45 protein-coding genes (2 of these 45 cut by a window edge) are annotated in these 57,193 nt (G+C 69.5%); 12 read left to right on the top strand and 33 right to left on the bottom strand.

The features are described from left to right. Window positions 1–463, top strand: partial view of a histidine kinase famiy protein gene (locus ACSFA0_RS02660; RefSeq protein WP_435448692.1) — the end only. The gene continues 1,181 nt to the left of window position 1, outside the view; the window shows 463 of its 1,644 coding nt (coding positions 1,182–1,644); its start codon lies off the left edge, out of view; it ends in the stop codon at window positions 461–463. 42 nt (window positions 464–505) lie between these two features. Here ACSFA0_RS02660 and ACSFA0_RS02665 read toward each other — a convergent pair whose 3' ends face one another. The 16 genes from ACSFA0_RS02665 to ACSFA0_RS02740 form a co-directional block, all read right to left on the bottom strand. After that, window positions 506–859, bottom strand: a complete 354-nt coding sequence (locus ACSFA0_RS02665) for an Hsp20/alpha crystallin family protein (protein WP_435450878.1) — start codon at window positions 857–859, stop codon at window positions 506–508. 101 nt (window positions 860–960) lie between these two features. Continuing rightward, entirely contained in the window at window positions 961–1,398 is a 438-nt protein-coding gene (locus ACSFA0_RS02670) for an Hsp20/alpha crystallin family protein (protein ID WP_435448693.1), read from the bottom strand. A gap of 117 nt (window positions 1,399–1,515) precedes the next feature. Beyond that, window positions 1,516–2,916, bottom strand: coding sequence for an amidase family protein (locus tag ACSFA0_RS02675; RefSeq protein WP_435448694.1), 1,401 nt, complete (start codon window positions 2,914–2,916; stop codon window positions 1,516–1,518). An 11-nt stretch (window positions 2,917–2,927) separates the two neighbouring features. Continuing rightward, a complete protein-coding gene (locus tag ACSFA0_RS02680; protein WP_435448695.1) occupies window positions 2,928–4,223 on the bottom strand; it encodes an aspartate aminotransferase family protein in 1,296 nt (431 codons plus the stop codon). A gap of 14 nt (window positions 4,224–4,237) precedes the next feature. Beyond that, entirely contained in the window at window positions 4,238–5,290 is a 1,053-nt protein-coding gene (locus tag ACSFA0_RS02685) for a phosphotransferase (protein WP_435448696.1), read from the bottom strand. Further along, window positions 5,287–6,315 (bottom strand): histone deacetylase family protein, encoded by a 1,029-nt coding sequence (locus ACSFA0_RS02690; RefSeq protein WP_435448697.1) that lies wholly within the window; start codon window positions 6,313–6,315, stop codon window positions 5,287–5,289. Before ACSFA0_RS02690 ends, ACSFA0_RS02685 begins: the two co-directional genes overlap by 4 nt. Before the next feature lie 20 nt (window positions 6,316–6,335). Next, window positions 6,336–7,052, bottom strand: coding sequence for a GntR family transcriptional regulator (locus tag ACSFA0_RS02695; RefSeq protein WP_435448698.1), 717 nt, complete (start codon window positions 7,050–7,052; stop codon window positions 6,336–6,338). A 37-nt stretch (window positions 7,053–7,089) separates the two neighbouring features. Next, window positions 7,090–7,995 (bottom strand): DMT family transporter, encoded by a 906-nt coding sequence (locus ACSFA0_RS02700; protein WP_435448699.1) that lies wholly within the window; start codon window positions 7,993–7,995, stop codon window positions 7,090–7,092. A 10-nt stretch (window positions 7,996–8,005) separates the two neighbouring features. Continuing rightward, a complete protein-coding gene (locus ACSFA0_RS02705) occupies window positions 8,006–9,064 on the bottom strand; it encodes a histone deacetylase family protein (RefSeq protein ID WP_435448700.1) in 1,059 nt (352 codons plus the stop codon). Then, entirely contained in the window at window positions 9,061–10,431 is a 1,371-nt protein-coding gene (locus ACSFA0_RS02710; RefSeq protein WP_435448701.1) for an aminotransferase, read from the bottom strand. The genes ACSFA0_RS02705 and ACSFA0_RS02710 overlap by 4 nt, the downstream gene beginning before the upstream one ends. Before the next feature lie 34 nt (window positions 10,432–10,465). Then, window positions 10,466–11,413, bottom strand: coding sequence for a 2-hydroxyacid dehydrogenase (locus ACSFA0_RS02715; protein ID WP_435448702.1), 948 nt, complete (start codon window positions 11,411–11,413; stop codon window positions 10,466–10,468). Between the two features lie 17 nt (window positions 11,414–11,430). Continuing rightward, window positions 11,431–13,080 (bottom strand): ABC transporter ATP-binding protein, encoded by a 1,650-nt coding sequence (locus ACSFA0_RS02720; RefSeq protein WP_435448703.1) that lies wholly within the window; start codon window positions 13,078–13,080, stop codon window positions 11,431–11,433. Next, window positions 13,077–13,925 carry an ABC transporter permease gene (locus tag ACSFA0_RS02725; RefSeq protein WP_435448704.1) on the bottom strand — a complete coding sequence of 283 codons (849 nt, stop codon included), beginning with the start codon at window positions 13,923–13,925 and terminating at the stop codon, window positions 13,077–13,079. Before ACSFA0_RS02725 ends, ACSFA0_RS02720 begins: the two co-directional genes overlap by 4 nt. Beyond that, a complete protein-coding gene (locus tag ACSFA0_RS02730) occupies window positions 13,922–14,893 on the bottom strand; it encodes an ABC transporter permease (RefSeq protein ID WP_435448705.1) in 972 nt (323 codons plus the stop codon). The genes ACSFA0_RS02725 and ACSFA0_RS02730 overlap by 4 nt, the downstream gene beginning before the upstream one ends. A gap of 1 nt (window position 14,894) precedes the next feature. Next, the gene (locus ACSFA0_RS02735) at window positions 14,895–16,463 is read right to left on the bottom strand and encodes an ABC transporter substrate-binding protein (RefSeq protein WP_435448706.1); all 1,569 of its coding nucleotides are present in this window, start codon (window positions 16,461–16,463) and stop codon (window positions 14,895–14,897) included. Between the two features lie 55 nt (window positions 16,464–16,518). Then, entirely contained in the window at window positions 16,519–17,310 is a 792-nt protein-coding gene (locus tag ACSFA0_RS02740) for a class II aldolase/adducin family protein (RefSeq protein ID WP_435448707.1), read from the bottom strand. A gap of 315 nt (window positions 17,311–17,625) precedes the next feature. Between ACSFA0_RS02740 and ACSFA0_RS02745 the strand changes: the two genes are divergently transcribed. From ACSFA0_RS02745 to ACSFA0_RS02760, 4 genes are all read left to right on the top strand, one after another. Next, a complete protein-coding gene (locus tag ACSFA0_RS02745) occupies window positions 17,626–18,906 on the top strand; it encodes an efflux RND transporter periplasmic adaptor subunit (protein WP_435448708.1) in 1,281 nt (426 codons plus the stop codon). 9 nt (window positions 18,907–18,915) lie between these two features. Beyond that, complete coding sequence (locus ACSFA0_RS02750) at window positions 18,916–22,089, top strand: efflux RND transporter permease subunit (protein WP_435448709.1); 3,174 nt, start codon at window positions 18,916–18,918, stop codon at window positions 22,087–22,089. Next, window positions 22,089–23,564: an efflux transporter outer membrane subunit gene (locus ACSFA0_RS02755; protein WP_435448710.1), complete on the top strand. Its 1,476-nt coding sequence runs from the start codon at window positions 22,089–22,091 to the stop codon at window positions 23,562–23,564. The genes ACSFA0_RS02750 and ACSFA0_RS02755 overlap by 1 nt, the downstream gene beginning before the upstream one ends. Before the next feature lie 81 nt (window positions 23,565–23,645). Then, on the top strand, window positions 23,646–25,268 hold the full coding sequence (locus ACSFA0_RS02760; RefSeq protein WP_435448711.1) for an MFS transporter: 1,623 nt from the start codon (window positions 23,646–23,648) through the stop codon (window positions 25,266–25,268). A 117-nt stretch (window positions 25,269–25,385) separates the two neighbouring features. Here the strand turns inward: ACSFA0_RS02760 and otnI are convergent, their stop codons facing one another. The 10 genes from otnI to mltA all read right to left on the bottom strand — a co-directional run bounded on the left by otnI (window position 25,386) and on the right by mltA (window position 38,879). Continuing rightward, entirely contained in the window at window positions 25,386–26,201 is an 816-nt protein-coding gene (otnI, locus tag ACSFA0_RS02765) for a 2-oxo-tetronate isomerase (RefSeq protein ID WP_435448712.1), read from the bottom strand. A gap of 23 nt (window positions 26,202–26,224) precedes the next feature. Beyond that, complete coding sequence (locus ACSFA0_RS02770) at window positions 26,225–26,887, bottom strand: class II aldolase/adducin family protein (RefSeq protein ID WP_435448713.1); 663 nt, start codon at window positions 26,885–26,887, stop codon at window positions 26,225–26,227. Next, window positions 26,884–28,155, bottom strand: coding sequence for a 3-oxo-tetronate kinase (otnK, locus tag ACSFA0_RS02775; protein WP_435448714.1), 1,272 nt, complete (start codon window positions 28,153–28,155; stop codon window positions 26,884–26,886). The genes ACSFA0_RS02770 and otnK overlap by 4 nt, the downstream gene beginning before the upstream one ends. Further along, window positions 28,152–29,057: an L-threonate dehydrogenase gene (gene ltnD / locus ACSFA0_RS02780; protein WP_435448715.1), complete on the bottom strand. Its 906-nt coding sequence runs from the start codon at window positions 29,055–29,057 to the stop codon at window positions 28,152–28,154. The genes otnK and ltnD overlap by 4 nt, the downstream gene beginning before the upstream one ends. 66 nt (window positions 29,058–29,123) lie before the next feature. Next, window positions 29,124–30,491 carry a GntP family transporter gene (locus tag ACSFA0_RS02785; protein ID WP_435448716.1) on the bottom strand — a complete coding sequence of 456 codons (1,368 nt, stop codon included), beginning with the start codon at window positions 30,489–30,491 and terminating at the stop codon, window positions 29,124–29,126. A gap of 167 nt (window positions 30,492–30,658) precedes the next feature. After that, window positions 30,659–31,630, bottom strand: a complete 972-nt coding sequence (locus tag ACSFA0_RS02790; protein WP_435448717.1) for a Bug family tripartite tricarboxylate transporter substrate binding protein — start codon at window positions 31,628–31,630, stop codon at window positions 30,659–30,661. A gap of 127 nt (window positions 31,631–31,757) precedes the next feature. Further along, the gene (locus tag ACSFA0_RS02795; protein WP_435448718.1) at window positions 31,758–32,561 is read right to left on the bottom strand and encodes a FadR/GntR family transcriptional regulator; all 804 of its coding nucleotides are present in this window, start codon (window positions 32,559–32,561) and stop codon (window positions 31,758–31,760) included. 70 nt (window positions 32,562–32,631) lie between these two features. Next, window positions 32,632–35,280 carry an alpha-ketoglutarate dehydrogenase gene (mdeB, locus tag ACSFA0_RS02800; RefSeq protein WP_435448719.1) on the bottom strand — a complete coding sequence of 883 codons (2,649 nt, stop codon included), beginning with the start codon at window positions 35,278–35,280 and terminating at the stop codon, window positions 32,632–32,634. A gap of 116 nt (window positions 35,281–35,396) precedes the next feature. Continuing rightward, window positions 35,397–37,604 (bottom strand): PhoX family protein, encoded by a 2,208-nt coding sequence (locus tag ACSFA0_RS02805; protein WP_435448720.1) that lies wholly within the window; start codon window positions 37,602–37,604, stop codon window positions 35,397–35,399. Between the two features lie 138 nt (window positions 37,605–37,742). Next, entirely contained in the window at window positions 37,743–38,879 is a 1,137-nt protein-coding gene (gene mltA, locus ACSFA0_RS02810; protein ID WP_435448721.1) for a murein transglycosylase A, read from the bottom strand. Between mltA and ACSFA0_RS02815 the strand changes: the two genes are divergently transcribed. After that, window positions 38,878–39,033, top strand: coding sequence for a hypothetical protein (locus ACSFA0_RS02815; protein WP_435448722.1), 156 nt, complete (start codon window positions 38,878–38,880; stop codon window positions 39,031–39,033). The two genes, mltA and ACSFA0_RS02815, sit on opposite strands and share 2 nt — an antisense overlap. Before the next feature lie 108 nt (window positions 39,034–39,141). Further along, a complete protein-coding gene (locus ACSFA0_RS02820) occupies window positions 39,142–39,789 on the top strand; it encodes a YiaD family glycine zipper/OmpA-like lipoprotein (protein WP_435448723.1) in 648 nt (215 codons plus the stop codon). 24 nt (window positions 39,790–39,813) lie between these two features. On the opposite strand, the gene ACSFA0_RS02825 is transcribed toward ACSFA0_RS02820, so the two are convergent. The 4 genes from ACSFA0_RS02825 to ACSFA0_RS02840 form a co-directional block, all read right to left on the bottom strand. After that, window positions 39,814–40,440 (bottom strand): response regulator transcription factor, encoded by a 627-nt coding sequence (locus ACSFA0_RS02825; protein ID WP_435448724.1) that lies wholly within the window; start codon window positions 40,438–40,440, stop codon window positions 39,814–39,816. A gap of 6 nt (window positions 40,441–40,446) precedes the next feature. Then, window positions 40,447–42,465, bottom strand: a complete 2,019-nt coding sequence (locus ACSFA0_RS02830) for a sensor histidine kinase (protein ID WP_435450879.1) — start codon at window positions 42,463–42,465, stop codon at window positions 40,447–40,449. Between the two features lie 81 nt (window positions 42,466–42,546). Continuing rightward, window positions 42,547–43,362, bottom strand: a complete 816-nt coding sequence (locus ACSFA0_RS02835; protein ID WP_435448725.1) for a carbon-nitrogen hydrolase family protein — start codon at window positions 43,360–43,362, stop codon at window positions 42,547–42,549. After that, the gene (locus ACSFA0_RS02840; protein ID WP_435448726.1) at window positions 43,359–47,399 is read right to left on the bottom strand and encodes a YhdP family protein; all 4,041 of its coding nucleotides are present in this window, start codon (window positions 47,397–47,399) and stop codon (window positions 43,359–43,361) included. The genes ACSFA0_RS02835 and ACSFA0_RS02840 overlap by 4 nt, the downstream gene beginning before the upstream one ends. 93 nt (window positions 47,400–47,492) lie before the next feature. On the opposite strand from ACSFA0_RS02840, the gene glnE reads away from it, so the two are divergent. Together glnE and ACSFA0_RS02850 are read left to right on the top strand one after the other, a co-directional pair. Continuing rightward, a complete protein-coding gene (gene glnE, locus ACSFA0_RS02845) occupies window positions 47,493–50,210 on the top strand; it encodes a bifunctional [glutamate--ammonia ligase]-adenylyl-L-tyrosine phosphorylase/[glutamate--ammonia-ligase] adenylyltransferase (RefSeq protein WP_435448727.1) in 2,718 nt (905 codons plus the stop codon). After that, a complete protein-coding gene (locus tag ACSFA0_RS02850) occupies window positions 50,194–51,276 on the top strand; it encodes a septal ring lytic transglycosylase RlpA family protein (protein WP_435448728.1) in 1,083 nt (360 codons plus the stop codon). Before glnE ends, ACSFA0_RS02850 begins: the two co-directional genes overlap by 17 nt. 3 nt (window positions 51,277–51,279) lie before the next feature. On the opposite strand, the gene ACSFA0_RS02855 is transcribed toward ACSFA0_RS02850, so the two are convergent. The 3 genes from ACSFA0_RS02855 to ACSFA0_RS02865 form a co-directional block, all read right to left on the bottom strand. Then, complete coding sequence (locus ACSFA0_RS02855; protein WP_435448729.1) at window positions 51,280–51,738, bottom strand: carboxymuconolactone decarboxylase family protein; 459 nt, start codon at window positions 51,736–51,738, stop codon at window positions 51,280–51,282. Between the two features lie 76 nt (window positions 51,739–51,814). After that, complete coding sequence (locus ACSFA0_RS02860) at window positions 51,815–52,696, bottom strand: RNA polymerase sigma-70 factor (RefSeq protein ID WP_435448730.1); 882 nt, start codon at window positions 52,694–52,696, stop codon at window positions 51,815–51,817. A 44-nt stretch (window positions 52,697–52,740) separates the two neighbouring features. Then, complete coding sequence (locus ACSFA0_RS02865; RefSeq protein WP_435448731.1) at window positions 52,741–53,598, bottom strand: ferritin family protein; 858 nt, start codon at window positions 53,596–53,598, stop codon at window positions 52,741–52,743. A gap of 592 nt (window positions 53,599–54,190) precedes the next feature. Between ACSFA0_RS02865 and yajC the strand changes: the two genes are divergently transcribed. The 3 genes in view from yajC to secF are tightly spaced (at most 41 nt apart) and all read left to right on the top strand, a layout consistent with a single transcriptional unit that may run on beyond the window. Continuing rightward, window positions 54,191–54,523 carry a preprotein translocase subunit YajC gene (gene yajC / locus ACSFA0_RS02870; RefSeq protein WP_435448732.1) on the top strand — a complete coding sequence of 111 codons (333 nt, stop codon included), beginning with the start codon at window positions 54,191–54,193 and terminating at the stop codon, window positions 54,521–54,523. Window positions 54,524–54,564: 41 nt separating this feature from the next. After that, window positions 54,565–56,448 (top strand): protein translocase subunit SecD, encoded by a 1,884-nt coding sequence (secD, locus tag ACSFA0_RS02875; RefSeq protein ID WP_435448733.1) that lies wholly within the window; start codon window positions 54,565–54,567, stop codon window positions 56,446–56,448. 12 nt (window positions 56,449–56,460) lie between these two features. Then, window positions 56,461–57,193 carry the 5' portion of a protein translocase subunit SecF gene (gene secF / locus ACSFA0_RS02880; protein WP_435448734.1) on the top strand. It continues 230 nt past the right edge of the window, so only the first 733 of its 963 coding nucleotides appear in the window; the start codon lies at window positions 56,461–56,463; its stop codon lies beyond the right edge, outside the window.

The raw sequence follows: 57,193 nt of genomic DNA on the forward strand, positions 1-57,193 counted from the left end.
CTTTCCCGTCACGCGCAACGTGTTCCGTTCGACCACCGAATTCACCCGCCGCGCGAGCGATCGAGGTGGCGACGAAACCGTGCTGGTGGTGGACGACCGGGTGGAGGTCGCCAACCTCTCGCGCGACATGCTCGAAGGCCTGGGCTACCGCGTGATGACCGCCAACAGCGGTCGCGAGGCGGTCGACCTGGTCGACGCGCTGGGCGATCAGCCGCCGCCTTCGCTGCTGTTCTCCGACCTGATCATGCCGGGCGGCATGAACGGCTATGCGCTGGCGCGCGAACTGCGCCGCCGCCTGCCGGGCCTCAAGGTGCTGCTCACCACCGGCTTCGCCGGCTCGGCCGACGGCAAGAACTCCGACGAGGGCGTCGAGTTCGAGGTGATCAAGAAGCCCTACCGCCTGGCCGACCTGGCGCGGCGCGTGCGCATGGTGCTCGACGGGCCGACCGGCAACAGCATGTAGCCGCCACGGCGCACCGCTATGGCAGTGCGCCGTGTCGCCGGTTCAGGCCACCTTCACTTCGACCCGGCGCGGCTGCGCATGCTGCGCCTTCGGGATGCGCAGCCGCAGAACGCCCTGCGCGAACTCAGCCGAGACCTGCTCGGTGTCGAGCTCCTTGCTCAGCGTGAAGACGCGGCGAAAGCGCGCGAGGCCCACCTCGGTGTGGCTCGACTGCAGGCCTTCGGGCGAGGGCAGCGCCGACTCGGCTTCGATGGTCAGCGTGTCGGCCTCGACGTTGAGCTGCAGCTTCTCGCGCGACACGCCCGGCAGGTCGGCATAGAGCGTGATGCCGCCGCCGTCCTCGATGACGTCGACCGGCGGCGTCAGCGCAGCGTCGCTGTAGCGCGAGCGCTGCAGGGCGTGCTGCGCGGCCGGCGTGGTCGACGCGCCGCGGGTGGTGGCGGGTGTTTGCTGAGTGTTCACGATGCACTCCTTTCTTGCGGTGTCGATGGTTGCTGTCACTGAATGGCGATGCGCCGCGGCTGGGCCGACGCGCGGCGCTGGATGCTGATGTGCAGCACGCCGTCGCGGTACCGGGCGTCGACCGCGTCCGGGTCGGCGTCGTCGGGCAGCGTGAGCACGCGGCGGAAGCTGCCCTCGAAGCGCTCGTTGATGTGGACGGCGGCCTTGTCTTCGGGCTTCGGCAGGTCGGCCTGGCGCTCGCCGGCGATGGTGAGCAGGCCGCGTTCGAGGTTCACCTCCAGCTTGGCCGGGTCGACGCCCGGCGCGAAGGCGAACACCTCGATGGACTGCGGCGTGCCGCCGACGTTGATGGCCGGGAAGCCGTTGCGGCCGATGCCGCGGATGGTGGGCGACAGATCGAAGGCCTGCTGCATGTCGCGCTGCAGGCGATCGAGTTCGGCGAACATGTCGCGCGGAAAAAACGATCGAACCATGGCGATAACCTCCATTGATGCGTTGAATCGACGGAGGCGCCGGAGGCGTGTCCAGCGCATCCGAGGGCCTACATAAGGCAGGCCCGCACGACTTCAAGAGCGGAGATTTCGCTTTTTCTAAGCGGCAGGATCGATCGGCATCGGCGGCGTTCCACGCGCCTCGATGGCCTCGCCGGCCGCCAGCAGCAGGTCTTCACGGAAGCGCCCCGCCACCAGCTGCACGCCGACCGGGCGCGTGCCGACCATGCCGGTGGAAACGACCAGCGACGGCAGCCCGGTGAGCGGCAGGCCGATCATCGGGGCCTGCGCGGCCCACACCCGCGCGTAGGCGTCCGGCCCCTGCAGGTCGAGGTCCGACGCGAAGGGCAGTTCGGCGCTCGCCGGCATCAGCAGCACCGGGTAGCGCGTGGTGAATGCCTGCCAGGCACGCGCCAGCGCGGCCCGGCGGATGAGCGCCTTCGACAGGTCCGGCGCGCCCGCCGCGCCGACGAGGCCGGCCTGGCCAGCGAGCGCCGCGATGGCACCGGCATCGCCTTCCTGCTGTGCGGCCGCGACCATCGCGTCGTAGCCGTCGCCCATCCACAGCACGATCTGCGTGGCGCAGGCGTCCTGCAGCGGCGGCACGTCGTCGAGTTCTTTCACCTGCCAGCCAGCGTCTCGCAGGCGCTCGGCGGCGTCATTGAGGGCCGCCGCGACGTCGGGCGACGTGTCGAGCCCGTCGGGCCGCACGCACAGGCCCACGGTGCGCGGCGTGTCGGGGCCGACGAGCGGCGCCGGCACCCACCACGGGTCGCGGTCGTCGGCGCCGGACATGGCGGCCAGGCCCAGGCGAAGGTCGCCGATGGTGCGCGCGATCGGCCCCGACACGGCGGTGATCTGGCCGCCGATGTTGCGCTCCGGCCCCGACGCATTGAAGGCCGCGACGCGGCCCAGCGACGGCCGCAGTCCATGCACGCCGCAGGCATACGCCGGATAGCGGATCGAGCCCGCGATGTCGGTGCCGTGCGCGAGGTGGCCGATGCCGGCCGCGATGGCCGAGGCCGCGCCACCGGACGAGCCACCCGGTGTGAGCGATGCATCGCGCGGGTTGACCGTGCGGCCGTGCAGCCGGTTCTCGGTGAACCAGCGGTAGCTGAAGGCCGGCGTGTTGGTGCGGCCGACGATCACCGCGCCGGCCTTGAGGAAGTTGTCGACCACCGGGCTGTTCGTCGCCGCGATGCGGTCCTTCTGCAGCGTCACGCCGTTGGTGGTCGCGAAGCCGGCCTGGTCGATGTTCACCTTCACTGTGATCGGCACGCCGGCCAGCGGCCCGCAGTCTTTGCCGCGTGCCAGTGCGGCATCGATCGCGTCGGCGCGCTGCAGCACCTCGTCGGGCCGCCAGTCGACCACGGCGTTGAGCCGCAGATTGACCGCGTCGAGCCGCGCCAGGGCGGCTTGCGCGGCTTCGACGGCGGAGAATTTGCGTTGCGCGATTTGCTGCGCAACGTCGGAGGCAGAGAGGCGCCAGATGTCGGTCATGGTTGGGGTGTTTACAACGTGGCGAGCACGCTGTCCAGCGTCTCGACCAACAGGTCGGCGTTGGCTTCAGAGAACACCAGCGGCGGGCGGATCTTCAGCGTGTTGCCCTGCTCGCCCGTGGCGCTGAACAGCACGCCGCGCTCGCGCATCGCGTTGACGATGCGCGCGGTCTCGGCCGTCGCCGGCGTGCGCGCCTGGCGGTCGGTCACCATCTCGACGCCGACGAAGAAGCCGGCGCCGCGCACATCGCCGATGAGCGGATGGCGCTCTGCCAACTGCCCGAGCCGACCACGCAGGTAGGCACCCACGCGCTGCGCATTCGCGACCAGGCCTTCGCGCTCGATCACGTCGAGCACCGCCATGCCGGCCGCCATCGACACCGGGTTGCCGCCGAAGGTGTTGAAGTAGCGGCATTCGCGGCCGAAGGCGGCCAGCACTGCGGGCTGGATGGCGATGCCTGCCAGCGGGTGGCCCGCGCCGAGCGGCTTGCCCATGGTCACGATGTCGGGCACCACGCCGTGGCGCTGGAAGCCCCACATCGCATCGCCGGTGCGGCCGAGCCCGGCCTGCACCTCGTCGGCGATGAAGACGCCGCCGGCCCCGCGCACCGCTTCTACCGCTTCCTGAAGAAAGCCGGGCGGGTCGGTGAAGATGCCGTCGCTGGAGAAGGACGTGTCGACCAGCAGCGCGGCCGGGCGCAGGCCTTTGGCCTGCACGTCCGCGATGGCCTCACGCACGCCGGCCGCGAAGGCGCGACCCATGTCGGACGGCGCGATGCGGTAGCTGTCGGGCGCAGGCACGGTGCGCACGTTGTCGCCGAGCCGGACGAACTTGCCGAGCGAGGGCGAGGCCACGGCGATGGCCGAGGTCACGCCGTGGTATGCGAAGCGCGTGACGATCAGCCCTTCGGCCTTCGTGTGCGAACGCGCGATGCGCATCGCCAGGTCGTTCGCCTCGCTGCCGGTGCAGGTGAACATCGCATGCGCGAGTTCGCCGGGCATGGTGGCGAGCAGGCGCTCGGCGTAGTCGAGCACGCCTTCGTGCAGGTAGCGCGTGTGCGTGTTGAGGATGCTGGCCTGCCGCGCGATGGCCTCGACCACGTGCGGGTGGCAGTGGCCGACCGATGCGACGTTGTTGTAGGCGTCGAGGTAGCGCCTGCCGTCGGCGTCGTGCAGCCACACGCCTTCGCCGCGCACCGGGTGCAGCGGTGTTTCGTAGAACAGGCGGTAGGCCGGGCCGAGCACGCGGGCGCGGCGTTCCATCAGGGCCTGGGTCTGAGGCTGGATCTGGGCGGGGATCGAGGACATCGGATGCTTTCGGATCAGGGGCCGCAGGCGCTGCGGAAGGCCTGCGTCGCTGCAGCGTGGCCGACGCGCTCGCACGCCTGCAGCCGCGCCCACGACAGCGGGTTGTTGCGCAGCAGGTAGGCCGCGTTCTCCGGGTAGCGCGCGGCGCGCCAGCCGCTGATGGCAACGACCATCACCAGCCGGGCGGTGATCAGCGTGAAGAGCAAGTCGAGCTCGGTCGCCGACAGCGGCCGCACCGCGTGGTACGCGGCGACGAAGGGCACGATGTGCGCCAACGGCTCGTCGTCGGTGCCGATCTGGTAGGCCGCGGCCACGGCCAGGTCGTCGATGCACGGTGCCCGCACCATGTCGCCGAAGTCGAGGATGGCGGCGATGCGGTCGGTGTCCTGCGGGTCGACCAGCACGTTGTAGATGTTGAAGTCGTTGTGGATCGGCTGCGCTGGCAGCGTGCGCAGCAACGGCTGGGCCGTGTGCTCGAAGCGGTCGAGCGCCTCTGTGGCGAGCGCGCGGCGTTCGGCGTCGACGATGTGCGCGAGCAGACCGCGCACGCTCTCGGCGCGCTGCAGGTCCCACGGCAATGGCAGGTCGCCGGCGGGGTGGTCGAAGCCGGCCAGCGCCACGTCGAGCCGCGCCAGCATGCGCGCCAGATTCTGCTGCTGCAGCGGCGTGCGCGGTGCGTCGGGCAGCGGCAGGCCGGGGAGGTAGGTGAAGACACGTGCAACGCGGGGCAAGCCGTCACCCGGGTCGACCACGATCGAAGGCGCGCCATCGCGTGTCGGCACGATGCGCTGCACCGGCAGCGTCGGGTCGGCCTTGGCGAGATGCAGCAAGGCCTGCGTCTGGAAGTCGGCAACCAGCGCGGTCTCGGCCGGGTGCGAGATCTTCAGCACAAAGCGCGCGCCGTCCGATGCGCGCGCCAGCCGGTAGTTGCGGTCGCGCTCGCCGGTCAGCGGCTTCATCTCGCCGGCGATGCCCCAGCGTTCCTGTGCGAGCGCACGAACCCAGTCGTCATCGAGTTCGGGCGAACCTTCGCTCAGCACCTGGGCGTCGTCGAATTCAGCGCTCATGCAGCGCTCTCGAATCCACGCAGCGCGCTCGCGATGTTCGGGCCGAGGTCGTCCGACAGGTAGCCGCCCTCCTGCACCAGCACGGTCGGCAGGCCCAGGCGCGCGATCTCGGCCAGCAACACTTCGAAGCCGGGCGTGGTGATCTTCATGCCCTTGTACGGGTCCTTCTCGTGCGCATCGAGGCCCAGCGCCACCACCACCGCACCCGGCGCGAAAGCGCGGATGCTGTCGCAGGCGTCGCGCAGCGCGGGCATGTAGCCGTCGATGTCGGTGCCCAGCGGCAGCGGCTTGTTGATGTTGTAGCCCAGGCCTTCGCCCTCGCCGCGCTCGTGGGCGTGGCCGACGAAGAAGGGCGTGAAGTGGCGCGGGTCGCCGTGAAGCGAAATCGTCAGCACGTCGCTGCGCCGGTAGAAGATGCCCTGCGTGCCGTTGCCGTGGTGCACGTCGATGTCGAGGATCGCCACGCGGTCGTGGACCCGGCGCATGTACTGCGCTGCGATCGCCACGTTGTTGAGGTAGCAGAAGCCGTTGGCCCGGTCGACATAGGCATGGTGGCCCGGCGGGCGGCACAGCGCGTAGGCGGCGCGTTCGCCGTCGAGCACCAGCTGCGCGGCATGCGTGGCCATGTTCGCCGACGCGGTGGCCGCAGCCCAGGTGTGCGGGCCGATCGAGCAGGCGGCGTCGCCCATGTGGAAGCCGGCCTGGCCGACCACGCTCTCGGGGTAGGTGCAGGGCTGGCCGGGGAAGGGGTGGATGTTGGGCATGACCTCGTCCGACGGGTCGTCCAGCAGCTGCCAGCGTGCGTGGGCCGTCTCCAGAAAGCGCAGGTACTCGGGCGTGTGGATGGCCGCGCGTGGCGCGGCGCCGAAGTCCTCGCCGGCGATGACCTCGTGCCCTTCGGCCTGCACCGCCTTCAGCAGGCGGAAGGCGCGCTCGGGCTGCTCGTTGCTGCGCTTGAGCTTGCCGCGCACCATGAAGAGCTGCGGGTCGTGGTCTTTGTGGGTGTCGGTGTAGACGACTTTCATCGCTGGGATCCTCGGGCGGTTCAGACAGTGGAAGGCGTCGGCGCGGCACCGTGCTGCTTCACGAAGAGCGCGCGCACGTTCTTCCACGCGTCCTCCAGGTGCACGCGCATGGCGGCCTTGGCGGCGTCGGCGTCGCGCTTCATCAGCGCGTCGACGATGGGGTAGTGCAGCGACGCGATGGTGGCCGGGTCCTGGTAGACGGCGTCGATGAGCGCGATGATCATCCGCAGCTCGGTCTGCGTGTTCTGGTAGATGCGGCGCAGGTGCGCGTTGCCCGACAGTTCGCAGATCAGCGTGTGCAGTTCGAGGTCGCTCGTGATGCGTTCGTCCTGCGCCTGCGTGGCGGCCTCGCGCACCATGGTGTCGACCAGCGCCTTGACGCGCGCCAGGCCGGCATCGTCGGCCCTTCGGCAGGCGAGCTCGATGGACGTGAGCTCGATGCTCAGGCGCACCTCGTACAGGTCGTCGATCTCCTGCACGCTGATCGTTCGCACCGCGAAGCCGTGGCGCGGTCGCGAGACCAGCACGCCCTGCCGCTCCAGCCGGCGCGCCGCCTCGCGCACCGGCGCGCGGCTGATGCCCATGCGGCGCGCGATCTCGGCCTCGACGATGCGGCTGCCCGGCGGCAGGTGGCCCTCGACGATGGCACGCGTGAGTTCGGCCTCGACCAGACCGACGAGGTCGGTCGATTCGACGGACTCGAAGAAGGTGGCGTCGGACGGTGTGGAGGGGGTCATGGATGTCTTGTCTCGGTGGAGCCTGCGGCCCTGCTCTTTATTCGATGGCCACGCGCGGCGGCGTCGATCGCGCGCGTGCGATGTACATGCCGGCGCACATGATCAACGCGATGCCGGCGATGGCCAGCGTGTCGGGCGGCCGGTGGAAGAAGAAGGAACTGATCAGCACCGCCAGCAGCAGCTGAAAGTAGTTGAGCGGTGCCAGCGTCGAGGCCTCGACGCGCGAGAACGCAGCGAGCAGCAGCCACTGCGCCGCACCGCTGCAGGCGCCGCCAGCCAGCAGCAGCAGCGCGTCGCCCACGGGCACATGCTCGGTCGGCCAGAAGAAGGGCGCCGGGATGGCGGTGACGATCAGGCAGACGATCGCCGTGTACGCGTACTGCACGGGGCTCGCCACGTGGCCCGCAAGGCGCCGCGTGAGCAGCTGGAAGATCGCGTAGCAGACGGCCGACACCGCCATCAACACCGTGCCCAGCAGCGGCAGGTTGCCGCCCGGCCGTACGATGAGCAGCATGCCGCCGAAGCCCACGAGCACCGCGACCCAGCGGCTGCGCCGCACCGTCTCGCCGAGCAGCCAGGGCGACAGCGCGACCATCAGCAGCGGCGCGGTGAAGTAGATGGCGGTGGCCTCGGCCAGCGGCATCCACAGCAGCGCCGTCATGAAGCAGGTGGCCACCGTCGCCAGCATCGCGCCGCGCAGCAGCAGCAGCGGCTTCTGCGGCGCGCGCCAGATGCGCAGGTCGCCGTGGTGCAGCAGCATCGCGAAGGCGATGCCGATCACCGCGAAGTAGCGCATCACGTTGACGAAGGGCGCCGAATAGAACTGCAGCATGTACTTGCAGAAGGCGTCGTACGACGCGAAGGCCACCAGCGCGCAGAAGAAGATCGCGACGCCGGCGCTTCGGGAGCCGGGCGGGCGCAACGAGGCGATGGCAGCACTCATTCCGCGGCGTTCATCGGGTGGACAGGAAGCCCTGCACGAACTGATCGAGCGCAGGCCCGATGGCCTCGACCATGTAGCCGCCTTCCTGCACCACCACCGTCGGCAATTTCAGCGCGCCGATGCGCTCGCCGAGCGCGCGGTAGGCGTCGAGGTCCAGCTTCAACACACTGATCGGGTCGTCCTTGTAGGTGTCGAAGCCCAGCGGCAGCACCAGCGCGCCCGGCGCGAAGTCACGCACCGCCGCCACGCCGCGGTCGACCGCGGCCAGGAACTCGCTATTGCCCGTGCCGTGCGCCAGCGGCAGGTTGAGGTTGAAGCCCTCGCCCTCGCCGACACCGCGCTCGTGGTCATAGCCCGTGAAGAACGGGTAGTAGCCGCTCGGGTCCGCGTGCGTCGACACGGTGAGCACGTCGCCGCGCGCGTAGAAGATGTTCTGCGTGCCGTCGCCGTGGTGCGCGTCGACATCGAACACCGCCACGCGGCCGTGCTGCGCACGCAGCCGCTGCGTCGCGATGGCGCTGTTGTTGATGTAGCAGAAGCCGCCCGCGCGGTCGCGGTGCGCGTGGTGGCCCGAGGGCCGGCACAGCGCGTAGGCCACGTCGTCGCCGGCCAGCACCGCATCGGCCGCGGCCACGGCGGTGTGCGCCGAGCGCAGGATCGAGCGCCAGGTGTGCGGCCCGAGCGGGCAGGACAGGTCGCTGACGTAGTAGCCGGTGCGCGCGATGAGCGACGGTGACGGGCACGGCGCGCGGTCGACGCCCGGCACGCCGTTGTAGTACGGCGAAAGATTCGGCAGCACCTCGATGCCCGGCTCCAGGCCGAAGACCTTCAGCTCGCGCCACTGCGCATAGGCCGTCTCGAGGTAGTCGAGGTAGTCGGTGCTGTGCACCGCTTCGAGCGGCGCGCGCCCCACGTCCGGCGGCGATGCCAGCGCGATGCCGCGGCCAGCCAGCGCGTCGCGCAGCGCATGCGCGCGGCTGGGCAGATCGGTCGGCTTGCAGATGCGGCCGACGCGCATGTACTGCTGCGGGTCGTGCAGCAGCTGGTCATCGGTGAAGAAGGCCTTCATGCGAAGGTCTCTTCGAAAATGGCCATGGCGCGATCGAAGCGCACGAAGAGTTCGTCCATCTCGGCCGACGTGGTGATGAGCGCCGGGCAGAAGGCGATGGAGTCGCCCATGGCGCGCACGATCAGGCCCTGCGCCAGCGCCAGTTCGGCCAGCCGCGCACCGGCCTTCTTCGCGGGGTCGAAGGACACGCGCTTCGCCGGGTCGGCGTACAGCTCGATGGCGGCGATCAGGCCCACGCCGCGCACCTCGCCGACGTACTTGCGGCCTTCGTAGCCATGCAGCGCCTTCTGGAACTGCGGCACCAGTGTCTTGACGTGCGCGAGGATGTTCTCGTCTTCGTAGACCTTGAGCGTCTCCAGCGCGATGGCGCAGGCGACCGGGTGGCCCGAGTAGGTGAAGCCGTGGCCGAAGGTGCCGATCTTGCCGCTGTTGGCGGCGATGGCCGCATGCACCTTCTCATTCACCATCACGGCCGAGATCGGCACGTAGCCCGACGACAGCGCCTTGGCGCTCGTCAGGATGTCGGGCTTAAGGCCGAAGGTGGTGGAGCCGAACATTTCGCCCGTGCGTCCGTAGCCGCAGATGACCTCGTCGGCGATCAGCAGCACGTCGTACTTGGCGAGCACCTTCTGCACCTTCTCGAAGTAGGTGGCCGGCGGCACGATCACGCCGCCCGCGCCCATCACCGGTTCGGCGATGAAGGCGCCCACGGTGTCGGGGCCTTCCTCGAGGATGCGCTTTTCCAGGTTGTCGGCCAGGCGGGTCGCGAAGTCTTCCTCGGTCTCGCCCGCTTCGGCATAGCGGAAGTGGTGCGGGCAGTCGACATGCAGGATGCGGTCGATCGGCAGGTCGAAGTCGCGGTGGTTCGTGATCAGGCCACTCAGGCTGGCGGCCACGACGGTGACGCCGTGGTACGCGTTCTTGCGCGCGATGATCTTCTTCTTGGCCGGCTTGCCGATGGCGTTGTGGTAGTACCAGACCAGCTTCACGGCCGAGTCGTTGGCCTCGGAGCCGCTGTTGGCGAAGAACACCTTCGACATCGGCACCGGGGCCAGCGCGATGAGCTTGTCGGCCAGCGCGATGGCGGCCGGGTTCGAGCGGCCGTTGAACGTGTGGTAGTACGGCAGCCCGTGCAGCGCGTCGCTGCCGGCCTTGGCCAGGCGTGCGTTGCTGAAGCCCAGCGACGCGCACCACAGGCCCGACATCGCCTCGAGGTAGCGGCGGCCCTGGTCGTCTTCCACGAAGATGCCGTCGCCGCGGGTGATGACCAGCGGGCCGACCTGCGGGTGCGTCGCCAGGTTGGTGAAGGGGTGCAGGTGCGACGCGACGTCGTGCGCGGCGTTCTCGGCGTGGGTGGTTGCGCTCATGGGGAGTCTCCTGGTGTGATCGGCGGATGGCGGCTCAGTAGCCGCGTTCCAGGTCGATCTGGTTGAGCGGACGCTGGCCTGTGCGGATGGCCGCGAGGTTGGCGAGCGTCTGCTGGGCGATGACGAGGCGGTCGGTGCGCGTCGCGATGTGTGGTGTGACGAGGATGGCCGGGTGGCCCCAGAACGGATGGTCCTTGGGCAGCGGCTCGACCGAGAAAGCGTCGAGCGTGGCGGCCGACAGCTGCCCGCTCGCGAGCGCTGGCAGCAAGTCCGCTTCGACCAGGTGGTCACCGCGGCCGACGTTGATGAGGTGCGCACCGCGCGGCAGTTTCGCGAACAGGTCGGCGTTGAGAAAGCCCTGCGTCTGCGGCGTCAGCGGCAGCAGGCACACCAGCGTGTCGCAACCCGACAGGAAGTCGTCGAGCTGGTCGACGCCGTGGAAGCCGACCACGCCATCGGGGAGGTCGCTCTTCGCGCTGCGGCTCCAGCCGCGCACCTGGTAGCCGATGGTCGCGAGCGCGTCGGCGCAGGCCAGGCCCAGCGTGCCGAGACCGGCGATGCCGACGCGGTGGCGCCGCGGCGAGACCACGGGCTGCTCTTCCCAGGCCGCGGCGTCGGAGCTCCTCACGTACGCCTTCATGCCACGGTGTTGCTGCACCACGGCCCAGCTCACATAGGCTTTCATGCCGGCCGCCATCGTGTCGTCGACGATGCGGCACAGCGGCAGGTGGCGCGGCAGTTCGGGGTCGGCCAGGATGTGGTCGACGCCGGCCGCCAGCGACTGCACCAGCTGCAGGTTCGGCAACTGTGCGAGCCGGCCGTGCGGCGGGAACCAGCAGACGGCGACGTCGATGTCTTCCAGTGGGCCGAGGTCGTCGCCCAGGCGCACGTCGATGCCCGGCTGCGCCGTCTCGAAGGCGTCGGCCAGGTACTGCATTTGGATCGCCGAACTCAGCAGCGCGACGACGGGGGGCTTGTTCATCTTCATGGTGTCGGAAGTCATGCCGCGAGGGCCGGTGCTTCGTCGGGCGACGACAGCCGCGGCACCGCCTCGATCAGCTTGCGCGTGTATTCGTGCTGCGGATCGCCCAGCACCTTGGCCGTCTCACCGTATTCGACCACCACGCCGCGTTGCATGACGGCGATGTGGTCGCACATCTGCCCGGCCACGCGCAGGTCGTGCGTGATGAAGACCATGGCGAGCTGGAATTCCTCGCGCACCTGCGCGAAGAGCTCCAGCACCTGCGCCTGCACCGACACGTCGAGGGCCGACACCGGCTCGTCGGCCACCAGCAACGACGGCTGCATCGCCAGGGCGCGGGCTATGCCGATGCGCTGGCGTTGCCCGCCCGAGAACTCGTGCGGGTAGCGGTCTGCCGCGTCGGCGCCCAGGCCCACCAGCTTGAGCAGCGCCATCGTGCGCGCCATCGCTTCGACCTTGCTCACGCCCTGCGCGATCGGCCCGCCCGCGATGGCCGCGCCCACGCGGTGGCGCGGGTTGAGCGAGGCGTACGGGTCCTGGAAGACCATCTGGATCTTGCCTTCGGCCGCCGCGCGGAAGTTGCCGCCTTGCGAAAGGTTGCGGCCATTGAAGAGGATGCGTCCGCTGTCGAAAGGCGCGAGCCCGACCAGGCAGCGGCCGACGCTCGACTTGCCCGAGCCGGATTCGCCCACCACGCCCAGCGTCTCGCCGCGCCGCAGGTCGAAGCTGATGTCCTTCGCGGCCTGCACAGTGCGGCCGCGCTTGAACAGGCCGTTGCCCGAGCGGTAGGTCTTGCACAGTGCCTGCACCTGCAGCACGTAGGGCGCGTCGCTGGTGGACGGGCCACGCGTGGCGGTGCCGTTCGGAATCGCGTCGATCAGCTTGCGCGTGTACGGATGCTGCGGCGCCTGCAGCACGTCGCGCGCCGGGCCGGCCTCGACGACCTTGCCGGTCTGCATCACCACGACGTGATCGGCGATCTCGGACACCACGCCGAAGTCGTGCGTGATGAAGAGCACCGCGGTGCCGCGGCGCTGCTGCAGCTCGCGCACCAGCTTCAGGATCTGCGCCTGCGTGGTCACGTCGAGAGCGGTGGTCGGCTCGTCGCAGATCAAGAGCACCGGCTCCAGGATGAGCGCGCAGGCGATCATCACGCGCTGGCGCTGGCCGCCCGACAGGCGGAAGGGGTAGGCGTCGATCAGCAGCTCGGGGTCGGGCAGGCCCACGTCGGCCAGGGCCGCGAGGATGCGTTGTCGCTTCTCCTCGGCCGGCACGTTCATGTGCGCGTCGAACACCTCGCCGATCTGCTCGCCGATGCGCATCACCGGGTTGAGCGCCGTCATCGGCTCCTGGAACACCATGCCGATGCGCCGGCCGCGCAGCTCGCGCATCTGCGGCTCGGTCAGCGTGAGCAGGTCGATGCCTTCGAAGAGGATCTTGCCGCCGACCGGCCGCACATGCGGCAGCGGCAGCAGGCCCATCACCGAATTGGCGATCATCGACTTGCCCGAGCCGGACTCGCCGACGACGCACAGCGTCTGGCCCGGCAGCACCGACAGCGATGCGCCTTCGACGGCCAGCGCGCGGTCGGCGCCGGCGGGCAGGCAGATGCTGAGGTCGACGACGTCGAGCACCGGTTGCACCGGCTTGATAGCGGTGACGCTCATTTGGTTCTCCCGTCGAGGCGCTGGTTCAAGCCGTCGTTCAGGCCTTCGCCCACGAGGTTGAGCGCCAGCACCGTCAGCACGATGGCCAGGCCCGGGAACAGCGCCATCCACCAGGCCTGGCGCAGCACGGTGCGCGCCGAGCCGACCATGTAGCCCCAGCTCATCTGGTTCGGGTCGCCCAGGCCGAGGAAGCTCAGGCTCGACTCCAGCAGGATCGCGGTGGCGATCATCAGCGAGGCCATCACGATGATGGGCGACATCGCGTTGGGCAGGATCTGCGTGAGGATGATGCGCGGCGTCGACTGGCCGGCCAGCAGCGCGGCCTGCACGAAGTCGCGCTGGCGCAGCGTGAGGAACTCGCTGCGCACCAGGCGCGCCACCGGCGGCCACGACACGATGGCGATGGCCGCGACGATGGAGCCCACCGACGGCTGGAAGATCGCCACCAGCACGATGGCCAGCGCGAAGCTCGGCACCGCCTGGAAGATCTCGGTGAAGCGCATCAGCGCCGCGTCGATCCAGCCGCCGAAGTAGCCGGCGATGGCGCCGAGCGTCACGCCGATGAGCAGCGCCACCACGGTCGACACCAGGCCGATCAGGAGCGAGATGCGCGCGCCGTGGATGACGCCCGAGAGGATGTCGCGACCGAGCGTGTCGGTGCCCAGCGCGAAGCCGGGTTCGGTCCACGGCCGCAGGAAGGGCTGCTGCACCATGCCCCACGGGTCGTTGGTGGCGATCCACGGGCCGAACAGCGCGATGAAGCCGACCAGCAGCAGCACCACCATGCCGGCCACGGCACCCTTGTTGCGGCGGAAGCGCCGCCAGAATGGACTGTTGAGGGTCATAGCTCGATGCGTGGGTCGACCAGCGTGTAGATCAGGTCGGTGATCAGGTTGAACAGCACGGCCATCGCCGCGGTCACCAGGAAGGAGCCGAGCAGCAGGCTGTAGTCGCGCTGCAGCAGCGCGTCGAACATGAGCCGGCCGATGCCGGGCCAGGCGAAAACGGTTTCGGTGAGCACGGCGCCGCCGATCATCCCGCCGGCCTGGATGCCGGCGAGCGTGACGACCGGCAGCAGCGCGTTGCGCAGCACATGCGCGCGCAGGATGCGCCCGGGCTTCACGCCCTTGGCGCGTGCCGTCTTCACGAAGTCCATCTGCGCGACTTCGAGCATCGCGGCGCGGGTCATGCGGGCGTACACCGCCATGTAGAAGAGCGCGAGCGTGAGGGCCGGCAGGAACAGGTGCTTGGCCACGTCCCACGCCAGCGCCAGGCCGGTGAAGCCCGAGCCGACGGTGCTGAAGCCGAAGCCCGGCAGCCATTCGAGCTGCACGGTGAAAACCAGCACCGCCATCAGCGCGAGCCAATAGAGCGGCGTGGCATAGAAGATGAGCGCCACCACGGTGATCGAGCTGTCGACCCAGGTGCCCGCCCGCCGCGCCGAGAGCGCGCCGAGCGTCACGCCGAAGAGCAGCGACAGCACGAACGCGCTGCCGGTGAGCAGCAGCGTCGCGGGCAGGCGCTCGAGGATGAGCGTGAGCACCGGCTGCTGCTGCCGGTGCGAGAAGCCCAGGTCGAGCTGCACCACCTTGCCGAGGTAGGTGGCGAGCTGCGTGGTGATCGGCTTGTCGAGCCCGAACTGCGCACGCAGCTGCGCGACGTACTGCGGGTCCGACGCGCCCGACTCCCCGGCCATCACCGACACCGGGTCGCCCGGCGCGGCGCGGACCAGCATGAAGTTGACGGTCGCGATCAGCAGGATCGCCACCAGGCCCTGCAGCACGCGGGCCAGCATGAACTGCGTGCGCTTCATGTCAGGCGATCGATGCGCCGCCGAGGCTGTCGTTCAGGCCGATGCCCGACGTGACGAGGTTCTGCAGCTTGGTGCGGTACAGCGTCGGGAAGTTGATCTCGTAGAGCCACGCGACCGGCACTTCGTCCAGCAGGATCTTCTGGACCTGCAGGTAGATGGCCTTGCGCTTCTCCGGGTCGGACTCCTTGGCGCCGGCGTCGAACAGCTCGTCGACCTTCGGGTTGGAATAGCCCTCGACGTTGTTGAAGGGCGAGCCCTTGGCGATGTTCGAGGTGGTGTAGTTGCGCGCCACGCCCAGCGCCGGGTCTCCGTACTGGTACACGAAGGTGAAGGCGAGGTCGTAGTCCCACTCGTTGAGCTTCTGGTTCCAGCCCGCGACGTCGGTGGCGGTCATCTCGATCTTCACGCCGGCCTGCAGCAGGTTCTGGCGCACGATCTCGGCCGTGCGGGCCCAGGTCTCGCCGTAGGGCAGCGGCAGCATGCGCAGCGTCTCGCCCTTGTAGCCGGCTTCGGCCAGCAGCTTCTTGGCGGTCTCGACGTTGCGCGGGTACTTGGCGACGTCGGTGCTGTAGAACTTGATGTTGCTGTTGAACGGGCCGGTCGCGGGCTTGGCGAAGCCCTGCCACGCCACCTTGCAGATCGCCTCGCGGTCGATCGCGAACATCAGCGCCTGGCGGAACTTGATGTTGTCCATCGGCGCCTTGCGGTTGTTGATCCACAGCCACGATTGCGGTGCGAAGAACTCCCAGCCCTTGGTCGTGACCGCGGCACCGGGCAGCTTGGCCAGGCGCTGGACGTCGAAGTACTCCACGGCGCCGCCGGGCACCAGGTCGACCTTGCCCGATTCGAAGGCCGCGGCGCGCGAGGCGGCGTCGGGAATGATGTGGAAGTACACGCTCTCGACCAGCGGCATGTCCTTGACGTGGTACTTGTCGTTGGCCACCAGCTGGATGTAGCTGCCCTTGACCCATTCCTTGAGCATGAACGGGCCCGTGCCGATCGGCTTGGCATTGGCCGGGTTCGTGAGGAAGTCGGTGCCTTCGTAGATGTGCTTGGGCACCATCGGCATGCTGCCGACCTCGAAGATGCCGATGAACGGGCCGAAGGGGTACTTGAGCTTGAACTCGACGGTGTGCGCATCGAGTGCCTTGATGCTTTCGACGGCGGCCAGGTTGGCCCGCAGGCGCGCATGGGTCTTGCGCAGGAACACGTCGGCCGAGAACACCACGTCGTCGGCGGTGAAGGGCTTGCCGTCATGCCACAGCACGCCCTGCTTGAGCTTGAAGGTGAAGACCGTGCCTTCCTTGTTCTGCGTCCACGAGGTCGCCAGGCCCGGCAGCGGGGTGATCTTCTCGTCGTAGCGCAGCAGGCCTTCGTAGATGTTGCCGGCGATCATCTGCGTCGGGCCGTTCTGCGTGATGCCCAGCATCAGGCCAGGGGGTTCGGGCTGCACGACGGCGTTGATGATGCCGCCCTTCTTGCCGGCCGCCAGAACGTGCAGCGGCACGCCAGCGATCGAGAAACCGGCAGCGGCAGCGACACCCGCCTGAATGAGATTGCGTCTTTTCATGGGGAAGGACTCCTGGGGCTCGTGGAAGGATGAGGGAAGGGGAAAGAGGGCGCGCTCAGTCGCGGAAGGACGTGACCGGGGAGGGCGCGATGCGTTCGAGCATGGCGCGCCATTCGCGGGCGTTCGGGTCGGGGTCGCCGGCCTCGCGCGTGCTGTCGCCGCTCTCGTACTGCTGCGCCGTGCGCTCGCAGACCTCGGGCGGCACGGGATGGATCGCTTGGCCGGTGGAGGCGATCGCCAGTTGCACGCGGCAGGCGCGTTCGAGGTTCAGCATCAGGATGAAGGCCTCGGAAACGGTGCGGCCCAGCGTCATCAGGCCGTGGTTGCGCAGGATCATGGCGCGCGACGTGGGCCCCAGGTCGGCGATGAGGCGGTCGCGCTCCTCGTGGTCGAGCGCGATGCCTTCGAAGTCGTGATAGACCACGCGGTTGTAGAACTGCAGCGCCCACTGGTTGCACGGTTGCAGCCCGCCGGCCAGCGAGGACACGCCGACACCGGCCACGGTGTGGGTGTGCAGCACGCAGGCCGCGTCGTGGCGGGCCGAATGCACCGCGCTGTGGATGGTGAAACCGGCCGGGTTCACGTCGTAGGGCGAGTCGTCGAGGATGCGGCCGTCGAGGTCGATCTTCACAAGCGACGACGCCGTGATGTCGCGGAACAGCATGCCGAAGGGGTTGATGAGGAACTGGCCCTCTGTGCCCGGCACCCGCGCGGAAATGTGCGTGTAGATGCTGTCGTCCATGCCGTAGTACGCGACAAGGCGGTACGCGGCAGCCAGGTCTTCGCGCACCTGGCGCTCGGCGGCGGAGATGTCGGTCTTTCGGGGACCTACGGATTGGAGATGCATGTCGGTCCTTTGCACGCCGTCTGCCTGCAGGGTCCACGACCGGGATGGCCTGAGGAACCGAGTTGTAACCTGTCGACAGTCAACGTTTGACAGTTGTCATGCAAATTGCGGGCCAGGTGTGATAGGGGGAACCCGCCCGCAAACGGTGCAAAAATCCCTCGCGGGGCTGATCCGGGTGGCATCGCCTTTGCGTACGCACATGCAGGCCTGAAAATGTGAAGTTCTGTAAAGCAGGGCTTGTTTCGGCCCACAGCGTGAACCAGTCGCGTCCGCTCGTTTCACACTTTCGCCTGCCTCCCACAACCACCGGCCTTCATGTCACACCCTGCCCGCCTTGCGCCGCCATCCCCCGCCTTCCGTGGCCTTCACATCGGACTCGCCTTGGGGTTGGCGGCAGCATTCACCGTCGCGGGGTGCTCCCGCAGCGAGCCGGCCGCCAAGGGCCCAGCGCAGCCGCAGGTGAAAGACGTGGGCGTGGTGACGATCAAGCCCGAGCGGCTGACCTTCAGCACCGAGCTGTCGGGCCGCACCGTGGCGCCGGTGATCGCCGAGATCCGGCCGCAGGTGGGCGGCATCGTCCAGAAGCGGCTGTTCGCCGAGGGCTCCCAGGTCAAGGAAGGCCAGGCGCTGTACCAGCTCGACCCGGCGCCGTTCCAGGCGGCCTATGCCAGCGCCCAGGCCAACGTTCGCAAGGCCGAATCGACGCTCGCCAACGCGCGCACCATCGCCAGGCGCAATGCCGAGCTGGTGAAGATCGACGCGATCAGCCAGCAGGCGAACGAGCAGACCCAGGCGACCGCCCTGCAGGCCGAGGCGGACGTGGCCGTGGCGCGCGCGGCCGAGCAGACGGCGCGCATCAACCTGGGCTACACGCGCATCAATTCCCCGATCACCGGCTGGGTCGAACTCTCGACCGTCACGCCCGGCGCGCTGGTCACCGCCAACCAGGCGACGGCGCTCACCACCGTGCAGCAGCTCGATCCGGTGTACGTGCATGTCACGCAGTCCAGCGCCGACCTGCTGCGCCTCAAGCGCGACCTGGCCGAAGGCCGCCTGCAACGCGGCAACGCCAACGAAGCGCCCATCAAGCTGCTGCTGGAAGACGGCTCGGTCTACCCGCACCCGGGCAAGCTGACCTTCGCGGGCGTCACGGTCGACGCTGGCACCGGCAGCGTGACGCTGCGCGCGGTCATGCCCAACCCCGACCGCCTGCTGATGCCCGGCATGTACGTGCGCGCGGTGCTGCAGGAAGGCGTGAACGAGGCGGCGCTGCTGATCCCGCAGCAGGCCGTAACGCGCACGCCCGACGGTGCTGCGACCACGCTGGTCGTGGGTGCCGACGACAAGCTGGTGCGGCGGCCGATCGTCGTCGGCCGCGCCGTGACGAACCGCTGGCAGGTGCTCAGCGGCCTGCAGGCCGGCGAGCGCGTGCTGGTCGAGGGCTCGCAGCGCGCCCGCGTGGGCGACACGGTGCGCGCCTCGGAGGTCACGCCGCCGGCGGCGACCCCGGGCGGTGCGACCCCGAAGTCGCCCAACGGTGCGGCCGGTGCGCCCGGCCCAGTGGCAAGCGCCGGCCCCGCGGCCACCCTGCGCTGAGGACCGACGATGGCCCAGTTCTTCATCGACCGCCCCATCTTCGCGTGGGTGCTGTCCATCATCGTCATGCTCGCGGGCCTGATGGCGATCCGCACGCTGCCGCTGGAGCAGTACCCGGACATCGCGCCGCCGCGCGTGTCCATCGTCTCGACCTACACCGGCGCGTCCGCCAAGACGGTGGAGGACTCGGTCACGCAGGTGATCGAGCAGCAGCTCACCGGCATCGACAACCTGCTCTACATGCAGGGCACGAGCAACTCGTCGGGCGTCTCGCGCATCCAGCTGACCTTCGCGCCCGGCACCAACGTCGACATCGCGCAGATGCAGGTGCAGAACAAGCTGCAGCCCGCCATGGCCCGGCTGCCCCAGCAGGTGCAGACCCGCGGCGTGTTCGTCATCAAGGGGGGCAACGACTTCCTGATGATCGTCTCGTTGTCCTCGGCCGACGGCAGCGCCAGCGCGGTGGACGTGGGCGACTACATCAGGAGCAACCTGGTCGACGTGGTCAGCCGCATCGACGGCGTCGGCGAAGTGCAGACGCTGGGCACCGGCTATGCGATGCGCATCTGGCTCGACCCCGACAAGCTGCGCAAGTACGCGCTGATGCCCTCGGACGTGAACAGCGCCCTGCAGGCGCAGAACGCCCAGGTGTCGGCCGGCCAGCTGGGTGCGCTGCCGGCCACGTCGCAGCAGCAGCTCAACGCCACCATCACCGCGCGCAGCAAGCTGCGCACCGTCGAGCAGTTCGGCAACGTGGTACTGCGCGCCACTCCCGACGGCGCGGTGGTGCGGCTGCGCGATGTGTCGCGCATCGAGCTCGGCGCGGAGAACCTGACGGTGCGCTCGGTGCGCGGCGGCAAGCCCGGCGCCGGCCTGGGCATCGTGCTGGCCGACGGCGCCAACGCGGTGCAGGTGGCGGAGAAGGTGAACGCCAAGATCGCCGAGTTGCAGCCCTTCTTCCCGAACCAGCTCGAGACCTTCGTGAGCTACGACACCACGCCCTTCGTGAGTGCGTCGATCGAGGAGGTCGTGAAGGCGCTGGCCGAAGCGATGCTGCTGGTCGTGCTGGTGATGTACATCTTCCTGCAGAACTTCCGCGCCACGCTGATCCCCGCGGTGGCGGTGCCGGTGGTGCTGCTGGGCACCTTCGGCGTGCTGTCGGCCTTCGGCTATTCGATCAACACGCTGACGATGTTCGCGATGGTGCTGGCCATCGGCCTGCTGGTGGACGACGCCATCGTGGTGGTCGAGAACGTCGAGCGCGTGATGAGCGAAGAGGGCCTGTCGCCCAAGGAGGCCACGAAGAAGTCGATGGCCGAGATCACGCCGGCGCTGGTCGGCATCGCGCTGGTGCTGTCGGCGGTGTTCATCCCGATGGCCTTCTTCGGCGGCTCGACCGGCGTGATCTACCGCCAGTTCTCCATCACCATCGTCTCGGCCATGGTGCTGTCGGTGCTGGTGGCGCTCACGCTGACGCCCGCCATGTGCGCCACCATGCTCAAGCCGGTGCCAAAAGGCGCGCACTCACCACACGGCGCACCGCGCAAGGGCCTGTTCGGCTATGTCGACCGCTTCTTCGCGGGCTTCAACAAGCGCTTCGACCGCAGTGCCGACCGCTACACCGGCATCGTCGGCGGCATCGTGCGGCGGAGCAAACGCAGCCTGCTGGTCTACCTCGGCATCTGCGCGGTGATGGCCGTCATGTTCATGCGCCTGCCCACCTCCTTCCTGCCCGACGAAGACCAGGGCTTCGTGCAGGTGCAGATCACGCTGCCGCCGGGCTCGTCGAACGCGCGGCTGCAACCGGTCGTCCAGCAGGTGCAGGATTACTTCCTGAAGCAGCCCGAGGTCGTGACCATCAACGTGCTCATCGGCCAGAACGGCGACCAGAGTTCGGCGCGCGCCTTCGTGAAGCTCAAGGACTGGGCCGACCGGCCGGGCAGGGAGCATTCCGCCGCCGCGGTGGCGCGCCGCGGCAGCAAGGACCTGGCCGCCGTGCGCGACGCGCGCATCTTCGTCGTGCTGCCGCCAGCGGTGCGTGGCCTGGGCGCCAACGCCGGCTTCAACTTCTTCCTCAAGGACCAGAATGCGCTGGGCCACGACGCGTTGCTGAAGGCACGCGACCAGGCCCAGCAGCTGATGAACCAGCGCCCCGAGCTGGCGAACGTGCGCAGCAACAACCTGGAAGACACGCCCGAATTCGCCGTCGACATCGACGACGCCAAGGCCGGCGCGCTGAGCCTCACCACGAGCGCCATCGACAGCACGCTGTCGACCGCGATGGGCGGCACCTACGTCAACGACTTCCTGAACAACGGCCGCGTGAAGCGCGTCTACATGCAGGGCGACACGCCCTTCCGCATGCTGCCCGCCGACATCGGCCGCTGGAGCGTGCGCAACACGCTCGGCCAGATGGTGCCCTTCACCGCCTTCTCGACCACGCGCTGGACCTATGGCTCGCCGCAGCTCATCCGCTACAACGGTGCCCCGGCGTACGAGTTCGTCGGCGACGCGGCACCGGGCGTGAGTTCGGGCGCGGCGATGCTGGCGGTCGAGGAGGTGATGAAGGAGATGCCCGCGGGCATCGGCTACGAGTTCTCGGGCGCGTCCTACCAGGAGCGGCTGTCGGGCGCGCAGGCGCCGATGCTCTACGCCATCTCGATCCTCTTCGTGTTCCTGTGCCTGGCCGCGCTCTACGAGAGCTGGTCGGTGCCCTTCTCCGTCATCCTGGTGGTGCCGCTGGGCGTGGTGGGGGCGCTGCTCTTCACCTCGACGCGTGGGTTGAGCAACGACGTGTACTTCCAGGTCGGCCTGCTGACCACCGTGGGGCTGTCGTCGAAGAACGCCATCCTGATCGTCGAGTTTGCCAAGCAGCTGCAGGAGCAGGGCAAGAGCGTGATCGACGCGACGCTGGAAGCGGTGCGCCTGCGGCTGCGGCCCATCCTGATGACCTCGCTGGCCTTCGGCTTCGGCGTGCTTCCGCTGGCCATCGGCACCGGTGCGGGCGCCGGCGGCCGTCAGTCGATCGGCACCGCGGTGCTGGGCGGCATGGTGGTCGGCACCGCACTGGGCATCTTCTTCGTGCCGTTGTTCTTCGTGCTGATCCGCAGCTTCGTGGAACGGCGCCGCAGCAAACGGGCGCCTACGGCGCCCGTGCCGGCCATCGAGCAAGGGAGCCACTGATGCGCGCGCACCGCGGCGTTCGCCGTTCGCTTCTTTCGCTGGCCGTCCCGGTCGCTCTGCTGTCGGGCTGCGTCAACCTTGCGCCGAGCTACACCCAGCCGGCCGCGCCGGTGCCTGCGGCCTGGGCGTCGGCACCCGTCGGCACCGCCGCGGCGACGCCCGCCGCGCGCGACCTGGGCTGGCGCGACTTCTTCGTCGACGCACGGTTGCGCGGCGTGGTCGAGCTCACGCTCGCCAACAACCGCGACCTGCGCGTGGCGGCGCTCAACATCGAGCGTGCGCGTTCGCAGTTCGGCGTCACGCGCGCGAGCGCGTTCCCGTCGGTGGGCCTGGGTGCGGGCGGCAGCCGCGCCCGCACGCCCGGCAGCGTGTCGGCCAGTGGGCAGGCGCGCCTCGCGACGCAGTACAACGTGAACCTGGGGCTCACGAGCTACGAGCTCGACCTGTTCGGCCGCGTGAGCAACCTGAGCGACGCCGCACTCGAAAGCTTCTTCGCCACCGAGGACGCGCGCCGTAGCACCCAGCTGAGCCTGGTGGCCGAGGTCGCCACCGCCTGGCTGGTGCTGGCGACCGACCAGCAGCGCCTGCAATTGGCGCGCGACACGCTGGCGACGCGGCAAAAGTCCTACGACCTGATCAAGCGCAGCTACGACCTGGGCGCGCAGTCGGGCCTGGCCCTGGCGCAGGCGCAGACCACCGTCGACACTGCGCGCGCCGACGCAGCCGCCTTCGACAGCCAGGTCGAGCAGAGCCGCAACGCGCTGAACCTGCTGGCCGGCACCACCGTGCCCGCCGAACTGCTGCCGCCGCCGATGGCCGCGATGGCGCAGGCGCCCGCCGCGCAACTGCTCGCGCCGCCGGCCGAGCTGCCGTCGTCGGTGCTGCAGCAGCGGCCCGACGTGCTGGCCGCCGAACATGCGCTTCGCGCCAGCAATGCCAACATCGGCGCCGCGCGTGCGGCCTTCTACCCGCGCATCACGCTCACCGGCTCGGCCGGTACCGCGAGCAGCAGCCTGTCGGGCCTGTTCGCGGACGGCAGCGCGGCCTGGAACTTCGCGCCGTCGATCAGCCTGCCGATCTTCGATGGCGGCATCAACCGCGCCAACCTGGGCGTGGCCGAGGCGCAGCAGCAGATCCAGTTGTCGAGCTACGAGAAGACGCTGCAGGTCGCCTTCCGCGAAGTGGCCGACGCCCTCGCCGCGCGGCGCACGCTGGGCGAGCGCCTGGCCGCACAGCAGTCGCTGGTGGCCGCCACGACGCGCGCCTTTGAACTGTCCGACGCGCTCTTCCGCAGCGGCGGCTCGGCTTTCCTCGACGTGCTCGACGCGCAGCGCGCGCTGTACACCGCGCAGCAGTCGCTCATCAGCCTGCAGCTGACCGAGCAGGCCAACCGCCTCACGCTCTACAAGGCGCTGGGCGGCGGCTGGCGCGAGACGACGGAACAGGCGGCGCTGCCGGCTGCGAGCGGCGGGTAGGTGGAGCGATTGGTCGGGGCGCGGCGCCCCGGCGGGCCATGGCGCATCGCCCGGGCGGCGATCCAAGGACAATAGCCCTCGATGCCCCCCATCTCCCCCGACGATTCCCCCATCCCGCCGATGCGCGCCACGCCCGCGCGCATCGGGCCCTTCGCCCCGCTGAAGCTGCCCGTCTTTCGCATGCTGTGGAGCACCTGGCTGCTCGCGAACATCTGCATGTGGATGAACGACGTGGCGGCGGCGTGGATGATGACCACGCTGACCACCACGCCGCTGTGGGTGGCGCTGGTGCAGTCGGCGTCGACACTGCCGGTGTTCCTGCTGGGCTTGCCCAGCGGGGCGTTGGCCGACATCCTCGATCGGCGCCGCTGGCTGATGGCCACGCAGTTCTGGCTGGCGGGCGTGGCGATCGTGCTGTGTGCGGCGGTGGCGATGGACATGATGACCGCGCCGCTGCTGCTGATCCTCACCTTCTTCAACGGCATCGGCCTGGCGTTGCGCTGGCCTGTGTTCTCCGCGATCGTGCCGGAGCTGGTGCCGCGACCGCAGCTGCCGGCGGCGCTCGGGCTCAACGGCATCGCGATGAATGCGTCGCGCATCATCGGCCCGCTGGTGGCGGGTGCGCTGATCGCCAGCGCCGGCAGCCTGTGGGTCTTCGTGCTCAACGCGGTGATGTCGGTGGCGTCAGGCTTCATCGTGCTGCGCTGGCGGCGCGAGCACACGCCCAACCCGCTGGGCCGCGAGAAGCTGGTGAGCGCGATGCGCGTGGGCGTCCAGTTCGTGCGCCAGTCGCTGCGCATGCGCGCGGTGCTCACGCGCATCTCGATCTTCTTTTTGCATTCGACCGCGCTGCTCGCGCTGCTGCCGTTGCTGGCACGCGGGCTCGAAGGCGGCGGTGCCGGCACCTTCACGCTGCTGCTGGCGGCGATGGGCTCAGGCGCCATCGGCGCGGTGCTGGTGATGCCGCGGTTGCGCCAGGCCTACGTGCGCGACCAGCTGGTGCTGCGCGGCGCGCTGCTGCAGTCGGCGGCGACGGCGGTGATGGCCGTGGCGCCCAACACCTGGGTGGCGGTGCCGGCGATGTTCCTGGGCGGCGCGGCGTGGATCACGGTGGCCAATTCGCTGTCGGTGTCGGCGCAGCTCGCGCTGCCCGACTGGGTGCGCGCGCGCGGCATGTCGATGTTCCAGATGTCGATCATGGGCGCGAGTGCTTTCGGCGCGGCGCTGTGGGGGCACATCGCCACGGTGAGCTCGCTGCAGGCCAGCCTCTTGATCGCGTCGGTGACCGGCGTGCTGATGATGGGCGCCGCGCTGCGCTATGTGCTCGACGGCGGCGTCGACGACGACGTGAGCCCCGCCGCGCCCGGCTGGGCCGACGCACCGCCGCATGCGCCGCCGGGCGAAGGCCGCCTGATCATCAACGTCGAGTACCTCATCGACCCGGCGCGCGCTGCCGCCTTCCACGTCGTGATGCAGCAGACGCGGCGCACGCGGCTGAGCGAAGGCGCGATCGGTTGGGAACTGCTGCACGACATCGCCGAGCCCGGCCGCTATGTCGAGCAGATCATCGACGAGTCGTGGACCGGCCACCTGCGCCGCTTCCACCGCGCGACCGCCGCCGACCTGGCGCTGCGCGAGCGCCGGCTGGCCTTTCACCTGGGCGACGGGCCGCCGGTGGTGACGCGCTACGTCGTCAGGCGCTGAGATAGAGCCCACCCCCGAAACGGCGCACTTCGTGTCGCCGTCTCCCCCTCAAGGGGGCGATACCAGCGGCCCGGCAAAGCCGGTTCCGCGGTATCCCTGGCATCTGGCCGCGCCGGTTTATCGGCTGCGGGCCGCGCGCAGCCAGCCGAGCCCGTCCGACGTGCCATTGGGCACCGCACCGCGCGCCGGCCGGTACTCGCCGCCGACCCAGCCGTCCCAGCCGCATTGCGCCGACACCTCGTCGATCACCTTGAACAGGTAGGGGTGGTTCAGCTCGCCGATGTCGGGCTCGTGCCGCTCGGGCACGCCGGCGATCTGGATGTGGCCCACGCGGCCGGTCGGCAGGTACTTGCGGATCTTCATCGCCACGTCGCCTTCGACGATCTGGCAGTGGTACAGGTCGAACTGCACCTTGAGGTTGGGCGCACCGATGGCCTCGACGATGGCGTGCGCCTCGTCCTGCCGGTTGAGGAAGAAGCCCGGGATGTCGCGCGTGTTGATCGGTTCGATCAGCAGGTCGCGCCCGGCCTTCGCGGCCTCGCCCGCGGCCCAGCGCAGGTTCTCGACATAGGTCGACTTGGCCGTTTCGCGCGGCAGGCTGGCGGGCAGCAGGCCGGCCATCACATGGACGCGCGGGCAGTCGAGCGCCACCGCGTACTCCAGTGCCTTGGCGATGCCGTCGCGGAACTCGTTCTCGCGCCCCGGCAGGCAGGCCAGGCCGCGTTCGCCGCCGTCCCAGTTGCCGGGCGGCGCGTTGAAGAGCACCTGCTTCAGGCCGTTGGCCTTCAGCCTTGCCGCGATTTCTGCGGCGGGGAAGGCATAGGGGAACAGGTACTCGACGCCGTCGAAGCCGTCCTTGGCAGCGGCGTCGAAGCGGTCGAGGAATTCGAGCTCGGGGTAGAGCATCGAGAGATTGGCGGCAAAGCGGGGCATGGTGTTTTCTGGAAAGGTGTGGGTTACCAGCGCGCGCCGAAGGTGCGGCGCAGGTCGTCGATGGCGTCTTCGCCGAGCGGCGCGGGTTCGGTGGCGGACATCAGGCGCAGGCGCGCCGTCTCCTCGAGTTCTTCGAGCACGGCCATCGCCGCGGCCGGCGTGTCGTGCCACACGTTGGGGCCGAGGCGCGCGAGCATCACGGCACGGATCGGCGTGCCCGCGTCGCCATACCGCGTGATCGCCGCGGCCACGGCATCGGCGGCTTCCGTCGCGCCAGGCCGGTGGTACGGGATCACCGGCACATGGCCGACCTTCATCACGAAGTAGGGCGTCAGCGCGCCCAGCAGTTCGTCGCCAGTCGGCCGCAGCGTGAGGCCGACGCAGTGCGTGCTGTGCGTGTGGATGACGCAGGCCGTGCCCGTGTCGAAGCGCCGCGCCGCCGCATAGATGCGGGTGTGCAGCGCGATGGTCTTGCTGGCGCGGTCGCCGCCGGTCTGCACGCCGCTCGCATCGAGGCGCGCCAAGCGTGCCGGGTCGAGGAAGCCCAGGCACGCGTCCGTCGGCGTGATGAGGAAGCCGTCGTCCAGCCGCACGCTGATGTTGCCGGCGGTGGCATGCACGTAGCCGCGCTCGAACAGGCTGCGCCCGACGCGGCAGACCTCGTCGCGGGCCTCGTTCTCCTTCATGCGAGGACCTTGAAGGCCTTGGTGAAGAAGTCGTCGGCCCCGAAGTTGCCGGACTTCAGCGTGAGGTGCACGCCCGCACCATCGGCAGCCTCGGCCAGCGCATGGCACCACGGCACGCCGGGGTCGATCTGCGGGCCGATCTGCATCTGCGTGACGCCCAGCGCCTGCACACAGGCGCCCGAGGTTTCGCCACCGGCCACCACCAGTTGGCGCACGCCCAGCGCGACCAGGCCGCGCGCGATGGCGGCGATGGTGCGCTCGACCATCGCACCGGCTTCTTCCACGCCCAGTCGGCCCTGCACCGACTTCACGGCGCTGGTCTCGGCCGTGGAGTAGACGAGCACGGGGCCGTCCTTGAGCAGCGGTGCGGCCCAGGCCAACGCCTCGGCCGCGACGTCGATGCCTGAGGCAATGCGCAGCGGGTCGATCGCCATCGCCGGTCGGCCGCTCTGGATGAAGTTCATCACCTGGCGGTTGGTCGCGATCGAGCAGCTGCCCGAGACGACCGCCGTCAGTCCTTCGGCCGCCGGCAGCGCGCTCGCCTGCGACGAGGGCGCGATGCCGAAGTTGGCCGGCAGCCCGATCGCCACGCCCGAGCCGGCCGTCACCAGCGGCATCGCCGCCAGCGCCGGGCCGAGGCGCAGCAGGTCGTCGTTCGACACGGCGTCGACCACCGCCATGGCCACGCCCGCGGCGCGCAGTTCGGCAATGCGTTCGCGCACCGCGTCGGCGCCGCGCGCCACCACCGTGTGGTCGATCAGCCCGACCTGGCGTTGGGTCTGCGCCTGCAGCACCCGCACCAGGTTCGGGTCGGTCATCGGCGTGAGCGGATGGTTCTGCATGCCGCTCTCGTTGAGCAGCACGTCGCCGACGAACAGGTAGCCCTTGAACACGGTGCGCTTGTTGTCCGGGAAGGCCGGCGTCGCAATGGTGAAGTCGCTGCCCAGCGCGTCCATCAGCGCCTCGGTCACGGGGCCGATGTTGCCGGCGGCCGTGCTGTCGAAGGTCGAGCAGTACTTGAAGTAGATCTGCTGCGCGCCCTGCGCCTGCAGCCAGGTCAGCGCGTCGAGCGACTGCGCGATGGCCTCGGCCGGCGCGATGGTGCGCGACTTGAGTGCAACGACGACAGCGTCGACATCGGCCGCGAGCGGCCCACTCGGCACGCCGATGGTCTGCACCACGCGCATGCCGGCGCGCACCAGGTTGTTGGCGAGATCGGTCGCGCCGGTGAAGTCGTCGGCGATGCAGCCGAGCACGATCTTGCTCATGCGGCGCCGTCCTTCTTCTTGGGCAGTTCGATGCCCGGGAAGATCTTGATGACGGCGCTGTCGTCTTCCTTCGCGAAGCCGGCGGTCGAGGCCTGCATGAACATCTGGTGCGCGGTCGATGCGAGCGGCAGCGGAAACTTCGTGGCGCGTGCGGTGTCGAGCACCAGGCCCAGGTCCTTCACGAAGATGTCGACGGCCGACAGTGGCGTGTAGTCGGCGGCCAGCACATGCGCCATGCGGTTCTCGAACATCCAGCTGTTGCCGGCGCTGTTCGTGATCACCTCGTAAAGCGCGGCAGCGTCCACGCCTTCGCGCAGGCCCAGCGCCATCGCTTCGGCCGCGGCGGCGATGTGCACGCCGGCCAGCAGCTGGTTGATGATCTTCACCTTGCTGCCCGCGCCGGCACCGTCGCCCAGGCGGTAGACCTTGCCGGCCATCGCGTCGAGCACGGCGTCGGCCGCGGCGTAGGCGGCGGGCTTGGCCGAGGTCATCATCGTCATCTGGCCCGACGCGGCTTTGGCAGCGCCGCCGGAGATGGGGCCGTCGACGTAGTTCACGCCCTGTTCGGCCAGGCGGGCTTCGAGTGCGATCGACCAGTTCGGGTCGACCGTCGAGCACATCACGAAGGTGCTGCCGGCCGGCATGGCGGCAGCGGCGCCGTTCTCGCCGAACAGCACCGACTCGGTCTGCGCCGCGTTCACCACCACCGACACCAGCACCGGGCAGGCGGCGGCCAGGGCGGCAGGCGATGCGCAGGCGACGCCGCCTTCTTGTGCGAAGGCGTCCGCCGCGCCGGGGCGGACGTCGCACACGTGCACGTTGAAACCGTTGGTGCGCAGGGTCTTGGCAATGCCCAGGCCCATGGCGCCGAGCCCGATCACGCCGACATTTTTGGAGGTCATGCTGGATTGTTTCTCTGGAAGGGGGAAGAAGGAAGGATCACGGTGGGCGCCGCGGGAAAACCCCGGTCAGGCGACCAGCGCCCACAGGGCCGCGGTCATCAGGAAGCCGGCCACGCCGAGCACGGTGGTCAGCACCGTCCAGCTGCGCAGGCCGTCGGCCACGCTCAGGCCGAGGTAGCGGGTCACGATCCAGAAGCCGGAGTCGTTGACGTGCGACAGGCCCAGGCCGCCGAAGCCGATGGCCACCGCCAGCAACGCGACCTGCACGGCGCTGTAGCCACCCGCCACGACCGCCTCGGCCAGCAGGCCGGCGGTGGTCAGGATGGCGACGGTCGCCGAGCCCTGCGCGGCGCGCAGCGCCAGCGAGATGACGAAGGCCGCGAGGATCAGCGGCAGGTGCGCCGCCGTGATGCTCTGCGACAGCGCCGCGCCGATGCCGGTGGCCGTCAGCACCTTGGCGAACACGCCGCCCGCGCCGGTGACCAGGATCACGGTGGCGGCCGGCGGCAGCGCCGATTCCATGACTTCGTTGGTATGGGTCTTCGACCAGCCCTGGCGCTTGGCGATCATCACGAAGGCCAGGCCGATGGCGACCATCAGCGCGAAGATCGGCGAGCCGATGAAGCCCAGCACGCCGCGCAGCGGGTCGCCCTTGGGCAGCAGCGTGGCGCCGGTGGTGCCGGCCATGATGAGCAGCAGCGGCACGACGATGAGGGTGAGCACCACGCCCACGCCCGGGGCCTGCAGCTTCTGGCGGGCCGATGCGTCGGCGCCGGCATCGAAGGCCGCGAATTGCTCTGCCGTGGTCGGCAGCATGGCGTAGCGCTTGCGGTTGAGCCAGGAAGAGACGAACTGCGACAGCACCGCCAGCACCAGGCAGATGCCCAGGCCGATCAGCGTGATCCAGCCGATGTCGGCCTTCAGCACGGCGGCGCCGCCCACGATGCCCGGGTGCGGCGGCACCACCACGTGGGTGGCCAGCATGATGCCCGCCACCGGCAGGCCGAACTTCACCGGGTCGACCTTCGCCGCCTTGCAGAAGCCGTAAATGATCGGCACCAGGATGATGAAGCCCACGTCGAAGAAGACGGGGATCGACAGCACCAGGGCCGCCGCGGTCAGCGCCGCCGGCACCCGCGTCGGGCCCAGGAGCTCGGTGAAACGGTGGGCCATGCTGCCCGCGCCGCCCGACACCTCGATCATCCGGCCCAGCATCGCGCCCAGCGCCACCAGGATCGCGACCGAGCCGAGCGTGCCGCCCATGCCGCTGATGAGCGTGGGAATGATGTCCGCGATCGGCAGGCCGGCCGCGAGCGCGACCAGGAAGCTCACCAGCATCATGGCCACGAAGGCGTGGACCTGGAAACGAATGATCAGCAGGAGCAGCAGCGCGATGCCGGCGGCTGCAATACCGAGAAGGGCAGGAGTGGACATGGTGACGAGGAGAGTGAAGTTGTCTGGGTGACGGACGTGCCGTCACAGCAGGGCGCGTCGCACCCTGCAATGACCGCATTATCGTCTGTTGATATGGTCATCATACGACTTTGGTTTGCAAGACCCGCGGAATGGGCCTGTGCAGTGCGCCGCGCAGACGCCTCCGCTCAGTCGAGCTGGATCTTGGCGAAGCTGGCGACCTTCTTCCACTGGGCCGCGTCGGTCGCGAGAAATCGGCGGAAAGCCTGGCTGTCCATCGGCGCCGATGCAGCGCCCTGGCGGGCCATCGTCGCGACCACTTCCGGGTCGCTCGCGATACCGGCGACCAGTCGTTCGAGCTGCGCCAGCACCGGGGCGGGCAGGCCCGCAGGCGCTGCGAGGCCGAACCATGCACTCACCTCGAAGCCGGGGACGCCGGCCTCGATCATGGTGGGCACGCCCGGCAAGGCGGCACTGCGCTGAGGCGTGGTCACCGCCAGGGCTTTCAGGCGGCCGGCCTGGATCTGCCCGATGGCCGACGGGAGGTTGTCGAACATCATGTCCACCTCGCCCGCCAGCAGGGCCGTGACAGCCGACGCCGCGCCGCGGTAGGGAATGTGCGTCAGAAAGGCGCCGGTGCTGCTCTTGTACAGCTCGGCGCTCAGATGCAGCGAGGTGCCGTTGCCGTTCGATGCGTAGTTCAATTTGCCGGGCTGCGCCTTCGCCCGTGCGGTGAGGTCGGCCACCGACGCGATGCCGCTCGACGGGTTGACCAGCAGCACGTTGGGCACGCGCCCGAGGAGCGCGACCGGCGCAATCTGCGTCGGCTGGTAGGGCAGCGAGGTGTAGACCGCCGGGCTGATCGTCAGCGGTGGCGACGCCATCAGCAGCGTGTAGCCGTCGGGCGCGGCACGGGCCACTTCCGCGGCACCGATGTTGCCGCCGGCCCCGGGCTTGTTGTCCACCACCACCGCCTGGCCGAGCGCCTGGCCAAGACGCGGCGCGATCAGGCGGGCCATGTTGTCGATCAGCCCACCAGGCGGGAAAGGCACGACCAGCCGGAGCGGGCGGGTGGGCCATGCCGCCTGCGCGACTGCCAGCGGTGCGATTCCAAGGGCGGCCAGGCCAGCAGTGGCCAGAACAAGCTTTCTGCGATGCATCGGTCTCTTTCCTTCATCGGCGTGGCGTCGGTCCTGGCGACCGAACGCACCACCTGTACATATGTTGATATGGTCATCATATGAATCAGGACGGCCCACAGCTATGCTCGTTAGCCCTCGGTCCGGCTCAACCCGGGGTGTCGGGCGCAGCGACTTCCGGTGAGAGCCCGCGCATCAAGGCGCGTGCCAGGACCGAGCCCTCCTGCTGCCAGAACGCCGGGTCTGCTTCTTCGATGCGGCGGATCGCGTTGTTCATGTGGCCGAAGGCCACCGCGCGCGCCGCCGCGGCGTCGCCGGACTCGATCGCCACCAGGATCGCGTCGTGCTCTTCCCGCACCTCGCGCGCGAAGTCGCCCCGCCGCGCCTCGTTCGCGCGGGTCACCCGCGTCGCGCCGTACAGAAAGCGGCCAAGGTACTGCAGCGTGCTGAGCAGAAAAGGGTTCCTGGCAGCGTCGGCGATGGCGCGGTGAAAGGCGACGTCTTCCATCACCCCGTCGCCGCCCGCTTCGACGGCGCGCTCGAGGGCGGCGATGGCGTCGCGGATGCGGCGCAGGTCTTCCGGCGTTCTGCGCTGCGCCGCGAGACCGGCGACTTCGGCCTCGAGCGCGCGGCGCACCTCGACCATCTGCACCACCGCCTCCTTCGACACCGCGTAGCTCGCATCGAAACTCAAGGGGGGGATGCTGGGCTCCAGCACATAGACGCCGCTGCCCTGTCGCGCGTCGACCAGGCCGATCGACTTCAACCGCGAGACCGCCTCGCGCACGACCGTGCGACTCACGCCGAACTGCTCGACCAGTTCAGGCTCCGTCGGGAGCTTGTCGCCCGCCCGCAGGCGGCCGGAGCGGATCTCGGCGGCCAGGGCTTCGGCCACCCGCTCCGACAGCCGGGCAGCCGGCGCCATCGTCGGAAACGACGGGGCGGTCGTCATGCGAACCTTGCTGAATTCATACGATGACTCTATCGCATCGAACGCGCGATGCTTCCCGCCGAGCGGGCGTTCAGCGCATCGCGTGCTTCGCCGCGCGCACGATGCTCGCCGCATCCACGCCGAAGAAGTCGCGCAGCGCGGCGCGCGTGTCGCTGCGGCCGAAGCCATCGGTGCCCAGCGTGAGGTAGCGCCGGCCCTCGGGCAGAAAGGCGCGCACGCTCTCCGGCACGGCGCGGACGTAGTCGGTGGCGGCGACGATGGGGCCGCTCGACGCGCCGAGTTGCTGCGCGATGAAGGGCGTGCCGCCGTCGTCGCCGTTCAGGGCGCGCGCTTCGCACGCCTGCCCGTCGCGCGCGAGTTCGCTCCAGCTGGTCACGCTGATCACCTGGGCGGCGATGCCTTCGATCGCAAGCTGCTGCGCGGCCTTGACGACTTCGGTGAGGATCGCGCCCGAGCCCATCAGCGTGACCTGCGTCTCGCCCGCGGTGGACGATGCATCGCGCCAGCCCTCGTAGCGCCAGCAACCGCGCAGGATGTCCGCGGCGGCCTCGGTCGGCACGTCCGGCTGCGCGTAGTTCTCGTTCATCAGCGTCACGTAATAGAACACGTCGTGCTGCTCGACCATCATTTCGCGGATGCCCGCATCGACGATCACCGCCATCTCGCCCGCGAAGCCGGGGTCGTAGGCCTTGCAGTTCGGGATGGTCGCGGCCACCAGGTGGCTGCTGCCGTCCTGGTGCTGCAGCCCTTCGCCGCCGAGCGTGGTGCGGCCCGACGTGGCGCCGAGCAAAAAGCCCCTTGCCCGCTGGTCGGCCGCGGCCCAGATCGCGTCGCCCACGCGCTGGAAGCCGAACATCGAGTAGTAGATGTAGAAGGGCAGCATCGCCAGCCCGTGCACGCTGTAACTGGTGGCCGCGGCCGTCCAGCTCGCGATGGCGCCGGCTTCGCTGATGCCTTCTTCCAGGATCTGCCCGTCGGTCGCTTCGCGGTAGCTGAGGATCGAGTCGATGTCCTCCGGCGAATAGCGCTGGCCCACGCTCGAGTAGATGCCGACCTGCTTGAACAGGTTGGCCATGCCGAAGGTGCGCGCCTCGTCGGCCACGATCGGCACCACGCGGGGCCCCAGCGTCGCGTCCTTCATCAGGTTGCCGAGCATGCGCACGAAGGCCATGGTCGTGCTCATCTCCTTGCCGGCCGCGGCGACGGCGAACTGCGCGTAGGCGGCGAGTTCGGGCTTTGCGACCACGTCGCAGGCCGTCTCGCGCCGCGGCATCGACCCACCGAGTGCCGCGCGGTGTTGCTTCAGGTAGCGCATCTCCACGCTGTCCTCGGCCGGCTTGTAGAACGCGAGCGAGGTGGCCTGTTCGTCGCTGAGCGGCAGGTTGAAGCGGTTGCGAAAGCCGATCAGGTCGGCGCTCTCGAACTTCTTGTGCGAGTGCGTGGTCATCTTGCCCTGGCCTGCCGCGCCCATGCCGTAGCCCTTCTTGGTGTGGGCGAGGATGACCGTCGGCTGGCCGACGTGTGCCGCTGCTGCGGCGTAGGCGGCATGGATCTTCACCAGGTCGTGGCCGCCGCGCTTCAAGCGGTCGATCTGCTCGTCGGTCATGCCCTGCGCGAGGCGCGCGAGCTCCGGGTCCTGGCCGAAGAAGGACTCGCGGTTGAAGCGACCGTCCTTCGCCGCGAAGGTCTGCATCTGGCCGTCGACCGTGTGCGCGAAGGCCCGCGCCAGTGCGCCAGTGGTGTCGCGCGCGAAGAGGCCGTCCCAGTCGCTGCCCCACACCAGCTTGATGACGTTCCATCCGGCGCCGGCGAACAGCTTCTCCAGCTCGTCGATGATGCGGCCGTTGCCGCGCACCGGGCCGTCCAGGCGCTGCAGGTTGCAGTTGACCACCCACACCAGGTTGTCGAGCTTCTCGCGCGCGGCCAGCGTCAGCGCGCTCATCGATTCCGGCTCGTCCATCTCGCCGTCGCCGAACACGCCCCACACTTTTCGGCCGCTGCAATCCTGCAACTTGCGGTCGGTCAGGTACCTCATGAAGCGGGCGTGGTAGATCGAGCTGATCGGCCCGATGCCCATCGAACCGGTCGGGAACTGCCAGAAATCCGGCATCAGGTACGGGTGCGGGTAGCTCGACAGGCCGCGTGCCCCCGTGCCCTGCGTGAAGGCGGGCGCGGTCAGCTCCTGGCGGTAGTGCGCCAAATCCTCTTCGCTCAACCGGGCTTCGAGAAAGGCCCGCGCATAGACACCTGGCGAGCTGTGCGGTTGGAAAAACACGAGGTCGCCGTGATGCCGGTCGTTGCGGGCATGGAAGAAGTGGTTGAAGCCGACCTCGAACAGGTCCGCGGCGCTCGCATAGCTGGCGATGTGGCCGCCGAGTTCGCCGTACGCCTGGTTGGCGCGCACGACCATCGCGAGCGCGTTCCAGCGCATCAGCGAGGCGAGCCGCTCCTCGATGGCGAGGTCGCCGGGGAAGGCCGGTTGCTGGTCGACCGCGATGGTGTTGACGTACGGCGTCGCCAGCTCGGGTTGCCAGCCGATGCGCCGCTCTCGCGCGACGCGGGCGAGTTCGTCGAGCATCTGCCGCGCGCGCTCGGTGCCGTGCGTTTGCACCAGCGCCTCGAAGGCGTCGCGCCATTCGGCGGTTTCCTGCGGGTCGGGGTCGGTCGCTGCGGGGTCGAGCAGCGCATGCATCTGGTAAGCGGAGATCGGAGCGTTCATGCAGGCACTGTAGGCCGCTGCGCGCCGAACACAAAACGGCGCTGCCGCTGACTCGGGGCGAGGCAGCGGCAGCGCGGGGGCAAGGCCCGGCCTGCGGGCCGGGCGGGGTGCGTCGATCAGAGGCCGATCAGGCCACCGTCGTTCCGCGTGATCACGACCGTGGCCGAGCGCGGGCGCGACGTGCCGCCGTCCGGCCAATGGCTGCCGAAGTTGGCGGGCGTGCCGATGGCACTGCCAGCCGTGCCTTCACCCGGATGCTGGATGTTGACGAACAGCGCACGGCCGTCGCCCGATTCGGCGATACCGGTGATCTCGCAGTCCTTCGGTCCGACCAGGAAGCGGCGCAGGCCGTCGGTGCCCGGCGCCTTGCCGACGATCGTGGCTTGCGTCGCGGTGGTGGCGCCGCTGATGTTGGTGATCGTCTTCGCGCCGCCGTCGCCGACCTTGCCCGGAAGCGCGGCCAGCATCATGCAGTTGGTGACGTCCGTGTAAGCGCCGTCGTCGGTCTGCAGCCACAGCAGGCCGGGTGCCGCTTCGCTGAACCACAGGCCGTCGGGGCTGGAGAAGTCGTTGTCGGCACCCAGCTGCGACACGTTGATGTCGGCCGATGCCGTCGAGCGCGCGCCGAAGAGGTACACGTCCCACTTGAAGCTGAGCGCCGCCGGGTTGGCGTTGTCGTCGGCGAAGCGAACGATGTGACCGTTCGGGTTGCCGCCGTAGAAGCGCGGGTTGGCGGCGTCCGTCGCGTTGATCGGGCGCGACGCGGCATTGGTGTTGGTCAGCGTGACGTACACCTCGCCCGTCTTCGGGTTGACGGCCGTCCATTCTGGGCGGTCCATCTTGGTGGCGCCGGCGGCGTCGGCCGCCAGGCGGGTGTTCACCAGCACGTCGGCGGCATCGGCGAAAGCGTAGGTCGTGTTGGCGGCGGTGATGCCGTTCACGCCGAGCTTGATCTCGAGCCAGGCACCGGTGCCGTCGGCGTTGAACTTCGCCACGTAGAGGCGGCCGTCGTCCATGTACTTGTCGCCGGCGGCCAGGCCACCGCCGATGTCGGCCGCGTCCCAGTTCTTGGTCGAGACGAACTTGTAGATGTACTCGTTGCGCGAGTCGTCGCCCATGTACCAGACCAGCGGCTTGCCAACCACGACCGGGCCGAGGCAGGCGCCTTCATGGCCGAAGCGGCCGAGCGCGGTGCGCTTCTTCGGCGTCGACAGCGCGTCGAACGGATCGATCTCGACGACCCAGCCGTAGGTGTTGGCGCCGTTGCGGTAATCGGCGAGGGCGTTGGCGCCGAGCACTTCGGTGTTCCAGCGGCCGTACAGGTCGTCGGAGGTGTCGGGCGTCACGGTGGCCCACAGTTCACGGCCGGTGCCGGCCACGCCGTAGCGCGCGAAGGAGGTCAGCTCCTTGGCCGTGCGGTTGGCGTTGTCCGTGGACGTGACGCGGCGGAAGTAACCCGCCCAGTTCTCTTCGCAGGTCAGGTAGGTGCCCCAAGGCGTGGTGCCGTTGGCGCAGTTGTTGACCGTGCCACGCGTCATGCTGCCGTCGGTCGAGTACTTCGTCTTCACATAGTCGGTCTTGGCGACCGGACCGGAGAGCGTCATTTCCGTCAGCGTGTGCACGCGGCGGTTGAAGCCCGACGTCTGCTTGTAGCTCCACTTGTTGGCGCTCTTGCTCACCTCGATCACGCTCACGCCGTGCAGGTAGAACTCGCGCAGCACTTCGTCGGGCACGGTGCGCACGCCGCCGGCAGCGGTCTGACCCGTGGGGTGTAGGAACAGCGGCGTGATGGCCTCGTGGTTCATCACCAGCAGGCCGCGGTCGGTGGCGGTGTGGCTCCACTTGCCGTTGGCATCCACGCCGAAGAAGGTCATGCCGTCGTGGTGGTCGCCGGCACGGCGGTCGTAGGTGGCGGCAGCGTCGGTGCCGTCGTTCTTGTATGCGGACACGCCCGTCGCGATCGGGTCGCCCAGGCGATACAGGACGCTGGCGGTGTAGCCGGCCGGCACGGTGACCACGTCGTCGAGGCTCTTGGGCACGGCGCTGAAGTTGAGCTTCTGCGGGGCTGGCACGGGGGCCGGTGCCGGTGCGGGGGCCGGCGCTGGGGCTGGTGCGGGCGCAGGCGCTGCGACGCTGTCGTTGCCGCCGCCGCCGCCGCAGGCGGTCAGCAGGGCGGCGCCGGCCGTGCCCACGCTCAAACCGAACAGTTTGCGGCGGCTCAGGCGCGCAGCGATCAGGTCATTGAATTCGGGATTTTTCGTTGTGTTGTAGCCGATGTCGTCGGGATCGATCGCGGTCGGTGCGCTCGGGGTCTTGCTGGTCATGTGGACTGTCTTTCGTGGGTTGAACGGAGTCAACCCGCGACGGTAGGCACTGAAGATGACGCGTGCGCTAAAGACTCATGTCAGTTCCATGACATGGGCTTCGACACCTCGATCCGCGACGACTCAGGGAGCCGATGCCTACCGCGGCCACAGCGCCCACAGCCGCAACGGCTGGTTCACCGTCGCCGCCAGCCTGCCCGCTTCCGGGCCCGTGCCCGCGAAGTAGTCGGCCCGCACCGCACCGACGATGGCGCTGCCGGTGTCTTGCGCGACGACCAGCTTCTGCAGCGCCACCGTCGGCCCCGGCGAGGCGAGCCAGACCGGCGTGCCGTAGGGGATGCTCTCGCGGTCGACCGCGATCGAGCGCCCGGCCGTCAGCGGCACGCCCTGCGCGCCGCGCGGGCCGAAGGCGGCGTCGACTTCGTTGAGGGCCTCTTCGCGGAAGAACACGTAGCGCGGGTTGCTCCACATCAGCTGCGGCACCCGTTGCGGGTTCTGGGCGACCCAGGCCTTGGTGTCGTCGGGCCAGCGGCTCACGCGCCCCGCGCCCTGGTTGATGAGCCACTGCTGGATGCTGCGATAGGGCTGCTCGTTGGTCGCGGCGAAGGCGACGCGCACGGTGCGCTGGCTGCCGTCGGCTTCGATGAAGCGCAGACGGCCCGAGCCCTGGATGTGCAGCATCATCGCGTCGACCGGGTCGGCCATCCAGGCGATCTCGCGGCCGCGCAGCGCGGCCTGCGCCTCGGGCAGGGTCTCGATCTGCTGGCGCGTGAACCAGGGGCGGCGCGGCACCAGGCCGGCGGGCGGTGCGTAGAGCGGCACGTTGAACTGCGCTGTCGGCTGGCGCGTCGCGTCGTAGATCGGTTCGTAGTAGCTGGTGAGCTGGCCGTCGCTCTGGCCGGTGAGCGATTCCACCCGGTAGGGTTGCAGCCGCTCGGTCATCCACTGGCGTTGCGCGTCGGGCTCGGCGATGGCCAGACGCCGTACCTCCGGGCACAACGGCGCGAAGGCGGCATTCGGGCGGGCGCAGTTGCTCACCATCGCGTCCCAGCCCTCGTGCAGTGCGTCGTCGGCGAAGCCCGGCAGGTCGGACCAGGCCACCGGCACCCAGCGGCTCTTGGGGTGGGTCAGCGGGCCCGTCAGCGGGCCGAGCGCAGGCGGTGGGGTGGTGATGGCGGGTGTGCCGGCGTTGGGCGGCAAGCGTGTGCCGGTCGAGCAGGCGGCCAGCATTGCTACGATCGCCAACCCAACCAGCCTCCGGAGTCCTTGTGTCATGGGCCTGATTCTCCTTGAAGCGCTCGGCGCCCTCGTCCTGCTGGTGTTCATCGTGTGGTGGACCATGTTTTCGGGTCGCAAGCGCGGCGAGATCGACGAGCCACCCGTGAAGGAAGCCCCAGACGGCTCGCGGGACGACGGCCCTCGCGGGTGAATGCTGACGTGACGCGGCGCGGCCGGTGGCCATAATCCGCCGACGTTCCGCAGCTACGGCGCCTCGGCGCCGATGCGGCCTACTTCCGATCCATCGAAGGGAATCCTCATGAAAAAACTCGTCCTCTCCACCGCCGCCCTGGCCGTCCTGCTCACCGGCTGTGCCGGTGGCATGTCCGACACGCAGCGCAACACCGGCATCGGTGCGGGCGCCGGCGCACTGGGCGGCGCAGCCATCGGCGCCATGACGGGCGGCCGGGCCGGCACGGGTGCCGTGATCGGTGCGGGCGTGGGCGCCCTCGGTGGCTACCTGTGGTCGCAACGCATGGAAAACCAGAAGCGCGAGATGGAAGCCGCCACGCGCGGCACTGGCATCGGCGTGACGCAGACGGCCAACAACGAGCTGAAGCTGGCGATCCCGAGCGACGTGTCCTTCGACACCGGCCGTTCCGCCATCAAGCCGAACTTCGCGCCGATCCTGAACCAGTTCGCCAACGGCCTGCGCAACAACCCGAACGCCGAAGTGCGCATCATCGGCCACACCGACAGCACGGGCACCGACGCGATCAACAACCCGCTGTCGGTCGACCGCGCCGCCAGCACGCGCGATTACCTGATTGCCCGTGGCGTGCCGTCGTCGGCCTTCCGCATCGAAGGTCGCGGTTCGCGCGAGCCGGTGGCCGACAACGGCAGCGATGCCGGTCGCGCACAGAACCGCCGCGTCGAGATCTACGTAGGCGAGCGCCCGCAAGGCTGATCGCGCACAACGCTCGGAGGGCGCTCAGAGCCCTCTGAGCACGTTGGCCAGTTCCACGGCCGACTTCACAGCCATCTTCTCGAACACGCGCGCGCGGTGGACCTCTACCGTGCGCACGCTGATCGCCAGCTGATCGGCGATCAGCTTGTTCGGCAATCCCTCGACCACCAGCCGCATCACATCGCGCTCGCGATCCGTGAGCTCGCCGATGTGCGCGCGCAGCACGTTGCGCGCAGCTTCGGCTTCCACCGCGCGCAGCGACACGCCCAATGCCTTCTCGATGCGGTCGACCAGTGCGTTGTCCGAGAACGGCTTCTCGCAGAAGTCGAAAGCACCGCGCTTGACGGCATCAACGGCGGTCGGCACGTCGGCGTGGCCGGTGAGGAAGATCACTGGCATGGTGTCGAGCAGGCCGCGTTCGGCCAGGCGGTCGAAGAGCACCAGCCCGCTGGTGCCGGGCATGCGCACGTCCAGCAGCAGCACGCGCGGCTGCGGCGGCAGCGACTGGCTGTCGAGGTAGGCCTCGAAGGCTTCGGCGCTGCCGAAATGCTCACTGGCCAGACGACGCGAACGCAGCAGCCAGGCCAGCGCCTCGCGCACATGCGCGTCGTCGTCCACGATGAAGATCAGGCCGTCGATGAGGGGTTGCATGGGATGTCAGGCGATCGGTAATGTGAAGCGGAAGACGGTGCCGCGGGGCTGGTGAGGCTCGTGCATCAGCACGCCGCCGTGCTGCTCGACCACGGTGCGGCACAGGCTCAGGCCGAGCCCCATGCCATCGGCGCGCGTCGTGAAGAAGGGGGTGAACAGGCGTGCGGCCACGTCGGGGCTGATGCCGCTGCCGATGTCCGCCACCGAGAACTCGAGCCACTGGCGGGTGTCGGCCGGCGCATCCGACGCGCCGATACCACCCGCGCGTGCCACGTGCAAGGTCAGCACGCGGGGGCGCAATTCCGGCATGTCCATGGCCTGCATCGCATTGCGGGCGAGGTTGAGCAACACCTGTTCGACCAGCGTTCGGTCGCACAGCACGGCGGGCAACGCGTCGGCCAGCACCAGGTCGATGCGCACGCCGAGCTTGCGGGCCTGCAGGCGCACCAGCGGCAGCACCGCGTCGATCAGCGCCTGCGGCGCCACCGGCTCGCGGGTGCGGTCGCGTCGCCGCACGAAGTCGTGCACGCTGCGGATCACCTGGCCGGCGCGGTCGGCTTGTTCAGCGATGCGCCGCACCGCCATGGCGACTTCGGCACCGTCGCCTTTCGCGCCGTGCAGCAGGTTCAGCGAGCCGCTCGCATAGCTGGCGATGGCGGCCAGCGGCTGCGTCAACTCGTGGCTCAGCAGCGAGGCCATCTCGCCGACGGTGGCGAGCCGGGCACTGGCCTGCAAGCGCTCCTGCGTGGCGCGCGACAGTTCTTCGACACGGCGCTGCTCGCTCACGTCGATGAAGGCGCTCATCCAGCCGGTCTGCACGCCATGCGCGTTGATCAGCGGTGCTTCGAAGATGAGCACCGGGAAGCGCGAGCCGTCCTTGTGCATGAAGACCGACTCGAAGCCTTCGCGCGGCGGCAGGCCGCCCGACAGGCGGTGCGTCTGGCGCTTCTGGTACTCGTGGGCGAGCTCGGTCGGCCAGTAGGGTGCTTCGCCGGTGCCGGCCTGGATCAGTTCGTCGGCGCTGAAGCCGACCATCTCGCAGAAGGCCGGGTTGACGTAGGTGATGCGACCCTGCAGGTCGCGTGCGCGCAGGCCGGTGATGACGGAGTCTTCCATCGCCTTGCGGAAGGCCAGCGCATCGGCCAGTTCGTTCTCGGCGCGCAGCCGGCGTCGCGTGTCGCGCGCCAGCAGCACCAGCACCGACACCAGCGCGATCGAGATGGCCGTGACCAGCCCGGTCAGCAGGTTGGGAAACACATCGGGCGCGGCGCGCCAGCCGTCGACCCGCAGCACCAGCGCCGCGCCGGGCAGGTCGATCAGCTGCTGCGTGCTGAACACGCGGCTGCCGCTGCGGCGTGCGGTGCCGACCGACGCGAGCCGTGTGCCGTCGGGCTCGGTCAGCGACACCTCCTGCCCGCGCCGCAGCGTGGGCGCGACCAGCTCGATCAGCACGTCGCGCAGCGTGTACGTGGCGATCAGGTAGTCACCGCCCTCGGTCGGTACGCACAGCTCCATCACCTCGATGCCACCGCTGTCGGGCAGCGCGACATAGTGGCTCGGCGAGTACGCGGCGCCTTCGGCCTTGCGGGCCGAGGCGCAGGCGAGTGCGACGTCGGACTGCGCGCCGACGCGGCTGTCGTCGTCGAAGTGGCGCACGCGGTAGGGCGTGTCGGCGGCGGCCACCGTGCGCAGCGCGCGGTCGCGCCATTCGAGGCGCAGCCACTCGCGGTGACCGCGCATCAGCGCCGTCGACTCGGTCGCCCAGCGCTCGGCGTCGAGGCCGGCGGCCTGCAGCGCATGCAGGCTCTGCACGTTGCGCTGCAGCCCGACACGCAGATCGGCGGCGGCGTCGGCCGTGTCGCGGTCGAGCGCGGCCTGTACCTGTTCGGCCTCGTGCCGGCCTGCCAGCCACACGACGGTGACCAGCAGCGCCGACACCAGCACCGCCAGTAGCACCCACAGAAACCAGCGCTGCCACACCGAGCGCAGGCTCAGAAAGGCCTGCCCGCCGACGCGGATCGCCAGCCGCGTGGCGAGGTTCTCGCGTGGCGGGGCCTTGGGCGATGTATCGAAGGGTGGCGCGGACACGTCTTGAAAGCCTGTCGGCTAGAGCACGGCGTGCGACAGCGCCGGCAGCTGCGCGCGCGACGCGGCGGTGCGCCGCGCGTCGATGTCGAACAGCACCACGCCTTCGCCCGTCGCCTGCTGCGCGACCACCGTGCCCCAGGGGTCGACGATCATCGACTGGCCCCAGGTCTGGCGGCCGTTCTCGTGCAAGCCACCCTGCGCCGGTGCCACGACCCAGGCCAGGTTCTCGACGGCACGCGCGCGCAGCAGCAGCTCCCAGTGGGCGGCACCGGTGGTGTGGGTGAAGGCGCTGGGCACCAGCAGCAGGTCAGCCCCTTGCTTGGACAGCGTGCGGTACAGCTCGGGGAAGCGCAGGTCGTAGCAGACCGACAGGCCGATGCGCCACGCATGACCGTCGCGCGAGGGCAGGTCGAAGTGCACCGGCGCACTGCCGGGCACGATGACACGCCGCTCGTCGAAGCGCTCGCGGCCGTTGTCGAAGAAGAAGAGATGGATCTTGTCGTAGCGTGCGACGCAGTCGCCCGTCGGCGTGTAGACCAGCGAGCTGTTGAAGACATGCTGGTCGTCGCCGGCCTCGAGCGGCAGCGTGCCGCCGACGATCCAGAGCCCGAAGGTGCGCGCCGCGTCGGCCAGGAAGCGCTGCACCACGCCGTCGCCCGGCTGCTCGCGCAGCGCGAGCTTGTCGGTGTCCTTTGCGCCCATCACGCAGAAGTACTCGGGCAGCACCGCCAGTTCGGCACCGGCCGCCGCGGCCTCGGCCAGCAGGGCGTGTGCGCGCGCCAGGTTGGTGTCGCGGTCGATGGCCGAGACCATCTGCAGGGCGGCGACTTTCATGGCGTGATCTCCTTCGTCAGCGCGTCGCGTGCGGCCGGCAGCGCGCGGCGCGGCACCTTGGTGATCTTCGGGTCCGTCCAGGTGCCTTCGATCTGGAACTCCTGCGTGGCCGCCGCCGCCAGCGGCTTGCTGAGCAACGCCTGCGCGAGGAAGGTGCTCAGCCCGATCAGCGGGTTGATGGCGGTGGCCACCAGCGCGGCGGTGCCGGCATTGATCTCGGGCACGACGACCACGCGCAGGCTCTGCGTCTCGTGCGCGATGTCGGCCGAGCCATCCATCAGCACGGCGGCGTTCACGCCCTTCATCTGCAGGTTGTTGGTGCTGGCCACGCCGTTGGCGATGGTCGCGTCGCCACGGATGAAGTCGAAGGCGAAGCCCTCGCTGAAGATGTCGCGGAAGTCGAGCGTGAGCCGTCGCGGCAGCGCCTGCAGGCTCAGCACGCCCAGCAGCTTGGCCAGGCCCGGGTCGGCCTTGAGGAACTGCCCGGTGGCCACGTCCACATGCAGCTGGCCGTTGAGGCTCGGGTAGTCGAGCGACAGCGGCGAGCCGCGCCAGTCGACCGCGCCTTCGAGCCGGCCGCGGCCGCGGCGGATCACGTCCTTCATGTTGAAGCGGCCGAGCAGCGCGCCGGCGTCGCGGATGTCGAGATGGAAATCCATCGCGGTGCGGCGCTGCGCCGCGTCGTTGCCGGCCCAGGTGCCCTGCGCGGTGAAGCTGGCCTCCGGCAGGGTGAACGCGAGTTTGTTGAGACGCCATTCGCGCCGCGCGCCGCCACGGTTGACCGCATCGATCTCGGCCCGGCCGAGGTGGCGGCCGAGCAGCTCGAAGTCGTCCACCACGATGTCGAGCGCGGGCAACGTGCTCGGCTGCTCGTCGAGCAGCGACTCGACGTTCTTGGCCTCGCTGGCGGCGATCTTCAGCCGCGACAGCCGGGCATAGATGCGGCCGTCTTGCGCCGGGCGGTATTCCATGTAGCCGCTCAGTTCGGCGGCGTCGACATTGGCGCGCCACAGCGCGCCTTCGCGCGAGCCGCCCATCACCACGTCGTGCAGCGTGCGGCCACCGCCGATGTCCAGCGCCTGCGCGCGCACGGCCACGGTGGTCGGCAGGTAGGCCGACGGGTCGGCGGCGCTGGTGTCCCCGGCCGGCGCCGGCCCGGTGGCCTCGCCGAACAGCGCCTGCCAGGCCGGCAGGTCGAAGGCGGCGAGGTGCAGTGTGGCCTGCACACCGCGCGCCGGCGCTGCAGGCGCCTCGCCGTCGGGCAGCCCCACGCCGAGCGCGCCGTTCAGCACGCGCGCCGTGTCGCCACCGATGTCGCGCAGGTAGTGGGCCGACGCGACGCTGCCGAGCGAGAGCGAGATGCGGTCGTGCACCACCGGCGCGGCTCCGGCACGGGCTTCGCGCAGCACCACCTTCTTGTCGATCTGCAGCGGCATCGTGGTGTCCGCGGGCTTCGCCAGCGGCGCAGGCAGGTCGAGGCTCAGCCCTTGCAGGTTGCTGGTGACGGAGAACTCCGGCGTGCCGTCGCGCAGCGACAGCGTCGCGGCGTAGGCCGTGCCGCCCCCGGCCTTGGCGGCCAGCCGCGGCAGCCAGTCGACCTCGCGCATCGCGCGCAGGCCGTCGGCCGTGAGCGTGCCCTGCGCGCGAAAGCTCATCTCCGATGGCGACCCGCTGGCGTAGCGGCCCCGGCCTTCGACCCGGGTGTCACCGCCGGCGAGGCGGCCCTGCACGCCATTGAGCTGGAAGCCGCTTTCTGTGAAGCTGAGGCTGCCGTGCGCCTGACCGATGACCGGCGCTTCGGGCGCCAGCTGCAGGTCGTTGCCGGCCAGCACCACGTTGGCCTGCACCTTGGTCTTGTCCATGTTCTCCAGCGGCAGCTCGAGCTTGAGCTGGTAGTCGGCGTTACCGGTGGCGCGGATCGCGGCGACCGCGGCGGCCACCTCGCCCGTGAGCGGCGCCCCGGCCTTGAGCAGTTCGCCCAACGGTCCGCGTGCTCGTGCGTCCACCCCCAGCATCGGCGCCGGGTGCGCCATGTCCTCGATCTGGACGTCGGCCTTCGTCACCTCGATGTCGGGCGCGCCGACGATGCGCCCGCGGGCGTTGCGCACCCGCATGCCGTTGCGCTCGAAGACCAGGTCGCCCGACACGCCCGTGAGCGCTGGCCACGCCAGCGCCTGGCCCGTCGTGGCCAGGCGGGGCGGTGCGTACGCATAGGTCACGTCGCTCACCTTGGCGGCGATGCGGAAGTCGCCGTCTCGTGGGTCCGGAAAAGGCACGTTGTGCAGGTCGCCCCGCACCCGGAAGTCCACCGTGCTGGCCACGCCCTTGGTCACGCTTTCCTGCACGTAGCGGCGCGTGTGCTGCGGAATCTCCAGCGGCAGGTAGCGGTGCACGCGGGTCCCGTTGGCGCGGGTGAGCTGGCCTTGCAGGTCGAGCACGCCGGGGTAGCGCGATCGGCTGCGCGAGACGGCCGGGTCGCTGGTGCGCCAGGTGGCGCGGGCCTCGCCGGCGGCGTCGGCGTTCTCGAAGCGCAGCTCGCTCACCTGCAGCTGGGCTTGGTCGCCGTCGCGCTTCCACTGGAGCTCGGCCGAGAGCTGGTCGATGGGGATGCGCGGCTCCTCGAACACGCCCGGGAAGTCCAGCGCGCCCTGTGCGATGGCGATCGTGGCCTTGCCGCCGTCCTGGGTGGCGTCGAAGCGGATGGCCGCGCCGCTCAGGCCCGGCGTGCCGGTGTGCGGCGCCGGCGCGGGTTGCGAGGCCAGGCTGAAGGCGCTCACGCTGCCGCGGGCCTTGTACTGATGCGGGTCGCCGAGCGAACCCTGCCAGCTGGCATCGATGTGCTCGACCACGCCGCGCGGCGCGTAGGCGGCCAGCACGCGATGCGTCGCGTCGCCCAGCGGCAGCCGTGCGGCGATCAGGCTCAGCGCGGCCAGGTCGAGCCGGTCGGCGCGAAAGGCGCCGCGCTCGGGCGAGCGGCCCTGCACGGGCGTGTGCTGGAACCACAGGTTGCCGCCGGGCCAGCGCAGGCCGTCGGCAGTGTCGAACTGCAAGGCGGTGGTCGAGAACTCGAAGGTCTGGTCCTTCAGCTGACCGGCAATGCGACCGGTGACGGCGCGCAGCACCAGCGGATCGAGGCCGGCTTCGAGCGAGGCGTCGATGCGGTCGAGCGCCAGGTCGGCCGCGCCGCCGACCACCTGACCGTCGCGCACGTCGGCCCAGGCGCGCAGGCCGCCGCGGCCGTCGCGGATGCGGGCATCGAGCGAGACGTACTGGCCCAGGCGGCGCACGTCGATGCGTGGCAGCTCGGCGTACATCTGGCCGACCCAGCGCTGCCAGTTGCCGCTGCGCACCGACAACAGCGGCTGTCGGAAGTTGCCGCGCAGGGAGAAGCGTTCGCCCCAGCCTGCGGGCGGCGTGGCGTCCAGGCGCATGGCGTGGCGGCGGCTGCCGTTGCGCGCGATGAAGCGCAAGTCGGTCAGCAGCAGGGGTTCGGCGCGGCGGCGCTCGTCGGTCCAGCGCACCGTGCCGCCCTCGATGACGAACTCGCGCTGGCTGAAGAACCAGTCGACGGCGCGGGTGTCGTTGCCGCCGGTCTGGCCCGACATGTCGAGGCCCGCCACATGCAGCTTGCCCAGCGCGTCGAGCCGCACGTCGAGCTGAGGGTTCTGGATGTAGAGCTGCACGAAGCTCAGCCGCCACAGCGAACGCGGCGACATGCTGGCCACCACCCGCGAGAGTCGCAGCGCCTCGCGATCGCTGGCGTCGCGCACGACGACGTCGCGCAGCTCGAAGGTGGGGAACAGGGTGCCAGATTTCGCGCTGAGTGCGCCGATGTGCACCGGTACCCCGATGATCCGGCTGGCTTGCGTTTCGACGAAGCCGCGATAGTCGCCGATTCGCGGCACAATCCAGCCGTGTAGGACCACGACCGACACAGCGAACAAGAGCCAGGCGGCGACCACCAGACCCAGCAGCCATTTCGCCGAACCAGCGGTGATCTTGAGCAGCCGTGAAGGATGTGTCGCCGTGTCGTTCATTGAGGATCGCGCTGTGCAGGAATTATGACCCCCAGCCTCTCGACGGGTTCCGCTCCCACCGATGCCCTTGCGCATCCCACGCCTGCTGTGGCCATGCCGCAGTCCACCGTGCCGTTGTCGTCGCATTCGCGCTTCGTGCAGCGGCTGCGGCGACGCTATGCCGACGAGCTGCATCTGCTGCCGGCCGGGGCGCCGCTGCGCCCCGCCATGGCCCAGGCGTATGCGCAGCTGCGTGCGCGCGGCGACAGCGCGGCCGATGCGCTGCGCATCGTGCGGCAACTCGTCATGGAACGCCTCGTCACGCTCGACTGCGACCAGGGTGCGCCGTTGGCGGTCGTCACCACCGCCGTCACGCAGTTGGCCGAGTTCGCGCTCGACATCGCCTGCACGGAAAGCGCGGCCGAACTCGATGCGCGCCACGGTGCGCCGACGGGGCCGGACGGCCGCCGCGCGCAGTTCTGGGTCGTCGGCATGGGCAAGCTCGGCGCGCGCGAACTCAACGTGTCGAGCGACATCGACCTCATCTACCTGTACGACCAGGACGGCGAGACCACCGGCGACGCGGCCGGCCGCGGCCGCATCTCGAACCACGAGTACTTCGCCCACGCGGTCAAGCGCCTCCACGCGCTGGTCGGCGAGACCACCGAGCACGGCTTCGTCTTCCGCGTCGACCTGGCGTTGCGGCCTAACGGCAACTCAGGCCCCAGCGTGGTGTCGGTCGACGCGCTCGAGGAATACCTGCAGGTGCAGGGCCGCGAATGGGAGCGCTTCGCCTGGATGAAGAGCCGAGTGGTCGCGCCCGCATCGGTCATCGTCGACGGCTCGGCCCAGGCGCTGCGCACCGTGGTGCTGCCCTTCGTCTTTCGCCGCTACCTCGACTACAGCGTGTTCGATGCGTTGCGCACGCTGCACCGCCAGATCCGCGAGCAGGCGCTGCGCCGCTGCGCCGGCCGGCCCGAGCGGGCCAACGACGTGAAGCTGTCGCGCGGCGGCATCCGCGAGATCGAGTTCACCGTCCAGCTGCTGCAGGTGGTGCGCGGTGGCCAGTTCCCCGAGCTGCGCACCCGGCCCACGCTCGATGCGCTGCAGCGGCTGGCCCGCGCCGGCCTCATGCCGCAGGAGACGGCCGACACGCTGGCGGCGGCCTACACCTTCCTGCGCCGGGTCGAGCACCGCATCCAGTACCTGGACGACCAGCAGACCCATGTGCTGCCGGTCGCCGACGAGGATGTGCGCTGGATCGCCCACTCCCTGGGCCTGGCTGACAGCTGCGTCTTCCTGGCCGAGCTCGACAGCCACCGCGAGTTCGTGGCGCAGGAATTCGACAAGCTGCTCGGCGGCGACAAGCCCTGCGTCGGCTGCAACGGCAAGACGAAGCTCGAGCCGTCGATCGACCTGAACGACCTGATCGCGCAACTGCCCGCGGCCTTCGGTGCGCGCATGGAGCGCTGGCGCGAGAGCCCGCGCATCCTGGCGCTGCGCGACGAGACCCGGGCACGCCTTCGGCAGCTGGTGCGGCGCACCGGCCACTGGATCCAGGCCGCCGACGGCGACGAGGCCACCGCGCAGCGCACCGATGCCGCGCTGCGCTGGTCGGACTGGATCGAGCCGTTGCTGCGCCGCGAAAGCTACCTGGCGCTGCTGGTCGAGCGCCCGACCGTGCAGGAGCGACTGCTGCGCCTGTTCGGCGCGGCCAAGTGGCCCGCCCGCTACCTGATGCAGCACCCGGGCGTCATCGACGAACTGGCCAGCGACGAGATGCTGGCCGGCCGCTTCGACGCGGAGGAGTTCGAGCGCGAACTGGAGATGCGCCTGGCCTCGCTGCGCCGCACCGGCGAAGACGACGAGGAGCGGCTGCTCAACCTGCTGCGCCACGCGCACCATGCCGAGGTCTTCCGCACCCTGGCGCGCGATGTCGACGGCCGCATCACGGTCGAGCAGGTGGCCGACGACCTGAGCGCCATGGCCGACACCGTGCTGCGCATCACCGCGCGCTGGTGCTGGCCGCATGTGCGCAACCGCCACCGTGAGACGCCGCAGTTCGCCATCATCGGCTACGGCAAGCTGGGCGGGAAGGAGCTGGGCTACGGCAGCGACCTGGACATCGTCTTCGTTTACGAAGACGACGACGAGCGCGCCGGCGAGGTCTACGCGGCCTACGTGCGCAAGCTGATCAACTGGCTCACCGTCAAGACGCGCGAGGGCGACCTGTTCGAGATCGACACCGCGCTGCGGCCCAACGGCAACTCCGGCCTGCTCACGACCAGCTTCGCCGCCTACGAGAAGTACCAGCTGGGCCGCGGCGGCAACACGGCGTGGACCTGGGAGCACCAGGCCATGACCCGCGCGCGCTTCGTGCTGGGCGACCCGGCGCTGGGCGCGCGCTTCGACGGCGTGCGCGAGGCCGTTATCTGCGCGCCGCGCGACCGCGACGCGCTGAAGGCCGAGATCGTGGCGATGCGCAACAAGGTGCGTGCGGCGCACCCGGTGAAGGCCGGTCGCTTCGACGTCAAGCACAGCCCGGGCGGCATGGTCGACGCGGAGTTCGCTATGCAGTATCTGGTGTTGTCGCAGGCCTGCCTGCATCCCGAGCTGGTGCCCAACCTCGGCAACATCGCGCTGCTGCAGCGCGCCGAGGCCACCGGCCTGCTGCCCGACGACGTCGGCCGCAGCGCCGCAGCCGCCTACCGCGAGCTGCGCCGCGTGCAGCACCGCGCCCGGCTCAACGAAGAACCCACGCAGGTGCCGTTGCCCGGCCTGGCGGCGGAGCGCGAAGCCATGCTGGCGCTGTGGCATGCGGTCTTCGGTTGATCGCGTGACATCGCGCTGCGGCGGTGCGGCGCTGGCCCTGATCGGCGCGGCCCTGGTGCTGGCCGGCTGCGCGAGCGGCCCCAAGGGCGGGTCCTTCGGCCGAGACGGCGGACCGACGGGCCCGCCGACGAACCTTGCCGCGGTGCCCGACGCCGAGCCGCGCGTCGAACCCGTCCGCGGCAGCGGCGGCACCAGCAAACCCTACACCGTGCTCGGCCGTTCGTACGTGCCGATCACCGACGACCGGCCCTTCCGCGAATCGGGCCTCGCGTCCTGGTACGGCACCAAGTTCCACAGCCAGTCGACCGCCAGCGGCGAGCCCTACGACATGTACGCGATGACGGCCGCACACAAGACGCTGCCCTTGCCGAGCTACGTGCGGGTGCGCAACCCGGCCAACGGGCGCGAGGTGATCGTGCGGGTGAACGACCGCGGCCCGTTCCACGACGGACGCGTGATCGACCTGAGCTACACGGCGGCGGCCAAGCTCGACCTGCTGCGCGGCGTCGCGCCGGTGGAGATCGAGCGGCTGACGAACGAGGACATCCGCAGCGGGGCCTGGCGTCGGGATGGCGGCACGATGCTGGCGGCGTCACCGCCAGTGCCCGATGTGAATTCGGCCGTGCCGGTACCGTCGGGCTGGGCGGCGACCGTGGCTGCGACACCCAGCGACGCGATGGCGCAGGCCGTCGTTCCCGCCGCACCGCCGCCGCCCGCGCCGCTGGTCGTGACCGAGCTGCCGCCGATGGCGCCTATCGCCCCGCGTTCAACCGCTTCGCCCATGGCGTCGTCCCCGACGCCGCCGGTCGATGCCCCGGCCGGTGCGGCACCCGCCGGCTTCTGGGTCCAGCTCGGCGCCTTCCGCGAACGCGATGGCGCCGAGAGCCTGCGCGCCCGGGCGTCGCGCGGCCTGCCGACGCTCGCGCCGCTGCTGCGCGTCTTCGATGATGCCGACACGCACCGGCTGCAGGCCGGTCCTTTCGCCACGCGCGAGGCGGCGTCCGCCACCGTCGCGCGGGTGCGCGACGAACTGCGCATGGCCGCGATCGTCGTCGAGCGCCGCTGAAACCTATTCAATCGGCTTGTCGGCAACGGGCAGGTGCATGCCGACGCCCAGCCGGTTCCACGCGTTGATCTGCGCGATCAGCACTGTCAGGTCGACGATCTCGGCATCGCTGAAGACCGCCTGCAACTGCGCGAAGTCGGCATCGCGGTCGCCGTGGTGCTCGACCAGGCGCGTGAGGCTCTCGGCCCAGTTCAGCGCGGCGCGCTCGCGGGCGTCGTAGAAGCCGACCTCGCGCCAGGTGGTGATGCTGTTGATGTGCTGCCACGGCACGCCGGCCTTGCGCAGGTCGCGCACATGCATGTCGACGCAGAAGGCGCAGCCGTTGAGCTGCGAGACGCGGGTCTGGACCATCTCGTAGAGCCGAGGTCCGAGGGTATGGTCGGCGATGGCGCCGTTGACGCCGAGCAGGGCTTGGTAGGCCTTGGGTGCGATCTTGAACCAGGGGAGGCGGGGGCTGTTCATGGCGGTGTCCTTGTCTTGAAGAAGTGATGACACCCTCAAGACGCGCCAGCCGCCGCGTTTGTGACGTGCCGCGCGCTCAGATTGAAAGTTCCGCGGCGATGCGCGCCAGCTTGTCCGGGTTGCGCTGGGCATGGATGCGCGCGATGCGCTCGCCGTCCCACTCGATGCCCTGCACCGACTCCAGCACGCCGTCGACCCAGCGCAGCAGTCCGGGCGCGCCGTTCACGTCGGCCACCTCGACACGCACCGCGTCCGGGAAGCGGCGCGCCACCGCGAAGTAGATCTGCGCCACGCGCTGGCCACCGACGACCGGCTGGCCGAAGGACGGCACCTTGCCGCCGCCGTCGCTGACGATCGCCACGTCTTCCGTCAGAAGGGCCTTGAGGGCATGCAGGTCGCCTCTTTGCGCCGCTTCGGCAAAGCCGCCGAGCAATCGCAGGTGAATCTCGCGCGACACGGCCTGCTTCGGGCGACCGTCTTCACGCACCTGAGCCTTCGCGCGATGCACGAGCTGGCGGCAGGCCGCCTCGGACTTGCCGAGCGTCTGCGCGATCTCGTCGTAATCCACATCGAAGACCTCGCGCAGCAGGAACGCGGCGCGCGCCTCCGGCGCCAGTCGCTCCAGCACGGTAAGGAAGGCGATCGAGAGGTCTTCGGCACGGCCCAACAGTTGCTCCGGCGTGGCCGGGCCGTCGCTCACGACCGGCTCAGGCAGCCAAGTGCCGACGTAGTGCGTGCGCTGCGCCTGCACGGCGCGCAGACGGTCGATGGCGATGCGCGTGGTGACGGTGACGAGCCAAGCCTCGGCGCTGTCGAGCGCGTCGTGCGCGGCCTCGTTCCAGCGCAGCCAGGCGTCCTGAACCACGTCCTCGGCCTCCGCCACGGAGCCCAGCATCCGGTAGGCGATGCCCTTCAGGCGTGGGCGGTGGCGGTCGAAGGCGAGGGTGGCGGCGTCCATGGGGCGATGATGGCATCGCCCGTCATGAACCGGCGCCGCCGCGCTCAAGCGCCCTGGTATTCCGGCTTCGGGCCGAGTGCCACGGCCAGTTCCTTGCGGTACTTGTTGAGTTCCTGCACGGTCTTGAAGCTGCGGTTCATCAGCAGGCTCATGTTGTGCAGGATGCGCTCGCCCACCTTGGTTTCCCACGCCGCGTCGAACTTGATCTGGTTGTCCAGCCAGTGCTCGAGCCAGTCCGGGTCGGGCATGCGGCTCTGGATGGTGTCGTTGGGGAACAGCGCCTTGCTGACGTGCAGGTTGGTCGGGTGCAGCGCCTGGGCCGTGCGCCGCGCGCTGGCCATCAACACGCCGACCTTGGTGAAGGCGGCGCGAGCCTCGTCGCCGAACTTCTCCATGGCGCGCTTCATGTAGCGCAGGTAGGCGCCGCCGTGGCGGGCTTCGTCCTGGCTCAGCGTGGTGTAGATGTGCTTGATCACCGGCTCGGTGTGCCATTCGGCGGCGCGGCGGTACCAGTGGTTCAGGCGGATCTCGCCGCAGAAATGCAGCATCAGCGTTTCCAGCGGCGGCGCCGGGTCGAAGTCGAAGCGGATGTCGTGCAGTTCCTGCTCGGTCGGCGCGTGCTGCGGGCTGAAGCGCTTGAGGTATTCCATCAGCACCAGCGAATGCTTCTGTTCCTCGAAGAACCAGATCGACATGAAGGCGGAGAAATCGCTGTCGTGCCGGTTGTCGCGCAGGAACATTTCGGTGGCCGGCAGGGCTGCCCATTCCGTGATGGCGTTCATCTTGATGGTCTGGGCCTGTTCGTCCGACAGCTTGGTGCCGTCGAACGACTGCCAGGGGATGTCCTTGTCCATGTCCCATCGGACGGACTCGAGCTGTCTGAAAAGTTCTGGATAAAGCATGGTCGTCCTTCGTGAGCCGGCGCATTTTAGTGGCGTCGTGCGACGTCGCCGGCTGGCTGCAAACCTTGAAGCCTAAGTGTGTCGGTCGGGTACGGCGTCATCCACCCCCAGCCTCGAAGGGTCGGACGGCACGCCGCGTCTCGATGCAATTCGTCACAAAACCCTGGTGCGGCATCGGGAACCGGGCTCGCCGGCTGCCGCTCATACCGGCACTGGCTCTCAGAAGCCAGCATGTTTTCATGTTGCGAGGTCTTCGTGGCGCCGTCCCGGTGCTGCGTTGAAATCCCGGGGCGATTCTCCTCCTCCTCCCTCCTCCCTCCTTCGTGTCGGGGCGCTTCGCAACATTTTTGTATTCCAACGGGCCCCGCAGGGCCCGTTGTCGTTTTTGGCCGTCCCTGACGGGGTGGCCGTGGCTGGCGGAATGCCCCGGGGGCTTCCGCGGGGAAGGCCCTGAAGCGTTGCGCCCCGACGAATACAATGCCCGGTGCTGCGCGTGGCCCCCTGCCGCGCGCCGTGGCCGCCCCAACCGCGGCCACGCAGGCGTGAATCCTGTCCGCGCCCTTTCTACCCCGCTCTTCTGTTGGAGACTCTCTTGTTCATTTCCTCTGCTTTCGCCCAGACCGCACCGGCCGCTGCCGCAGGCGGCGACATGTTGTCCTCGCTGGGCAGCATGCTGCCGCTGGTGCTCATGTTCGTGGTGCTGTACTTCGTCATGATCCGCCCCCAGATGAAGCGTCAGAAGGAAGCGCGGGCCATGATCGAGGCGCTGGCCAAGGGCGACGAAGTGGCCACGGCCGGCGGCCTGCTGGGCAGGATCACCTCGCTGGGTGACCAGTACCTCGGCCTCGAGATCGCGGGCGGCGTGGAAGTCAAGATCCAGCGTACCGCCGTGGTTCAGGTGCTGCCCAAGGGCGCCATCAAGTAAGTTTTGTCAGTCCATGCGGCACTGCCGCACAAAGCGCGATCATGAACCGTTACCCGGTCTGGAAGTACGCGATCATCGTGATCGTGCTGCTGGTGGGGCTCGTCTATGCCTTGCCTAATTTCTTCGGCGAGGCCCCTGCGGTGCAGGTGTCGGCGGCCAAGTCGACCGTCAAGGTCGATGCGGGCACGCAGGCCCGCGTGCAGGAAGCCCTCAAGGCCGGTGGCCTGACGCCCGACATGATGACGCTGGACGCCACGTCGGTGCGGGCGCGTTTCCTCACGACGGACGACCAGCTCAAGGCGCGTGATGTGCTGCAACGCGCGCTGGTGCCCGACGCCGCCGATCCACCCTACGTGGTGGCGCTCAACCTGGTGTCGCGCTCGCCGACTTGGCTGACGGCACTGAACGCCTTCCCGATGTACCTGGGCCTGGACCTGCGCGGCGGCGTCGACTTCCTGCTGCAGGTCGACATGAAGGGGGCGATCGACAAGCGGGCGGAGTCCTTCGCCGGCGACCTGCGCACCGCCTTGCGCGACAAGAACATCCGCGGCAGCGCAGTGAGCCGCAACGGCCAGACCATCGAGGTCCGCTTCCGCGACGCGGCCAGCCTGCAGGCGGCCAGGCAGCTGGTGCAGGACCAGTTCCCGGACCTGAGCACCGTCGACAGCCAGGAAGGCAGCGACTGGAAGCTGACTGCCTCCATCAAGCCCGAGGCGGCCCGCCGCCTGCAGGACTCGGCGCTCAAGCAGAACATCACCACGCTGCACAACCGGATCAACGAGCTCGGCGTGGCCGAGCCGGTGATCCAGCAGCAGGGCCTCGACCGCATCGTCGTGCAGCTGCCCGGCGTGCAGGACACGGCCAAGGCCAAGGACATCCTGGGCCGCACCGCCACCCTCGAGATGCGCCTGGTCGACGAGTCGACCGAAGGCCGCGCCGCCGAGCTCGGCAACGGACCGGTGCCCTTCGGCTCGGAGCGCTTCCTCGATCGCGAAGGCCGTGCCGTCATCGTCAAGAAGCAGGTGCTGGTCACCGGCGAGAACCTGACCGACGCGCAGCCCGGCTTCGACTCACAGACGCAGCAGCCCAAGGTCGACCTGACGATGGACGCCAAGGGCGGCCGGATCATGCGCGACGTGAGCCGCGAGAACTACCGCAAGCGCATGGCCATGCTGATCTTCGAGAAGGGCAAGGGCGAAGTGCTCACGGCCCCGTCGATCAACGGCGAGCTGGGCAACCGCTTCCAGATCTCCGGCTCGATGAGCGTGGTGGAAGCCAACGACCTCGCGCTTCTGCTGCGCGCCGGCTCGCTGGCCGCGCCGATGGAGATCATCCAGGAACGCACCATCGGCCCGAGCCTGGGCGCCGACAACATCGACAAGGGCTTCAAGAGCGTGATGTACGGCTTCGCCGCGATCATGGTCTTCATGTGCCTGTACTACGCGCTGTTCGGCGTGTTCTCGTCGATCGCGCTGGCGGTCAACCTGCTGCTGCTGGTGGCGATCCTCTCGCTGCTGCAGGCCACGCTCACGCTGCCGGGCATCGCTGCCATGGCGCTGGCCATCGGCGTCGCGATCGACTCCAACGTGCTGATCAACGAGCGCGTACGCGAAGAGCTGCGCAACGGCGCGTCGCCGCAGGCGGCCATCCATGCCGGCTACGACCGCGCCTGGGGCACCATCCTCGACTCCAACGTGACGACGCTGATTGCCGGCGTGGCCCTGCTGGCCTTCGGCTCGGGCCCGGTGCGTGGCTTCGCGGTGGTGCACTGCATCGGCATCGTCACCTCGATGTTCTCGGCCGTGTTCTTCTCGCGCGGGCTGGTGAACCTCTGGTACGGCGGCAAGAAGAAGCTCAAGACCGTGTCGATCGGCACGGTGTGGCGGCCCAAGACCGACGGCACGGCCGCGGTCGAAGCGAAATAAGGGGCGCAGGCCATGGAATTCTTCCGCATCCACAAGACCATCCCGTTCATGCGCCATGCCAAGGTGCTGAACATCATCTCCTTCGTGACCTTCGCGCTGGCGGTGTTCTTCATTTTCCAGCGCGGGCTGCACCTGTCGGTGGAGTTCACCGGCGGCACGGTGATGGAGGTCGCCTACCAGCAGTCGGTCGACGTCGGCAAGGTCCGCGAGACGGTCGGCAAGCTCGGCTACCCCGACGTGCAGGTCCAGAACTACGGCACGTCGCGCGACGTGCAGATCCGTCTGCCGGTGCAGAAGGGCCAGACGTCGGCGCAGCAGAGCGCGCAGGTCATGGACGCGCTCAAGGCGGTCGACCCGACCGCCGTGTTGCGCGGCAACGAGTTCGTCGGGCCGCAGGTCGGCGAGGAGCTCACCACCAACGGCATCAAGGCGCTCGCCATGGTGGTGGTCGGCATCATGATCTACCTGGCCTTCCGCTTCGAGTGGAAGTTCGCGCTGTCCACCGTGCTGGCCAATCTGCACGACGTGGTCATCATCCTGGGCTTCTTCGCCTTCTTCCAGTGGGAGTTTTCGCTGGCGGTGCTGGCGGCGGTGCTGGCGGTGCTGGGCTACTCGGTCAACGAGTCGGTCGTGATCTTCGACCGGATTCGCGAGAACTTCCGGCGCTACCGCAAGATGAGCACGGTCGAGACGATCGACAACGCGATCACCTCGACCATCAGCCGGACCATCATCACCCACGGCT

The sequence above is a fragment of the Variovorax restrictus genome, assembly GCF_051216715.1.
Classification (GTDB): Bacteria; Pseudomonadota; Gammaproteobacteria; order Burkholderiales; family Burkholderiaceae_C; genus Variovorax.

What these genes read in the sequence shown, in the direction of transcription:
- ACSFA0_RS02670 (WP_435448693.1), bottom strand. Translation starts at nt 1,398, where the DNA reads ATGGTTCGATCGTTTTTTCCGCGCGACATGTTCGCCGAACTCGATCGC.
- ACSFA0_RS02675 (WP_435448694.1), bottom strand. Translation starts at nt 2,916, where the DNA reads ATGACCGACATCTGGCGCCTCTCTGCCTCCGACGTTGCGCAGCAAATC.
- ACSFA0_RS02680 (WP_435448695.1), bottom strand. Translation starts at nt 4,223, where the DNA reads ATGTCCTCGATCCCCGCCCAGATCCAGCCTCAGACCCAGGCCCTGATG.
- ACSFA0_RS02685 (WP_435448696.1), bottom strand. Translation starts at nt 5,290, where the DNA reads ATGAGCGCTGAATTCGACGACGCCCAGGTGCTGAGCGAAGGTTCGCCC.
- ACSFA0_RS02690 (WP_435448697.1), bottom strand. Translation starts at nt 6,315, where the DNA reads ATGAAAGTCGTCTACACCGACACCCACAAAGACCACGACCCGCAGCTC.
- ACSFA0_RS02695 (WP_435448698.1), bottom strand. Translation starts at nt 7,052, where the DNA reads ATGACCCCCTCCACACCGTCCGACGCCACCTTCTTCGAGTCCGTCGAA.
- ACSFA0_RS02700 (WP_435448699.1), bottom strand. Translation starts at nt 7,995, where the DNA reads ATGAGTGCTGCCATCGCCTCGTTGCGCCCGCCCGGCTCCCGAAGCGCC.
- ACSFA0_RS02705 (WP_435448700.1), bottom strand. Translation starts at nt 9,064, where the DNA reads ATGAAGGCCTTCTTCACCGATGACCAGCTGCTGCACGACCCGCAGCAG.
- ACSFA0_RS02710 (WP_435448701.1), bottom strand. Translation starts at nt 10,431, where the DNA reads ATGAGCGCAACCACCCACGCCGAGAACGCCGCGCACGACGTCGCGTCG.
- ACSFA0_RS02715 (WP_435448702.1), bottom strand. Translation starts at nt 11,413, where the DNA reads ATGAACAAGCCCCCCGTCGTCGCGCTGCTGAGTTCGGCGATCCAAATG.
- ACSFA0_RS02720 (WP_435448703.1), bottom strand. Translation starts at nt 13,080, where the DNA reads ATGAGCGTCACCGCTATCAAGCCGGTGCAACCGGTGCTCGACGTCGTC.
- ACSFA0_RS02725 (WP_435448704.1), bottom strand. Translation starts at nt 13,925, where the DNA reads ATGACCCTCAACAGTCCATTCTGGCGGCGCTTCCGCCGCAACAAGGGT.
- ACSFA0_RS02730 (WP_435448705.1), bottom strand. Translation starts at nt 14,893, where the DNA reads ATGAAGCGCACGCAGTTCATGCTGGCCCGCGTGCTGCAGGGCCTGGTG.
- ACSFA0_RS02735 (WP_435448706.1), bottom strand. Translation starts at nt 16,463, where the DNA reads ATGAAAAGACGCAATCTCATTCAGGCGGGTGTCGCTGCCGCTGCCGGT.
- ACSFA0_RS02740 (WP_435448707.1), bottom strand. Translation starts at nt 17,310, where the DNA reads ATGCATCTCCAATCCGTAGGTCCCCGAAAGACCGACATCTCCGCCGCC.
- ACSFA0_RS02745 (WP_435448708.1), top strand. Translation starts at nt 17,626, where the DNA reads ATGTCACACCCTGCCCGCCTTGCGCCGCCATCCCCCGCCTTCCGTGGC.
- ACSFA0_RS02750 (WP_435448709.1), top strand. Translation starts at nt 18,916, where the DNA reads ATGGCCCAGTTCTTCATCGACCGCCCCATCTTCGCGTGGGTGCTGTCC.
- ACSFA0_RS02755 (WP_435448710.1), top strand. Translation starts at nt 22,089, where the DNA reads ATGCGCGCGCACCGCGGCGTTCGCCGTTCGCTTCTTTCGCTGGCCGTC.
- ACSFA0_RS02760 (WP_435448711.1), top strand. Translation starts at nt 23,646, where the DNA reads ATGCCCCCCATCTCCCCCGACGATTCCCCCATCCCGCCGATGCGCGCC.
- otnI (WP_435448712.1), bottom strand. Translation starts at nt 26,201, where the DNA reads ATGCCCCGCTTTGCCGCCAATCTCTCGATGCTCTACCCCGAGCTCGAA.
- ACSFA0_RS02770 (WP_435448713.1), bottom strand. Translation starts at nt 26,887, where the DNA reads ATGAAGGAGAACGAGGCCCGCGACGAGGTCTGCCGCGTCGGGCGCAGC.
- otnK (WP_435448714.1), bottom strand. Translation starts at nt 28,155, where the DNA reads ATGAGCAAGATCGTGCTCGGCTGCATCGCCGACGACTTCACCGGCGCG.
- ltnD (WP_435448715.1), bottom strand. Translation starts at nt 29,057, where the DNA reads ATGACCTCCAAAAATGTCGGCGTGATCGGGCTCGGCGCCATGGGCCTG.
- ACSFA0_RS02785 (WP_435448716.1), bottom strand. Translation starts at nt 30,491, where the DNA reads ATGTCCACTCCTGCCCTTCTCGGTATTGCAGCCGCCGGCATCGCGCTG.
- ACSFA0_RS02790 (WP_435448717.1), bottom strand. Translation starts at nt 31,630, where the DNA reads ATGCATCGCAGAAAGCTTGTTCTGGCCACTGCTGGCCTGGCCGCCCTT.
- ACSFA0_RS02795 (WP_435448718.1), bottom strand. Translation starts at nt 32,561, where the DNA reads ATGACGACCGCCCCGTCGTTTCCGACGATGGCGCCGGCTGCCCGGCTG.
- mdeB (WP_435448719.1), bottom strand. Translation starts at nt 35,280, where the DNA reads ATGAACGCTCCGATCTCCGCTTACCAGATGCATGCGCTGCTCGACCCC.
- ACSFA0_RS02805 (WP_435448720.1), bottom strand. Translation starts at nt 37,604, where the DNA reads ATGACCAGCAAGACCCCGAGCGCACCGACCGCGATCGATCCCGACGAC.
- ACSFA0_RS02815 (WP_435448722.1), top strand. Translation starts at nt 38,878, where the DNA reads ATGGGCCTGATTCTCCTTGAAGCGCTCGGCGCCCTCGTCCTGCTGGTG.
- mltA (WP_435448721.1), bottom strand. Translation starts at nt 38,879, where the DNA reads ATGACACAAGGACTCCGGAGGCTGGTTGGGTTGGCGATCGTAGCAATG.
- ACSFA0_RS02820 (WP_435448723.1), top strand. Translation starts at nt 39,142, where the DNA reads ATGAAAAAACTCGTCCTCTCCACCGCCGCCCTGGCCGTCCTGCTCACC.
- ACSFA0_RS02825 (WP_435448724.1), bottom strand. Translation starts at nt 40,440, where the DNA reads ATGCAACCCCTCATCGACGGCCTGATCTTCATCGTGGACGACGACGCG.
- ACSFA0_RS02835 (WP_435448725.1), bottom strand. Translation starts at nt 43,362, where the DNA reads ATGAAAGTCGCCGCCCTGCAGATGGTCTCGGCCATCGACCGCGACACC.
- ACSFA0_RS02840 (WP_435448726.1), bottom strand. Translation starts at nt 47,399, where the DNA reads ATGAACGACACGGCGACACATCCTTCACGGCTGCTCAAGATCACCGCT.
- glnE (WP_435448727.1), top strand. Translation starts at nt 47,493, where the DNA reads ATGCCGCAGTCCACCGTGCCGTTGTCGTCGCATTCGCGCTTCGTGCAG.
- ACSFA0_RS02850 (WP_435448728.1), top strand. Translation starts at nt 50,194, where the DNA reads ATGCGGTCTTCGGTTGATCGCGTGACATCGCGCTGCGGCGGTGCGGCG.
- ACSFA0_RS02855 (WP_435448729.1), bottom strand. Translation starts at nt 51,738, where the DNA reads ATGAACAGCCCCCGCCTCCCCTGGTTCAAGATCGCACCCAAGGCCTAC.
- ACSFA0_RS02860 (WP_435448730.1), bottom strand. Translation starts at nt 52,696, where the DNA reads ATGGACGCCGCCACCCTCGCCTTCGACCGCCACCGCCCACGCCTGAAG.
- ACSFA0_RS02865 (WP_435448731.1), bottom strand. Translation starts at nt 53,598, where the DNA reads ATGCTTTATCCAGAACTTTTCAGACAGCTCGAGTCCGTCCGATGGGAC.
- secD (WP_435448733.1), top strand. Translation starts at nt 54,565, where the DNA reads ATGAACCGTTACCCGGTCTGGAAGTACGCGATCATCGTGATCGTGCTG.